This is a genomic window from Streptomyces sp. NBC_01166 (genome assembly GCF_045039765.1).
Classification (GTDB): domain Bacteria; phylum Actinomycetota; class Actinomycetes; order Streptomycetales; family Streptomycetaceae; genus Streptomyces.
Map to the genome: position 1 here is coordinate 2,961,357 of NZ_CP108613.1, position 57,671 is coordinate 3,019,027.

Consider the following 57,671-nt stretch of genomic DNA (forward strand, 5'->3'; position numbering starts at 1 on the left):
CGATGACGGGGGTGGCGCTGGAACCGCCGGTCGCGGCGAGGTCACCCTCCGCAGCGGGGGTGCTCGCGGCGGGCTTGGGCTCGGAGCCGGTCTGGGTGGTCACGTCGTCACCCGGGGCGGGGGTGCCGGCGGTCTCGCAGTCCAGGACGCCCTTGAAGTTCTTGCTGAAGCCGCCGGGACCGGTGATCGTGAAGTCGTAGGCCTCGTCCTCGCCGACCGGGACGGTCACCGTGCGGGTCTCACCGGCCGGGATGGTGTGCTCGGTGCCGGCGAGCTCGAAGGTGAACGCCTCGTCACCCGTGTTGCTCACGGTGATGTCGACGCCGCCCTTGGCGCAGTTCTTCTGCGAGGTCACCGCCGGGACGGCACCCTTCTCGGCCCAGGTGGCGGTCGCCGTCGCGGAGACGGTCGACTCGCTGGAGCCGGCGAGGATCATCGTCTGGCTCTTGATCAGTCCGGCGAAGACCCGGCCCACGGGCACGGAGGTCGAGGCCTGGACGGAGAACGAGGCGGAGCCGTCGGTGGCGTCCTCGGGGACGGAGAAGTAGAGGTCGGCGCCATCGGCGGCCTCGGTGACAGGCTTGCCGGCCTTGTCGGTGACCTGGACCCCGCTGGCGGCGGCGTCGACGGGCGGTGCCACCGCGACCTGCCCGGCGTCGGTGTGGACGGTGATCGGACCCAGCTTCTCACCGGCCTTGCCGGAGACCGCGGCCGGAGACAGCCCCACGGACGCCTTGGGCTCCGCGACGTTCTGGGCGTTCGCCTCCAGCCAGTCGGCGAGCTTCTCGGCGTTCGCGTCCTTGGCCGTCACGTCGGCCTTGTCCGAGAAGCGCCAGATGGCGACCTGGGTGCCGGCGGCGGCGGTCTTCTCGTCGAGCGGGCCGGTACCGGCCTTCTCGGCGAGCGCCGCGAAGTCGTTGACCTGCGGGTAGGAGTGCTGCAGGATCCAGCGCACCTTGCCGGCGTCCGCGTTGGTGCCGAGCGAAGACTGGTCCCAGGGGGTCTCCAGGTACTTCGCGCCGTCCTTGGTGGGCGTGTGGAAGTCGATGCAGTACGTCTGGATCGTGCCGCCGCCGTCGACCTTCATCTCGAACAGGCCGGCGGGCAGATCCTGGGGCTTCTCGCCCTCACCGGTGTTGAGCTGGGCGGTGCCGTAGGTCTTCAGACCGTCCAGTACGGCGACCGCCCCGCCCTGGTGCTGGCCCGTCTCGTCCGCCGGCGCGGCCGTGGCGGCCGTCGCTCCGACGATCGTTCCCGCGGCGGCCAGCCCGGTGGCCAGCATCGCGGCGGCCACCCTGACGAGACCACGGCCCTTGCTCCGGCTCCCTATGGAGCCCTCCGTCACCGCCGTCGACGACGACGAAGTGGATGCTGAAGACACAGAAAACACAGAATTCCCCTCCGGGCGAGACCTTCACGCATGATGCGCGTGTGGGAGGTGCCCCGCCAGCAAACTCAAGTGCCGCATGAGTACGGGGGAATCGTAAGGAGCCGAGCGAACGGGAATCCCCATCATGCCGTCAGATAAGCATTCCGACTCGTAATCGTTATAGCCCTGTTCGGCGCGCCCCCTCCCCTTCAGGACATCGATGCCATTTCCGTGGCTGGTTTCTGACGATGCGTAGGCGCCGTCAGTGCGGGGTCGGCTCTGACGACGCGCCGGAACGCCGCCGTCCCCCTGGTCAGGTCGTGTCCCACCGCCACGGCCTCGATGTCCACGGAGGTCTTCCACACCCCGTCCCGCTCCTCCTCGCGCACCTTCAGGCGGCCGTGCACGACGAGCGGCTCTCCGACCGAGACCGAACCGGACAGGTTCGCCGCGAGCGTCCGCCGCGCCCACACCGTGTAGAAACTGGTGCGGCCGTCCGTCCAGGTCTGCTGCTCCCGGTCCCATCGCCGGGGCGTCACCGCCAACCGGAATCGCGCCGTCGGCCCCGTGGCCGTCTCCCGGAAGTCCACCGCCGTCGCGGCGTTTCCCACCAGTGTCACCAGCGTCTCGTTCATTTCCGGTCCCCCGATTCCTGCAGCATTCCGTCCGCTTTCCGGCCCGCTGTCCGCCCTGTGCCGATGCGGTGCGATGACGTGCGGTCCGGTACGTCCGTCCGACCCGCTGCGAACCATCCTGGACGGAAAGGGGGAATCCCGCCGAGGCCTGTGGATTACCCGCCGGTTGTGGACAACTCCGTCACCGCCACATATCGCTCCCGTACCTCGCGGTAGCGGGCCAGTTCCGCCGCCACCGGGTCGAGGACCCTGACCCTGCCGCATCCGGCGGCGGCCTCGCGGAGCCGCCGTTCCGCCTCCTGCCCGTACCGGCGCGCGGGCCCCCGCGCCGCCGCCGCGCACGACCACTCGACGAGCGGCCCGCCGATCACTCCGGCCAGCATGAGCAGGGCCGGGGTGAGCAGGCCCGGTTCGAGCACGCCCACGATCTGGCCGAGCAGCCACAGCCCGCCGAAGATCTGGAGCAGCGTCATCGAGGCCTGCGCGAGCACCGCCGCGGGCCACCATGCCGGGCGGGGCGGCCTGGCGACGCGGCCGCCCAGGACACCGGCGACGGGGGCGGTGGCCCTGCCCGCGGAACCGGAACCGGAACCCGCGGAACCGGAACCACGCTTTCCCTGCCCCGCCGCAGCAGTCGCCCCGCCCGCGCCCCGCACACCCGGACCCATGGGAGCGGATCCCGTGTCCGCGTTGCCCCCGCGGCCTCTGCCGCCGGCTCCCGCCTGCGCGTTCCGTGACAGCTCGTCCAGCGCCTCCGGCAGCCCCTTCGCACCGTTCACCGCCGTCTCACGCACGGCCTGCGCCCACGGCGTGGGCAGCCCGTCCACCGCGTCGTCCGCCAGCTGCCGTACGGCCTGCTCCACACGCTGCCGGGCGGTGAGCTCCTCCTCCGGCGGTGCGAGGGCCTGCGCCATCAGGTCGAGGCCGCCGCCCAGCTGCCGGGTGGACTCGTACCAGCGCCACAGCCGCAGCCAGGGCGTCCCGCAGGCCCGCCCCGCGTTCCTCCGCCACTCGCGCTCCGCCGCCTGGCCCGCCGCAGCCGCGCCGACGGCTTCCGAGAGCCGGTCGGTGAATTCCTCCCGGGCCCGCTCGCCGAGCCCCGGCCGCCCCTCGGCGACGTACACCGGCCGGAGCCGCGCGGCGGCCGCGTCCACGTCGGCGGAGAGCCTGCGCGCCGCCGCCGTACGGGCCTGGACGAACCTGCCGAGCACCTCGCGCAGGTCACCCACCCCGGCCCCGGCGAGCGCGGACAGGGACATGACGGTGGCGCCCGGCTCCCCGTGCTCCCCCACCGCCATGCCGTCCTCGTCGAGCAGCCGGCGCAGGTCGTCCAGGACCAGGTCGGCGGCCTCGCCGGACAGCCGGTCGATCTGGTTGAGCACGACGAAGGAGATCTCGGCGTGCCCGGCGAGGGGCCGCAGATAGCGTTCGTGCAGGGCGGCGTCGGCGTACTTCTCCGGGTCGACGACCCAGATCACCGCGTCGACCAGGGCCAGCACCCGGTCCACCTGCTCACGGTGTCCGGTCGCCGCCGAGTCGTGGTCGGGCAGGTCGACCAGCACGAGCCCCTGCAGCGCCTCGTCGGTGGCCGTTCCGCCCTGTACAGGCCTGCGCCGGAGCCGGCCGGGGATGGCCAGCCGGTCGAGCAGTCCGGCGGCGCCGTCGGTCCAGCTGCAGGCGATCGGGGCCGAGGTCGTCGGCCGGCGCAGCCCCGTCTCGGAGATCTGCACGCCCGCGAGCGCGTTGAAGAGCGTGGACTTACCGCTGCCGGTGGCCCCCGCGATGGCGACGACCGTGTGCCGGGAGGAGAGCCGCTGGCGCGCCGACGCCTCGTCGAGCACCCTGCCCGCCTCGGCGAGGGTGTCCCCGTCGAGCCGGGCGCGGGAGAGCCCGACCAGTTCACGCAGTGCGTCCAGCCGTGGCCGCAGCGGGCTGCCGGGCAGTCCGTACGCCTCCACCTGGGGCCCCGGCTCGTCGTCCTCGGGAGTCCGCTCGGCCTCGGCGCTCTCCTGCGCGGCCTCGGCGGCACGGCGCGCGATGAGCCCGTCGTCCCAGCGCCTGCCGTCGTCCCGCCCGGCCTCCTCCACGCCCTCGTGCTCCGGTCCCTGTCCGTGGTCCCGGCCCTGGTCAGTGACGGCAGTCATCGCTGCCACCTCTCCTTCTGCAGTACGGACAGCGCGGCGATGAGTTCGGCCTGCGGTTCGGGTGCGACGTCGAGCGCGTCCAGCGGGGCGAGCCGCCGGTCGCGCTCGCCGTGCATCACCTGGTCCAGGCAGTCGGTGAGCAGCGCCCCGCCCTTGTCGCGGAGGCGCAGTGCCCCCTGGGCGCCGATCCGTTCGGCGAGCTGCTCCCCGGCGCCCCTGGCGCGGCGGCCGCCGAGAAGGGCGGCGGCCAGCAGCGCGGCCACCGTCTCGGCGTCGGGCGCGGCATTGCGTTCGAGCAGCCGCGCCTCCTCCTCGGCGAGCTCCTCCAGGACGCGCCGCCAGCGCCGTACGGCCATGGCGATCCGGCCCTGGATGTCCTCGGCGGGCCCCCACCCGCCGGCCTCCCTGCCGGCGTCCTCGAACCGGAAGATCCCGGCGGCGGGTTCCCGCTGCCAGACCGTGCGGATCTGCTCGTCGGAGGCCGCCACGGCGCACTGGAGCAGAGCGATGAGGCTCTCCACGAGTGCGTCCAGCAGCTCTCCTGCGGTGCTGTAGAGCGGATATCCGCGCCACCGGGTGCGGGCGCCCCCGGCGAGCACCGCGCCGTCGCGGAGCCTGCGTCGCACGCGCGAGAGCTCCTTCCCGTACGCCTCCTCGACCACACCGGTCAGCCGTACGGCCGCGGCATACTGCGCGGCTACGGCCCCGGCCAGCTCGGGCATCCGTACGTTGAGCGAGTCGATGACCCCGGACGCCGTACGCCCCACGGCCTGCTGACGGGCCGCCGGGTCCTGCGCCCGGTGCGTGAGCCAGGCGCGCAGGGGCGCGACGGCGGTGGTGGGCAGCAGCCCGCTGCCGCCGCCCGCGGACTCGGGGAGCTCCGGGATGGTGAAGCGGGGCACCTCGCCGAGGCCGGCCCGGGTGAGGAGGGCGGCGTACTGCCTGGACACCTCGCCGATCACCTGGTGCGGCACCCGGTCCAGGACGGTGACGAGGGAGGCGTCGTACTCCTTGGCGGTGCGCAGCAGATGCCACGGCACGGCGTCCGCGTACCGGGACGCGGTGGTCACCATGACCCATACGTCGGCGGCGCAGATGAGTTCGGCGGCCAGGACCCGGTTCCGGACGACGAGGGAGTCGATGTCCGGGGCGTCCAGGAGCGCGAGCCCCCGGGGCAGGGTCGCGGCGGTCTCCACACGCAGCACGGTGTCGTCCCGGTCACCCTCGCCCCCGAGGTGGTCGAGCCCGTCCGGGTCCGGGATCTGCCCCGGCGGCAGCCACACCCTGGTCAGCTGCGGCAGCACCCGCACCCCGGCGAACCAGTGGTGGTCGTCCGGGTGGCAGACGAGTACGGGGGTCCGCGTGGTCGGACGCAGCACACCGGCCTCACTGACCCGGCACCCCACCAGCGAGTTGACGAGCGTGGACTTGCCGGCTCCGGTGGATCCGCCGATCACCGCGAGCAGGGGTGCCTCGGGATCCTTGAGACGGGGCACGAGGTAGTCGTCGAGCTGGGCGAGCAGTTCGGTCCGCGTCTGCCGGGCGCGTGGGGCCCCCGGCAGGGGAAGTGGAAGACGCACGGCAGCGACACGGTCGCGCAGGGCGGAAAGTGCGTCGATGAGCTGGGGCCGTACATCCATGGTTACCACATGTGAAGAATGCCCAATTTTGACGCCTTTTTGAAGCGTATAGGCCCCTCTGCGCGGCGGATCCACCCTGGGGGACAGAGGGGACGAGTGGGGCGCAGGCATAACGAGTGCACAACACCCGGGGCGTGAGGCGTGAAAAGCGATGCACGAATCGCACCCACCTGCGATTATCGGTTCGCTTCACCGAACCTCCACATCGTGCCACGCAGGTGAAGCAACCGGGACGAGGTGATCTGAGCCCTATCCTTGTCCCCGCAAGGTCACGGATGGCTTGAACCAGCGCCCTCCGGGACACCCGGCCCCCGTAGCTCAGTGGATAGAGCAGGCGCCTTCTAAGCGCTTGGCCGCAGGTTCGAGTCCTGCCGGGGGCGCACAACGCGCACCACTGTGAGGCCCTCCACCCCGGAGGGCCTTTTCGCTGGTCGGACGCAGACTAGAGGGTGCCCCGTAGAGCGCGCGTAAGCGCCGGACCGGCCTCGGGCGGTTGCGAGGACGGTCCGGCGCCGGCCGGCTGTCACCGGGGCAGGCGTGAGAACAATGACGCTCAGCGATTCACTTCTGCACCGGCGGGCAGGTGCCCGTGTCCTCGCCGATGGAGTTGATCTCGGCGTTCGACCGGGAGTCGCCCGCGTAATTGACCTGGTCCGTGCACTTCGTGTCCGGGTCCTTCGGCGTACCCGACGCCTCGTCGGCCTTCTGCACCGGCGGACACGTACCCGTGTCCTCACCGATGGAGTTGATCTCGGCGTTCGACCGGGAGTCGCCCGCGTAATTGACCTGGTCCGTGCACTTCGTGTCCGGGTCCTTCGGCGTACCCGACGCCTCGTCGGCCTTCTGCACCGGCGGGCACGTACCCGTGTCCTCACCGATGGAGTTGATCTCGGCGTTCGACCGGGAGTCACCCGCGTAGTCGACCTGGTCCGTGCACTTCGTGTCGGACTCGGCGGGCGTGCCGGACGACTTGCCCTCCACCGCGTCGGACTGCGAGGTGCTCGTGGCCGTCACCGATGAGCTGCTCGCGGAAGAGGACGCGTTGCCGCCTCCGTCGTTGTTGCATGCCGTCAGCGCCAGGCCGAGGGCCACCGCGGTCATGGTCAGTACCGAGATCTTCCGAGTGCGCATGCTGGTCTCTGTCCTCTGCGTGGGGGTGTCGCGGGCGACCGGGCCGTTCGCCCGTGTGGCTTTCTGTCCTCCCAGACGGCCGGTGCGGTTGCCCGAGTTGCCTCTTGATCGTCTTCAGGACACGTTCGTGACATGACAGTGGTCGCGTCGTGAAGTCCGCATCGGGCGTGTCGCCTGCGGAGCGGCGTGGCGAACGCGGGAGCGCCGGGCCGTCCCCCGGTCGTGAAGGGGAGGGCCCGGCACTGTCCGGGCGTCACCGGGAATCCGCCGTCACGCGGGGTAGGGGTTCGCCTCCCGCGCCGTCCGGAGGGCACCCGCCCACCAGGCCAGCTGCTCCAGCAGTGTCTTGGCGTACCCCGGGGCGCCTGGGTCGAGGGGGTGGCCGTCCTCCCACGCCGTGTAGTAGTTCGGGAAGGCGAGACCGTCCCGGATCGTCACGGCGTGCAGTTCGGTCAGCACGTTCTCCAGGTGCAGCACCGCGTGCCGGCCACCTGCGGCCCCGCCGTAACTGACGAAAGCGACGGGCTTGGCCGCCCACTGGGTGAAGTGCCAGTCGATCGCCGCCTTCAGCGACGCCGGATAGCTGTGGTTGTACTCCGGCGAGACCACGACGAACGCGTCAGCGCCCTCCAGGGCGGACGTCAGTGCCGCCATCCCGGCAGGACGGGGGTAATCGTCCCCGGCGTACTTCGGTGAGGCCGCCGGCAGCTCCAACGGAATGTCGATATCGGCCAGATCGACGATCTTCACATCGAACGCGCCGTGGTTTCGGGCCTGTTCGGCTACCCAGGAGGCCACGACCGGTCCGAACCGTCCTTCGCGGACGCTTCCGACGAGGATCACCAGTCTGTACTTGTCGTTGTCCATGCCCACCACGATCCGACCGCCCGGCGGCCGCAACCAGACCGTGCTCAGGCTGGCCCCCGCAGGGCCACCCTGAACCCTCCGCCGTCCGTGCGCACCGCCCTATGCTCGGAGCATGGGGACGCCGTTGGGAGATTTCATCCGGGCCAAGCGTGACAGCATCCAGCCGGAGTCGCTGGGCTTGCCGGACCACGGACGCCGCAGGGCACCGGGGCTACGGCGTTCGGATCTCGCGGGGCGGGCCGGGATCAGCGTGGAGTACCTGACCCGTCTGGAGCAGGGGCGGGACCGCAACCCCTCGGTCGCGGTGGTGAACGCGGTCGCCGACGCGCTCGGTCTCGCCACCGCGGAGCGCAGCCATCTGCGTTACCTCGCGAAGATCACCGGCGGCGAGTGCACCGCCCACACCCAGCCCTCACCGGCGCCCCGCGAAATCCGTCCACCGGTGCTGGAGACGCTCCGCCTGATCGAACCGGGCATCGCCGTGGTGACCAACCGGCTGGGCGACGTCCTGGCCCGCACCAGTGCGTACGAGGCGGTGACGAGCGGGACCGGGCTGCTCGACAGCGACGCCCCGAACCTCACCCGCTACATCTTCACCGACCCCCGAGCCCGGAGGTTCTTCGCCGACTGGGACGACGTCGCCGACGAGCAGGCCTTCGACCTGTGGCTCGCCCCGTCCATCGAGAACACCGAGTGGTTCACCGCGGAACTCGCCCCCGTGGCCGGCCCCGACTTCACGGGCCGCCTGAACGGCCATGTGGTTCCGCGACGTGGGGTCCTGCGCCTCAACCACCCGTCCGGGGACGAACTCCGGCTGCTCCGCGAGACGCTCGACCTCTCCTCCGACGCCCAGCAACTGGTCGTCTTCCTCCCCGCGGACGAGAGAACGGCCGAGGCGGTCGCCCGGCTCCGCGTCCTGGCGCCGCACGGCCGGCTCCGGGCCATCTCGTGAAGGACCCCTGGCCATGCCTCACGCCGTCGTCAACAGGGCACCGGCCGATTGTCGTCATCCCCGTCGCCCTCCAATTCCGCGACACCGGCCGGGGTCAGGGAGCGGATGCCCGGTATCGGCGAGGGCAGTAGCCAGAGGAGTGACAGGGCTCCGCCGACGGCTGCGATGAGGAGGGTCGCCCTCAGACCGAGGAAGGTCGCGAGCAAGCCGCCGACGACGGCGCCGACAGGGCGGATGCCGTAGTTGATCGTGCTGTACGCACCGGCGACACGGCTGCGCATGCCATCGGGGATCACAGCGGCCTGGAGTGAGTTGAGGTTGACGTCGAACAGCATGACGCCGAAGCCGGAGAGGAACTCGGTCGCGGCCAGTGCTCCGGCACGGAGCCAGAGAGGACCGTCCGCCGCTGCGGCGATGGCGAGCGGCGCCGGAAACAGCACCGCGCCCACGACGATGCTGCGTCCCACGCCGATCCGCCGCGAGATCTTCGGAGCGAGTACCGCGCCGAGCAGGGCGCCGGTCGCACCGATCCCGAACGCGACCCCGATCGCTCCTGCGGAGAGCCCGAGGCTCCGGCTGGCGAACAGCACGATCAGACCGCTGCCCGCGACGAAGGTGAAGAAGTTGACGGTCGCCGCGCAGCCGAGACCGGCCCGCAGCACCGGGTGCCGGATGATGAACAACAGGCCTGCCCTGGCCCGCCGCAGCAGGGAGGGGGCCGCGGCCCCCGCGGAGCTTCCCGGGGGCTCGTCGACCGAGATCTGGCCGATCAGGACCGCCGACACCAGGAAGGTCAGGGCGTCCACCACGAGGGTGACCGGTGCGGTCAGCGCCTGGACCAGGGCTCCCCCGATGGCCGGGCCGGCGACATAGGACACGGAACGGCTGGTGCTGAGTTTGCTGTTCGCGTCGACGTAGGACGTACGCGGCACGAGGCGCACGAAGAACGGCGGGTAGGCGGTGTTGAACAGCACCCCGGCGGCACCGGTCAGCAGTGCCACGGCGTAGAGCTGCCCCAGTGTCACCGCTCCCAGCAGGTAGGCCACCGGGATGCTGAGCAGCACAGCGGCGCGTATCAGGTCGGCGAGGATCATCAGACGGCGTTTGCGGGCCTGTTGGTCGACCCACGCCCCCAGAAGGATCGCGAGCAGGTTCGGGGTCCAGCTCAGCGCGGTCAGCCATGCCACCTCGTTGGGTGACGCGTTCAGGGCGGCGACGGCGATCAGGGGCAGGGCCAGTTCGGTGATCCGGTCGCCGAACTGTGAGACCGACTGACCGGCCCAGAAGCGGCGGAACAGCCGGTCCCGCCACAGCGGTATTTCTGCGGTACGGTCCGGGCCGCTCATGAGGCCGGTCCGGCCTGCTCCTCGTCGTTCTCCGGCAGGACGTAGCGCATCAGCCGAACGCCACGGCTGCCGGCCGGCCGCTCCTCCGGGTCGCGCGTGACGTACGGCGCGAGAACGCGCTCGATCGCGTCCTCGATGGCGGCGAGCTCATCGGCGGAGACTACGACGCGGGTGTTGGCCAGCCCGGCCATCCTGCGCCACTCCGTGGCGAGTCCGGGCTCGACCTCGGCCGCCCACCGGCCGGGAACATCCGCATGGCGCCGGAAAAACTGCTGCGACAGCACCCGCGCGGCCGCCTGTCCCTCCTCGTCCGCCGGATCCTGCGGCGACTCGAACCGGAAACCGCGTGCCACCGCTTCCCATCGCCGCTGTCGGCGGTCCGGCCCGGGCTCGCTGTCACGGATCAGCCCGAAGCCTGCCAGGTGTCGCAGATGCCAGCTGGTCACCGTCGGGGTCGCTCCCACGTGGGGCGCGAGTTGCGTCGCGGTCGCCGGGCCGTGCCGCTGCAGGTGATCGAGGATGGCCAGCCGCACGGGATGCGCCAACGCCTTCATCGCCTGTGGGTCGGTGATCTCGATATCGCCCAGGTGATTACTGGAGTTCATAACGTGAGAGTGTCCTCTCACAATTAATGGGAGTCAACGCTCAGAACGACCGTTGCCGATGCCGGCTCCGCGCCATCTCGTAGCGCCCCGCCGGGTCAGCGCCCCAGCCGCTCCAGCAGCGCCGGCACGTCCGCGAAGGAGTCCACCACGTGGTCCGGGGTCCCGTCCGCGGCCTCGTGGGTCTCCGGCCGGTACTTGCCCGTCCTGACCAGCGCCCCGGTGATGCCGTGGCGCTGGGCGGCGAGCACGTCCGTCTCGATGTCGTCGCCCACCATCAGCGTGCCGTCCGGGCCGGTGCCGAGGTGGGCCAGTGCGGCGGCGAAGAAGGCGCCGGACGGCTTGCCGGTGATGACGGCCTCGGTACGCGCGGCGCGCTCCAGGCCGGTGAGGAACGCCCCGGTGTCGAGGTCGAGCCCGTCGGCGGTGCGCCAGTACAGGTTGCGGTGCATGGCGACGAGTGCCGCGCCCTGCTGGACGAGGCGGAAGGCGCGGTTGAGCGCCGCGTACGTGAAGGCGCCGCCCGCCCCGCCGAGGACGACGACATCGGGCACGGCCCCCTCCGTGTCCTCCTCCTCGACGAGGGCCACCCCGGACAGGTCGTCCCGTACGTCGCCGGTGTTGATCAGCAGACAGCGGGCTTCGGGATGGTGCTCGCGGAGGTGGGCGGCGGTGACGGCGGGCGCGGTGAGGATGTCGCCGGGGCCGACCGGGAAGCCGGAATCCGCCAGCCGTCCGGCGATCCGGGCGCGCGTCCGCGACGTGGTGTTGGTGACCAGCGCCAGGGGGATGTCGGCGGCGCGGAGCCGTTCCATGGCCTCCACCGCACCGGGCAGCGGCTCCCAGGACACCGTGAGTACGCCGTCGATGTCGATCAGGACCGCGCCGATTGGCTCCATGTACCCGACCGTCCCCGACTTGCCCGACCGGCGCAAATGCGGTTGCTTCGAAGGTGGGGGTGCGCGTGTGTGTTCCGCTCTTCCTCGCTTGGAGGTGAACCACCGTGCTGTTCACCGACCGCACGGACGCCGGGCGGCGGCTCGCCGTGGCCCTGCGGCACCTGGAACGCCGCGATCCCGTCGTCCTGGGGCTGCCGCGCGGCGGCGTCCCGGTGGCGTACGAGGTGGCGCAGGACCTCGGCGCCCCGCTCGATGTGATCGTGGTCCGCAAACTCGGGGTTCCCTACCACCCGGAGCTGGGTTTCGGCGCGATCGGCGAGGGTGGGGTGCGGGTCATCAGCGACGAGATCGTCCGCCATGCCGGTGTCCGGGAGAAGGACCTCGACTCCGTGGAGCGCGCCGAGGAGGCGGAGCTCGTGCGGCGGGCGCGGAGGTACCGCGAGGGCCGCCCGCGCCTGCCACTGAAGGGGCGCACGGTGGTCGTGGTGGACGACGGAGTCGCCACGGGAGCGACCGCGCGGGCCGCCTGCCAGGTGGTGCGGGCACAGGGTGCGGCCTATGTCGTACTGGCCGTGCCTGTCGCGTCACCGGATGTCGCCGACAGGCTGCGCGAGGACGTCGACGAGGTCGTCTGCCTCTCCACACCGCACCTCTTCTCCGCGGTGGGTGAGTGGTACCGGGACTTCTCCCAGACCTCGGACGAGGAGGTCGTCTCCCTGCTGGCACGGGCTTCCGGGGGTGCCGCCACGGCCGAGGAGGTCGAGGTGGACGCGGGCGGGGTCCCGCTCTCCGGGGACCTCGTACTCCCCGCGGACGCGGGGGCGGTCGTGGTGTTCGCCCACGGCTCGGGCAGCAGCCGCCACAGCCCGCGCAACCGCGCCGTGGCCACGGCGCTGAACCGTGCCGGCCTGGGCACCCTGCTCTTCGACCTGCTCACGCCCGGGGAGGAGGTCTACCGCGCCAACGTCTTCGACATCGGGCTGCTGGCCGGGCGGCTGGCGGACACCACGAAGTGGCTCCGCCGCCGTGTGCCCCTCCCGGTCGGCTCCTTCGGCGCGAGTACGGGTGCAGCGGCGGCTCTACGGGCCGCCGCTGCGGCGGACTCGGGCGTCGGCGCCGTGGTCTCCCGCGGCGGGCGCCCCGATCTGGCCGGAGCGGACCTGTCCGCGGTACGCGCGCCCACCCTGCTCGTGGTGGGCGGCGCCGACACCACGGTGATCGACCTGAACCGGCAGGCGCAGGCGGCGCTGCACTGCGAGAACCGGCTGGAGATCGTCCCGGGCGCCACGCACCTGTTCGAGGAGCCGGGAGCCCTGGACCGGGTCGCGGAGCTGGCCGAGGACTGGTTCACCACGCATCTGGCGCGGCCGGCCGGCTGATGCCCCGGTGGCCCTGGCTCAGGGCCGGAGCACCGCCTTGCCGTACGGAACCAGCCGCACCGGCCCCACCAGGCCGTACTTCTGCCGCTGCGCCACTCCGAAGACGGGTGCGTTCGACACCCGCAGCCGGTTGAGGAGGGTCGTGGCGACCTCCACCTCGATGGTGTTGGTGCCGCTGCGCAGATACGGGCCCACGTCGACGGTGGTGGTCACCTGGTCGGCGGGCGGCAGATGGCGCCCGTTGACCGTGACCCGGTAGGTGTCGAAGACCTCGCCCAGCTCCAGCGTCGCTCCGTGGCCGCCGGTCCAGGGCCCGCCGAGACGGATGGTGGCCCGGTAGCGGCCGATGCCGGAGGAGTCGGCGAGCTCCGGGATCTCGGACCAGGGCAGGAGCCCGTCGAGCTCGACCGTGCGGCGGGTCCTGCTCGTGGTGGACGGGGTCGCGCCGGGGGTCCAGTCCTCGGCCGTCAGCGTCCAGCGGGTCAGCGGGACCGGTTCGGGTACGTCCTCGATGCGTGCGCGGAGCGTGCGGCCGTCTCCGAGCGTCGTCGCGTACGTCCCCGGTCGGGTGTCCCTGATCTCGATCCTGCCGTTCCCGGCTCGGCGCACCTCGGCCGCGTCGGACTCGGTGGCGTACCACTGCGGTGCCGGGCCGGTGGCCCAACGGCCCGGGCGGGCGGTCGCGATGATCGTGGTGGCGCCGGGTTCGAGGGTGACGCGGAGCCGCAGTCGCCCGTCGGGGAGGCGCGTGTACGCCGCGAGCGGCTCGATGGTGCCGGTCCACGCGTCGAGGCGGTAGGGGACGACGTCGCGGTGGCGGGTGGTGAGGGTGACGTCGTGGCTGATGCGGGTGCCGGTCGAGTTCTTCTTGCTGACGGCGTCGTTGGCGAAGAAGTAGTAGTCGGCGTCGCTGTCGGCACGGTGGTTGTGGAGCAGCATCGAGGACTCGGCGTACTCGACGTCGCGGGTGAGTCCGAGCGCGGCGATGCCCTGGGGGACGTCGGGGCGGTCGGGGACGTTGCTGACGGTTGGCTGGTCGAGCAGCTTCCGGATCAGGGCGAGGAGCCGGTCGTTGTCGCCGGTGCGGGGCATGCCCGGCACGTGGCCGTCGCTCCAGTCGCCGATGACGATGATCGGCAGGCCCTTGCGGGCGTAGCCGAGCAGCTTCTCCGCCACGTCGGTCTGGAGGGTGTGCTCACGGCCGATCATGACGTCGCCGTCGACGAGCAGCGCCTTGTAGGCGGGCCCTTCGGGGGCGAGCCTGCCGTTCTTCACCACGGCACCGGGAAGGCTCAGGAGGCGTGGGCTGAGGAAGAGGTGGGTCCAGCCCACGGGGACTCCGTCGGCGGTGAACCAGGACGCGCCGAGCCCCGATCCGGCATAGCCCTTCTGCCACAGGACGCCGACGTCGACCTTGTTGACCCCCGTCTGGAGGACCTGCTGGGTGCGGCTCAAGTAGCCCGCGACGTCGGGGAAGTGGCCCCAGGTGGGCTGCCGCGGACCCCAGGCCTCGCCGTAGCCCGTACCGCCGTTGTACGGGGAGAAGGCGGCGAAGCCGGGCCAGGCGGCACCGGGTGCGGAGGCGTACGCGAAGCCGTGGAAGACGGCCTGGTTGACGCCGGCGGCGTACTGGGTGACGAGCTTCTTGAGCGTGGCGTCCCAGGTGGTGGCGTAGGCACCGCCCGCGGTGCCGCCGGCCTCGTTGGAGAGGATGAGCTTGCCGCCCATGTCCCGGCCACCGGCCAGGGTGCGGAAGTCGTCGAGGTTCTTGAAGCCCAGCGACTCGCCCTCGGAGATGTCGAGGAGGGCCGCCTTGTACATGGCGTCGGTCTGGAGTCCGTACGGCTGGATGCGCAGCTGCAGTCCGAGGCCGTGGGCCCACTTCTGCACCGGCCGCAGATGGTTCTCCACGTACAGCTCGGTGACCACCTCCATGAAGTCCCGCCGGATCGCCTTGTCGGTGACGGCGTCGAAGGCGAAGACGTACTTCTCCTTCGTCTGGAGGAGTGCGGGGAGGTACGGGGTGAGGGCGTAGCCCATGCGGCGTTCGAACTCGGCCGCGATGCCGGGGGTCCAGAGCGTGGCATGGGTCTCCATCTCGATGGAGTCCTCGAAGAGCGCGCCCCCGTTCTCCCGCAGCAGCGCGCGCATGCGGGAGGTGAGGATGTGCTCCTCCCAGTGGTCGATGACCGCGCGGGTGCCGGCCGCGCTGAAGTGGTCGACGACGTAGCTGAGCGGGGAGGTGTGCGCGGGGCCCTCGGGGCGCTGGCCGGAGCCGCGCTCCCAGCAGGCGATGACGAGCCAGGTGCCGTCGTCGGGAGCGGTCCACTCCAGGGTCCCGGCCGCCGGCACACGCGCGGTGAGGTCGGTGACGGTGTCGAGGTCGAGCTTCACGGGTGCGGCGGTGGGCGAGGTGCCGGCGGTGACCCGGGCGGCCAGGACGCGGTGGAGCGCGCGGGCGGTGACGCCGGAGCTCGCTGCGGTGACGGGCTCGGGCAGCGGGCCGGGAAACGCGGCGCCCGCGGGCAGGACCGTGACGCCGTGGGCGAGCTCCTTCACGGCCCCGGGGCTGTCGGGCGTGATGCCGGGGACGGCGGCGGGCCAGGCGGGGCCCAGGGTGAGGTCGACGACGATGTCCCGCTTACGGGCCCGCTCCAGAGCGGTCTCGACGGCGTCGGTCCAGGCTCGGGTGCCCCAGCCGTGCCGCACCGGGTCGATCGGTTCGGAGAGGCTGTGGGTGACGGCGGCGATCTCGACCCCGCCGAATCCGGCGGCCGCGATCTGGTCGATCTCGCGCTCGATCTCGTCGGCGTCGACGAGGGCGTCGGGCCACCACCACCGGAACTTGGGGCGCACGGCAGGGGCGGGATCGGCGAAGCGGCGGGCGAAGGCGCCCTTGGCGGCGGGGCCGACGGCCGGTGAGGCGGGCGCGGCCGCCGCCGGGCCTTCGGAAAGGGGCAGCGCGGCGAGCGCGCCCGCCGCCGCGGCCATCCTGAGGACGGCCCGTCGGCGGAGGCTGGTCTGCGAGCCCGCTCCGCCGTCCGCCCCGCCGTCCGTCGCAGCCTCGTTCGCGACCGTTTCGCCGCGCCCCGGTCTGTTCCGCATCTCGCCACCCTGCTGATTCGCCCCGTCCTGCACGCATGTCAGCGGTGCAGGAATACCTACGGTTTAAACGATTCAATATCTCAGGCTGGAACATATGTGACCACTACCTCCGACCACAAGAGGCGTGCACGATCCGTTCTTCTGCCGACACCCCGACACAGGCACCCGACCGGCCAACAACACACGACTAAAGGGATGAAGCAGCACTTGACGCCCGGCCATCCGCTTCCGGCGCGAAGCCTTGACGCCCACCGCAGCAGCACCTAACTTGCCACCGGATGCCGTAAAACGATTCAACTCGCCTCTGGGGAAACCTCGTTCGCAGCCGACCGGCCCTCGGCTTCCGACGGCCGCTCCCCGCCGGAAGGAGCCCGGTCCTTGACTGCCTCGCCTCCCCCGCAGCCGTACCGCCCGCCGCCCCCCTCCCGCCGTCAGGTGCTGACCGCGACAGCGGCGGCCTCGGCGGTCCTGGCGCTGTCGGGCGGCACCGCGAATGCCGCTTCCGGGGCGCCCCGGGCGGCTGCCTCCGAAGCGGCCGCCGCCCCTCCGTCGCTCGCCCCTCTGCCCCTGGGTGACGTCCGCCTGCTCGACAGCCCGTTCCGCGACAACATGCGGCGGACCTGCGCCTATCTGCTCTTCGTCGATCCGGACCGGCTGCTGCACACGTTCCGCCTCAACGTGGGGATCGCCTCGGAAGCCGAGCCCTGCGGAGGCTGGGAGGCCCCGGACGTCCAGCTGCGCGGGCACACCACCGGCCATCTGCTGTCCGCCCTGGCCCAGGCCCACGCCCACACCGGCGAGGAGGCGTACGCCGCCAAGGGCCGCCGCGTCGTGGCCGCGCTCGCCGAGTGCCAGGCGGCGGCGCCCACCGCCGGATTCCGGCCGGGCTATCTCTCCGCCTTCCCCGAGGAGGTCTTCGACCAGCTCGAAGCGGGCGGGAAGCCGTGGGCCCCGTACTACACGCTGCACAAGGTGATGGCGGGGCTGCTCGACCAGCATCTCCTCTGCGGCGACTCCCAGGCCCTGGACGTGCTGCGCGCCATGGCCGCCTGGGTCGACGGCCGGACCGCGGCCCTCGCGTACGACCGGATGCAGGCGCTCCTGAAGGTCGAGTTCGGCGGCATGAACGAGGTGCTGACCAATCTCTTCCTGGCGACCGGCGACCCGGCCCACCTGGTGACGGCCCGGCGCTTCGACCACGAGGAGCTGTACGGGCCGCTGGCCGCCGGCCGGGACGAGCTGGCGGGCCGGCACGCCAACACCGAGATCGCCAAGATCGTCGGCGCGGCCCGGAGTTACGAGGCGACGGGAGAGCGCCGCTACCGCGACATCGCCACCTACTTCTGGAAGACCGTGGTCGCCGACCACTCGTACGCCATCGGCGGCAACTCCAACCAGGAGCTCTTCGGGCCGCCGGGCGAGATCGTCAGCAGACTGTCGGAGGACACCTGCGAGAACTGCAACAGCTACAACATGCTCAAGCTCGGCCGGCAGCTGTTCCTGCACGACCCGGACACGGCCGCCTACATGGACCACTACGAGCGGACCCTGGTCAACCAGCTCCTGGCCGAGCAGGACCCGGACTCCGCGCACGGCTTCGTCACGTACTACACGGGCCTGTGGGCGGGGTCGCGCAGGCAGCCCAAGGGCGGGCTCGGTTCCGCCCCCGGCAGTTACAGCAGCGACTACGACAACTTCTCCTGCGACCACGGCACGGGCCTGGAGACCCACACGAAGTTCGCCGACTCCGTCTACTTCCGGTCGGCGGAGGGGAGCGCGTCAGGCCCGTCGTTGTACGTCAACCTCTACATCCCCTCCGAGGTGCGCTGGCGCGAGCAGGACGTGTCACTGCGTCTGACCACGCCCGACCCGGCCGGTGACCTCAACCGGCTCACGGTCACCCAGGGCGGCGGCAGATTCGCGCTGCGGCTGCGGATACCGGACTGGCTGGCCGACGGGCACGGCAAGGCGGCCTCCGTGCGTGTCAACGGGCACCCGGTGGGCGGGGATCCGGCCGAGCCGGGCACCTACTTCACGATCCGCCGCACCTGGAAGCGCGGCGACACGGTGGAGCTCCGCCTGCCGCGCGAGCCCGTCTGGCGTCCCTCACCGGACAACCCGCAGGTCCAGTCGGTCTCCTACGGGCCCCATGTGCTGGCGGGCGCCCACGGTGACACCGCGGTCGCGACGATCCCCCTCGTCCGGCCCGGCTCGCTTCGTCCGGCCACCGGGCGGTCCGGCGGGACCGGCGAGTTCACCGCGCTCGCCGACGGACAGCGGATACGGCTGCTGCCCTTCCACCGCGTCCATCACCAGAACTACTCGGTGTACTGGGCCGTCGCGCCCGGCCCGTCCCGCCCACGCGAGGTCGTGCGTCACTCCCTGGACGAGGGCGCGGGCACCACGTCCGCCGACCGCACCGGCTCCTTCCCTCCCGCACGGCTCGCGACCGGTGCCACCTGGACCGATCAGGGCCCGGACGGCCGCCGCGCCGTCGCCCTGGACGGTGCCGGCGGCCACGTCGTCCTGCCCCCGTCCTTGCCCTCCGGGCTCGACGCACTCACCGTGAGCGTGCGCGTCCGCCTGGACAGCCTGGCCGACTCGGCCCGGATCTTCGATCTCGGGTACCACAAGGGCACCTACCTCTTCCTCACCCCGCGCACCGGCGCCGGGAAGGCACGCGCCGCGCTGAAGATCTCCGGCATGGAGGGCGAGGACGTCGTCGACGCGGCCGGCCCGCTGCCCACCGGCCGCTGGATCCACGTCGCGCTGACCATCGGCGCGGGCGCCGCGGTGCTGTATGTCGACGGGGCCGAGGCGGGCCGCAACCCGGCGATGACACAGAGCCCGCTGCTCCTCGGCGCCTCCACCCGCAACTACCTGGGCCGTTCGCAGAACAGCACGCACCCCGCCCTGCACGGCGCGGTCGCGGACTTCCGGCTGCACAACCGGGCCCTCACCGCGGCCCAGGTCGCCGCACTCTGAGCTCCCGCCTCCCGCCTCCCGCACTCCTCGCACCCCTCGTACACGGAACATGGAGCACCCGCATGCCCGAATTCCCGCTGTCCAGACGCACGTTCGTAGCCGCAGCCGGAGCGGCAGGCACGGCGCTCGCCGTCGGTGCGCCCGGCCTCGCGTCCGCCGCACCGGGGCCGGCCCCCACGGCGGCGGCCGCCTCCGGCTACTCCCCCGCTCGCTTCACCGACCCGCCGCGCGACAGCCGCCCCGCCGTCTACTGGTACTGGAACGGCACGGTCACCCCCCAGCTGGTCGACACCCAGCTCGCCGATCTCCGCTCCAAGGGGATGTTCGAGGTGATCGTCTTCCCCTTCGACAACGCCGAGATGCAGCCCGAGTTCTTCACCGAGGGCTGGTTCGACATCGTCGAGCACGTCCTGCGGGTCGCGGAACGCACCGGCATGCGGGTCTGGATCTTCAACGACGACCACTTCCCCAGCGGCCGCGCCGGCGAGTACATCGTCAAGGGCGGCACGGTCGGCTCACGCACCTACGAACCCCGCCCCGACCTGCGGCTCAAAGCCCTGTGGCGCTCCACCACCGTCGTCGAGGGGCCCGTCCGCACGGACCTCGTCAGCACGACCGGTGTCGGCACGGACAAGGGGCGCCTGGTGGCCGACGCCGCGGTCCTCGGTGGCTCCGCCGTGCTGCGGGCCGGCGCCAAATGGACCGATGTCACGGTCACCGCGAGCGCCCAGGGCGATCATTCCTCCTCCGCCGCCCTCGTCGTACGGGCGAACGCGGACGGCTCGGACGGATACGTCGTCGAATTCGACCGGACCGGTGTGGTCACCGTGTCCCGGCTGACGGGCGGCGAGGCGACCGAACTCGCCAGGTCCCCGCGCACCGACGGATTCAACAGCACCAAGTTCCACACCCTCGTGGTGAAGGTGACCGGTTCCGTCCTCTCCGTCACTCTCGACGGCAAGGACAAGGGGACCCTCACCGACTCCGCCTACGCCACCGGCAGCGCCGGGGTCCGCGCCACCGGCGCCCAGCGCTCGCTGTGGGACAGCCTGACCGTCACCGACGCGTCCGGCGCCTCCCTGTACGAGCAGGACTTCACCGACCCGTCCTCGCCGGGCGACTTCCCGGCCCGCCCGGCCATCGCGGGTGAGCCCGTCGCCGCGGTCGCCCGCCCGCTCGGCGCCTCCGGCACCGGCTCGCTGACCGAGCTGACGTCCGAGCTCCGCGCGGGCGACGGCTGGCAGGTGCCCGAGGGCCGCTGGCAGATCGACGTCTTCGGCGGGGCGCCGCTCATCGACGACAGCCAGGGCTACAGCCGCAGTTACGTCGATCTGCTCGCCGACGAGCCGGTCGAGCTGCTGCTGGACATCGTGCCGGGTGAGTACCACCGCCGTTTCGGCCGGTACTTCGGCACGGTCGTCCCCGGCTTCTGGGACGACGAGCCGTTCTTCGCCTCCGCCGAGGCCCACTTCAGGCGGCTCCCGTGGTCGCCCGCGCTGGAGGACGCCCTGCGCGCCGTGGGTACGGAGCCGGGGCTCGCGTACGCCTGCGCCTTCGACGATCTGGGCCGCCGCGGCCGCATCGAGCGCGGGCGTTTCTGGCAGGCGGTCTCCGACCGCTTCGCCGCGGCGTTCGAGAAGCAGGCCCGCTGGTACGAGAAGCGGAAGACCGTCCTGATCACCAATCCGCTGTACGACGAGACGTCGCCCTCCAAACGGATCTGGTCGACCGGGGACCTCCACAAGGTCAACCAGTGGGCGCAGATCCCCGGCGGGGACGTCATCACCGCCGAGTACGAGGCGGGCGGTTCGACGATGACGCCCCGCAACCCGGCGTCCTCCGGCCACCAGATGGGCCGCGAACGGGTGCTGATGGAGGCCTTCGGCAACATGGGCTGGGCCGTCGCCCCGGACTTCGTACGCGCCCTGTTGGGTGCGCACGCCACCCGGGGTGTCAACCTCACCGTGCTGCACGCCCTGTGGACGGACGAGACCAGGGTGTTCTTCCCGCCGCCGTTCGGGCCGCGTTCGCCGTGGTGGTGGGCGATGGAGCCGGTCTCCGACTGGATCGGTCGGGTGATGGAGCTCGCCCGGGGGACCTCGGCGGCCCGTACGGCACTCGTGCAGCCGCAGAGGGCGGCCGAGCAGTGGACGGGCACCGAGCGGCAGGGTGAGGTCGACGGCGCGTTCAACGCGGCCGCCGAGGCGCTGGAGCAGGCCCAGGTGGACTTCGACCTCGTGCACGAGGGGGCGCTCTCGGGCGACCGCGGGCTGCTGGCGCACGGCTCGGTGCGCGACGGCCGGCTGGTGGTCGGCGCTGCCCGCTACGACCTGGCCGTCCTCCCCGTGACCCCCGCCCTCACCGCGGCGACCGTACGGACGCTGGACGGGTTCGTCCGCGCCGGCGGCACCGTCGTCGCCGTGGGCGAGCTGCCCCAGGAGGACGCGAACGGCGAGGACCGTTCCCTGCAGCGGGCGTTCGGAGGCCTGTTCGGCGACAGCGTGCCGAGCCGTCGCCGCACCGGGAAGGGCGAGGCCGTACGCGTGGCGGACACCGGCGGGCTGCGGGACGCGGCGCACGCCGCCGGGGTGGCCGCCGCCGTCCTCGAACCGGCCGCACCGGCCCTGCGGGTCCTGCGTACCGTGCGCGGCAAGGACACCGCCTTCCTCATCAACAACGAGAGCGGCGTGACGGTCGAGACCGTGGCCGCGCTGCCGGCGGCCGGGGTGCCGGAGCTGTGGGACCCGGCCACGGGCACCGCCCGCCCGGCGCCCGTGTACCGCACGGACCGGCGGGGGAAGGAGGATCCCGGCGTACGGGTGCCGCTGCGCCTCGCGCCGTACGAGACGCTGGCCGTCGTGCTGCGTCACGGGGCACGCTCCGGCCCTCACCTCACCGAGGCGGCGCTGCCCGTCGAGGCCGTCACCCGGCACGGCCGTGAGCTGCGGGTCACCGCGGTCGCCGACGCGCCCGGCCGGTACGCCGCGGCGGGCACCGACGGCTCTCACAGCTACCGCGGCACCGTCGTGGTCACCGATCCGCTCACCCCGGTCCCGCTGGACGGCGACTGGACGCTGCTGCTCGCCCGCGAGGGCGCCGAACCGGTGACCCGGCCGCTCGGCAGCTGGGCGGATCTGGAACCGCTGTTCTCCGGCAGCGGCACCTACACCACCGCGTTCACCCTGGAGCGGGAGGTGCTGCGGGACCGGGGGTTCCGGCTCGCCCTCGGTGTCGTACGGGAGGTGGCCGCGGTCACGCTCAACGGCACGGAACTGCCGCCGCTGCTGTGGAGCCCCTACACCGCGGAAGTCACCGAGCTGCTGCGGCCGGGCCGCAACACGCTCTCCGTGAAGGTCTCCAACACCCTGTCCAACGAGCGGAACAAGCCCATTCCGTCGGGCCTTCTCGGCCCTGTCGCCCTCCGCCCCTACCGCCGGGCGACGGCCGCGCTCCCCCGCGTCTGATCCGCCCCTCCCTACGTACAAGGAGCACCCGCGTGCCCAGATCCAGACCTCCCGCCGCCCGCGCCCGGCGCCGCCCCGCGCTGCTCGCCGCCGGCGGGCTCACCGCTCTGGTGACCGTCCTGCCGACGGCCGTCACCGCCGACGCGGTCGCCCCGGCCGCCCTCTCGGCGACCGGGCTGCGCACCCAGCACCTCTCCCAGGCGCTCGGGATCGACGACACGACGCCGTCGCTGAGCTGGCGGACCACGGCCCGCGCCCGGTCCACCGTCCAGACCGCCTACCGGATCCAGGCGGCCACCTCGCTGGAGACGCTGCGGCGGGGCCGGGCCGACCTGTGGGACTCCGGCAAGGTGGAGTCCGCCGTGCCGGAGGCGACGTACGCCGGAGAACAGCTCGGTTCGCGCACCCGTGTCCACTGGCGGGTGATGCTCTGGTCCGGCGGCTCCGGGCGTGACCCGGGCTGGAGTGAGGCGGCCGTCTTCGAGACGGGGCTGACACGGCAGGAGGACTGGAAGGGCGCCGGCTGGATCACCCATCCCGACTGGGAGCTGAGCGGGCGCACGGTCACCCCGGTGGTCGTGAAGGTGGAGCGCACCACCGCGCGTTACGTCCGCCTGGACGTGACGAAGCTCGGGCTGCCGCTCGCCGAGGCCTTCCCCGAGGAGGCGTGGCGGGTGCAGCTCGGTGAGATCGACGTACGGGACTCGACGACGGGCACCTCCGGGCTGGCGAAGGGCTCGACGGTCACCGCCTCCGAGACGAACACCCTCCGCAAGACCTGGGAGCCCGCCCTCGCCGTGGACGGGCTGCCCAACAGCGCCCTGCAGACGGCCGCCGGGTACGCGAGCGCCGCGCACACCGGACCCGACGTCTCCGGGCAGCCTGTCGTGATCACCCTGGACATGAAGTCCGCGAAGACGTTCGACGAGGTGGCCCTCTACCCGCGCGCGGACGTGCTGACCGAGGACGGCGGAGTGCCGGACTTCCCGGTCGACTACACGGTCTCCGCGTCGGACGCCCCGGACTCGGGCTTCACCCGGATCGCCGGGGTGACCGGGCAGCGTCCGCCGAAGCCCTACCTGCCGGCCGGACTGCCGGTGTTCGCGAAGGACTTCGCGCTGGAGCAGAAGGTGCGCAGCGCCAGGCTGTACGTGTCCGGCCTCGGCGTCCACGAGACGACGCTCAACGGCGAACCGGTCGGTGACGCGGTGCTCGAACCGGCCAACACCGACTACCGGGACCGGGTGCAGTACGCCACGTACGACGTGACGAAGCAGCTCGGCAAGGGGGCCAACACGCTCGCGGTGGCGCTCGGGAACGGCATGGCGAACGTGGTCTCCACAGCCGACCGCTACCGCAAGCTGTACGGCAACATCAGCGACCCCAAGCTGATCGCCCGGCTGGAGATCACCCTGGCCGACGGTTCGGTGCGCACGGTCCGCAGCGGCGACGACTGGCGCACCGCGCTCGGCGCGACGACGTCGTCCAACTGGTACGGCGGCGAGGACTACGACGCGCGCCGCGAGATCCCGCACCGGGACGACCCGCGCGGGTCGCGCGCGGGCTGGCAGCACGCCGCCGAGGTGACCGCTCCCGGCACCCCGGAGCGGCCCGCCGTCCTCAGCGCGCGGGAGACCGAGCCGGTCCGGGTGGTCGAGACCCTGAAGGGGAGGGAGGTCGAGGGCGCGGCAGGCAGCCGGGTCTTCGACCTGGGCCGGAACATCGCGGGCTGGCCCGAGATCACGGTACGGGCGCCCAAGGGCACCGCGGTGCGGATCTATCCCGCCGAGTCGCTGAAGGACGGCCACGCCTTCCAGTCGATCAGCAATGTGGGCGGCCCCCTGTGGGACAGCTACACGACGGGCGGCACCAGGTCGGAGACCTGGCACCCGTCCTTCAGCTACCACGGCTTCCGCTACCTGGAGTTGAGGGGCCTGCCCGAGGGCGCGACGGTCTCGGTGCGCGGGAAGGTCCTCCGCGCGGACAACGTCTCGGCCGGGGACTTCACCAGTTCCGACGAGCTGATCAACGGCATCCACTCGATCATCCGGCGGTCGATCGAGGGCAACATGATGAGCGTCCTCACCGACTGCCCGAGCCGCGAGAAGCTCGGCTGGCTGGAGCAGAACCAGCTCGTCTTCCCGGCCCTGGCCGGGAACTACGACATGCAGGCCTACCTGCGCAAGATCATGCGCGACATGAGCGACGCGCAGACCGAGGACGGCCTGGTCCCGAGCACGGTCCCGGAGTACACCAGCCTCCCCGGCAGCTACCGCAACGACTCCAACTGGGGCGGCGCGGTCGTCCTCGTCCCGTGGCAGATGTACACGACGTACGGCGACAAGGACACGCTGTCCGAGTACTACCCGCAGATGAAGGCCTACGCCGCGTTCCTGGAAGGGCAGGTCGAGGACGGCATCCTCGACTACGGCCTGGGCGACTGGTTCACCCCGGACCGTACGTTCCCGCGCGCGGTGGCCGGTACGTACGGCTACTGGCGGGTCGTCGACGCGCTCAGCAAGATCTCCGGCGTCCTGGGCGACGAGGAGGCCGCGGCGCGGTACCGGACGAAGGCGGACGCGAGCGCGAAGGCGCTCTCCGAGGCGTACTACGACGCCGGGTCCGGCACCTTCGGCGGCGGCGGACACGGGGCCGAGGCCCTCGCCCTGGACATGGGCGCCTACCCGGCGGGCGAGCGGGAGCGGCTGCTCGGTCATCTCGTCGGCAGCATCGAGGGGGCGGACCATCATCTGATCCTCGGTGAGATCTCGCTCCCCGCGGCCTTCCGGGTGCTGTCGGAGTCCGGACGTGACGACGTGGTGCACGGGATCGCGACGCAGACGACGAGCCCGAGTTACGGATACCAGGTGCTCGCGGGCAACACCACGCTCGGCGAGAGCTGGGACGGCGGCCCGGGGCAGTCGCAGAACCACTTCATGCTGGGCGCGATCGACTCCTGGTTCACCGGCCGGGTGGCGGGCATCCAGCAGGCCGAGGGCTCGGTGGGCTACCGCAGGCTGCTGGTGGATCCGGCGGTCGTGGGCGACCTCACCTCCGCGTCGGGGTCCTACACGACGCCGTACGGCAGGGCGGCTACGTCCTGGCAGCGGGACGGCGAGCACTACCGGCTGCGGGTGACCGTGCCGGCGGGTTCGACGGCGGAGGTCCATGTACCGGTCAGCTCCGGACGTCCCGGCGCCACGGCCGGAGCACGGCTGCTGCGCACGGGGAACGGCGAGGCGGTGTACGAAGTGGGCTCGGGCGCCTGGACGTTCACGTCGACGTACACGGGTGCGGCCACCGGTACCTGACCACCTGGGGCGGGGACGCCCTCCGGAACCACCGGGGGGCGTCCTATCCTTGGCTTTCCGGAGCTGTCCAGGGGCGGGGGTGCGGTCATGCGGATCCGGCTGATCGAGGGCGGGAGCCTTCCCGCGTACGCCGACGGGATCCGGCGGGTGTACGCCGATGTCTTCTCGGCGCCGCCGTGGAACGAGGACCCCTCCGCGGGCGCGCTGTACGTCGAGCGGCTCGCCGACGACGCCGTGCGCCCCGGCTTCACCGCCGCGCTGGCCACCGACGGAGGCGCCGTGCGTGGCTTCGCCACGGCCTGGACCACGCCCGGTACGTTCCCCTCCGGCCGCAGCTACGGGCACGTCGCCGAGGCCCTCGGGCCCGACCGCGTCGGTGACTGGCTGTGCGGCGCCCTGGAGGTCGACGAGCTGGCCGTCGCCCCGGAGGCGCGCGGCACCGGGCTGGGCGCGGCCCTGTTGGCGGCGGTGACCGAGGCCGCCCCGGACGGGCGGTGCTGGCTGCTCACGTCCGTACACGCCGGGGCGACGCTGCGCTTCTACCGGCGCGCGGGCTGGCGCCAGGTGCCGGTACCGGTGCCCGGCAGGGCGGGGCTCGTCGTCCTCCTGGGGCCGGGCCATCCCGCAGCACACCTGTAAGTGGAGCGATGCACGACCGTTATGTGAATCGATTCAAGCGTCCGGAAGATAGTGGTCCGCCCTGAAGACTGTCAAGGGCGCCCACCCATTCCCCCCATTCAGGTCGCACATCGCCCCTCTTCCTGGAACTTTCCGCCATCAACCCATTGACGGCGCCCGCAATCCCCGTTTAGCTTCCGAGCAACCTCATTGAAACCTTTCACGGCGGGTGGAGCGGAACAGTCCCTCCGCTGAGGAGCTCCCATGAACCAGTCCGCCCCCGACCTGGCCCCGGTCCTGGCCCTGAAGGGCGTGAGCAAGTCCTTCGGCGCCGTACGGGCCCTGCAGGACGTGTCCCTGCAGTTGTTCCCCGGCGAGGCCCACGCACTCGCGGGTGAGAACGGCGCAGGCAAGTCGACCCTGATCAAGGCCCTTGCCGGAGTGCACCGCCCGGACAGCGGCGAGGTGCTGCTCGACGGGAAGCCCGTCGTCTTCCACGGCCCGGCGGACGCCCGTGACGCGGGCATCGCCGTCATCTACCAGGAGCCGACGCTCTTCCCCGACCTGTCCATCGCCGAGAACATCTTCATGGGCCGTCAGCCCCGGCGCTCCCTGGGCCGGATCGACCGCAGGGCCGTGCACGAGACGACCGCCGGGCTGATGCGGAGGCTCGGCGTCGACCTGGCACCGGACCGGCCGGCGCGCGGACTGTCGATCGCCGACCAGCAGATCGTCGAGATCGCCAAGGCGCTCTCCTTCGACGCCCGCGTCCTGATCATGGACGAACCGACGGCCGCCCTGACCGGCAGCGAGACCGCCAGGCTCTTCTCCGTCGTCCGTACGCTGCGCTCCGAGGGTGCGGCGGTGCTGTTCATCTCGCATCGTCTGGACGAGATCTTCGAGCTGTGCCAGCGCGTCACGACCCTGCGCGACGGCCGGTGGATCTCCTCCGAGCCGCTGGAGGGTCTCGACGAGGACGACCTGGTGCGCAGGATGGTCGGCCGTGACCTCGACGACCTCTACCCCAAGCAGGACGCCGAGGTCGGCGAAGTCGCCCTGTCGGTGCACCGGCTGACCCGCGAGGGCGTCTTCCGCGATGTGTCCTTCGACGTCCGCCGCGGCGAGATCGTCGCGCTCGCCGGACTCGTCGGCGCCGGGCGCACGGAGGTCGCCCAGGCGGTCTTCGGTGTCGACCGCGCCGATGCCGGCGAGGTGAAGGTGGCCGGCACGGTGCTGCGCCCCGGTTCGCCGACCGCCGCGATGGACGCCGGGCTCGCGCTCGTACCCGAGGACCGGCGCCAGCGCGGGCTGGTCATGGATATGTCGATCGAGCGCAACATCGGCCTCACCGGCCTGGACGAGGTCCGCAAGCGCGGTCTCGTCAGCCGGGCCCTGGAGCACGACCGGGCCGCCGACTGGGCGGTGCGCCTCCAGCTCAAGTACAACCGGCTGGCCGACACCGTGGGCGTGCTCTCCGGCGGCAACCAGCAGAAGGTCGTGCTGGCCAAGTGGCTGGCGACCGGCCCTGCCGTGCTGATCGTCGACGAGCCGACCCGCGGGATCGACGTCGGCACCAAGGCGGAGGTCCACCGGCTGCTCTCCGCGCTCGCGGCCGACGGCCTCGCCGTACTGATGATCTCCTCCGACCTTCCCGAGGTCATCGGCATGGCGGACCGGGTGCTCGTGATGCACGAGGGCCGGCTCGTCGCCGAGATCCCGCGCGGGAACGCGACCGAGGAGTCGGTCATGGCCGCGGCCACCGGACGTAACGAGAGGGCAGCGGCATGACCACCACCATCGAGAGCCCCCCGGACACCGCGAAGGCGCCGGAGCGGAGTGCTTCCTCGCTCGTGGACGCGGTCTTCCGGGCGCGCGAGATCTCCATCGCCGGGGCGCTGGCCCTGCTGATCCTCGGCACCTACCTGGCCAACCCGCGCTTCCTGTCCGACCAGGGCATCAAGGACCTGCTGCTCAACGCGTCGATCCTGGTGCTGCTCGCGGTCGGTCAGTCCGCCGTCGTGATCACCCGCAACATCGATCTGTCCGTCGGCTCCGTCGTCGGCCTGTCCGCCTTCGCCTGCGGCAAGTTCGTCGCGGGAAGCGACCACGGTGTGCTGACCGTGATGCTGCTCGGCGTCGCCATCGGCGTCGTCTGCGGCCTGGTCTCCGGCGCCCTCGTCAGCTTCGGCAGGGTCCCGGCGCTCGTCGTGACCCTGGGCATGCTCTACATCATCCAGGGCGTCGACTACTGGTGGGCGCAGGGCGAGCAGATCAGCGCCTCCGACGTGCCGGACGCCGTCCTGGGCCTCGGCAGCGGCAGCGTGCTGGGCGTCCCGTACCTCCCGCTGATCGCGGTCGTCCTGCTCGCCGCGACGGCGTACTTCCTGCGCAGCTACCGCTCCGGGCGCGAGCTGTACGCGATCGGGTCGAGCCCCGAGGCCGCCCGTCTCGCCGGCATCCCGATCCGCCGCCGGGTGCTCGCCGCGTACGCCTTCTCCGGGGCCGTCGCCGGCTTCGCGGGCGCCCTGTGGCTGGCCCGCTTCGGCACCGTCGTCGCGGACAACGCGCACGGCTGGGAGCTGACCGTCGTCAGCGCCGTCGTCGTCGGCGGTGTCGCGATCACCGGCGGCACCGGCACCGTCTGGGGCGCCGCCCTCGGCGCCCTGCTGCTCACCACCATCGGCAGCGTCCTGGTCGTGCTGAAGGTGGACTCGTTCTGGCAGGGCGCCATCACCGGTGCGCTCCTCCTGCTGGCCATCAGCGTCGACCGGATCGTGAACCTGCGGATGACCGCCGCACTGAGGAAGAGGAACGCCCGTCATGACCACGGCGCCTGACACAAAGACGGCTCCCACGCCGCGGGCCGGTACGAAACCCTCTCTCGTGCGCAGCCTGGCGCTGCGCTGGGACACCGCGGTCGGTGTCCTGCTGGTGGCGGTCCTCGTCGTCGGGCTCGGCTCCACCGAGGGCTTCGGATCGACCGAGAACCTCGCGTTCGCCTTCAACGACATCGCCGAAGTCGCCATCATCGCCCTGCCGATGACCCTCCTGGTCGTCGCCGGACAGGTCGACCTGTCCGTGGCCTCCATGCTCGGCCTGGGCAGCGCGCTGACCGGCGCGCTGTGGGAAGCGGGCTGGGCCTTCGAGATGATCGTGCCGGTGGTGCTGCTGGTCGGCGTCGCCGGAGGCCTCCTCAACGGCTGGCTGGTCACCAAGGTGGGTCTGCCCTCCCTGGCCGTCACCATCGGCACCCTGGCGCTCTACCGGGGCCTGGCCTCGGTGGCGCTCGGCAGCGACGCCGTGACGGACTTCCCGCAGGTCTACGCGGACTGGGCCGTCGACACCACGACCGTCCCCGGCACCTTCCTCACCTATCCGGTGCTGCTCTTCATCGTCCTGGCCGCGGTCACCGCGGTGGTGCTGCACGCCACCGGGCTCGGCCGCTCGCTCTTCGCGATCGGCGCCCAGGAGGAGGCCGCGTACTTCGCCGGCATCCGGGTCAAGCGGATCAAGCTGCTGCTCTTCGTCGTGACCGGCCTGTTCTCCGCCTTCGCGGGCGTCGTCTTCACCCTGCGCTACGGAAGTGCCCGCGCGGACAACGGACTCGGCTTCGAGATGCTCGTGATCGCGTCCGTCCTGCTCGGCGGAATCGACTTCGACGGCGGAAAGGGCACGCTCTTCGGCGCGGTCGCCGGTGTCCTGCTGATCGGCCTGCTGAAAAACCTGCTCACGCTCAACGACATCGCCAACGAGGTGCAGGTCATCGTGACCGGACTGCTGCTCGTGGCCTCCGTGCTGACCCCACGGATCATCGCGACGGTCGTCGAACGCCGGCACCGGCGGGCCGCGAACGCCCCCGCACCCCAGTCGTCATAACGCCCCTCCCCGTACCTCTCCGAAAGGCACACGCCGCCATGATGCTCCGCAATGCCGCTGGGCGCCGCGCCGTCGCGACCGCAGCCACCGCCGTCTCCCTGGCCCTCGCCCTCACCGCCTGTTCCGGCACCACGAAGGACAGCAAGGAGAGTGGGAGCGCGAAGGCGGGCAGCTCCGCGAAGGCCGACCCGGACGCCCCGCTGAAGAAGGGGCTGAAGCTCGGCTTCCTGCCCAAGCAGATCAACAACCCGTACGAGAAGATCGTCGACGAGGCGGGTATCGCGGCGGCGAAGGAGTACGGCGGCACGGGCAAGGAGGTCGGTCCGTCCGACGCGAACGCCTCCTCGCAGGTCTCCTACATCAACACCCTGATCCAGCAGCGCCAGGACGCGATCCTCATCGCGGCGAACGACCCGAACGCGGTCTGCGGCCCGCTCAAGCAGGCCATGAAGAAGGACATCAAGGTCGTCGCCTACGACTCGGACACGGCGAAGGACTGCCGCCAGCTCTTCATCAACCAGGCCAGCTCGGAGGCGATCGGCCGCAGCCTGGTCCAGCACCTCGGCGAGCAGATCGGCTACAAGGGCAAGGTCGCGATCCTGTCGGCGACCCAGAACGCGACGAACCAGAACACCTGGATCGAGTACATGAAGGAGGAGCTGAAGCTCCCCAAGTACAAGAACATGGAGCTGGTCAAGGTCGCCTACGGTGACGACGCGGACCAGAAGTCCTTCCAACAGACGCAGGGCCTCATGCAGGCCTACCCGGACCTCAAGGGCATCATCTCCCCCACGACGGTCGGCATCGCCGCCGCGGCGCGCTACCTGAGCGACTCCTCGTACAAGGGCAAGGTCGTGCTCAACGGGCTCGGCACGCCGAACCAGATGCGCAAGTACGTCAAGGACGGCACCGTCGAGCAGTTCTCGCTCTGGAACCCGGAGGAGCTCGGCTACCTCGGCTCGTACGCGGCGGCGGCGCTGGCGTCGGGGCAGATCACCGGTGCGGAGGGCGAGAAGTTCAAGGCGGGCAAGCTCGGCGAGTACACCATCGGCAAGGACGGCGAGGTCATCCTCGGTGAGCCGACCGTCTTCGACTCCAAGAACATCGACACGTTCGACTTCTGACCGGAGGGGCCGGTTCCATGCAGCGCGTCTGTTTTCTGCTGAAGGTCCGTGAGGACCGCAAGGACGAGTACCGCGAGCGCCATGCCGCGGTGTGGCCGGACATGCTCGCCGCACTGTCGGAGGCGGGCTGGCACAACTACTCGCTCTTCCTGCGCGAGGACGGCCTGCTGGTCGGCTACCTGGAGACGGAGGACTTCGACGCGGCCCGGGAAGCGATGGCCGCGACGGAGGTCAACGCCCGGTGGCAGCGGGAGATGGGCGAGTTCTTCGAGCAGTCGGAGGCCGCCGACGAGGCCATGGTCCCGCTGACCGAGGTGTTCCACCTCGCCTGACCGGCGTCCGCCCCGGCTGTACCTGACAGCCGGGGCGGACGTGCGTCAGGACGCGGCGAGAGCACCTCGCACTTCCGGGTACTCCACCTCGTCGGGGAGCTCGAAGCCGAGCTCGGCCGACCGGGCCAACGGTCGGCCAGGTCAGCCGAGTTCGCCTTCGCCCTCGTCGCCCGGCGGCTCGTCGCCGCCACCGTTCCTGATCCGGTCCGCCTGCTCGATCGCCGTGGCGAGCTTCTCCACCGAGCTGTCCTCGGTGGAGGACGCCAGCTTCCGCGCGCGGCCGGCGAGTTCGCCGAGCGTGGGCGTCCCCCGGAGGTCACCGCCGCGCAGGGTGTCCGCGAAGTAGGCGGCCACCGCGGTCACCTGGAGCCGTGCGTCGGCGTCGTCCCAGAGCCTTCCGTCGATCGCGCCGGTCACGACCGTCCCGGTCTCCTCGTGTGCCTCGCGTGTCTTCGGGTCCAGCCAGCGCACCGTCGCCGTCGCCACATGGCCGGAGGCGCCCTCACGGAGCCGCACGGCGTAGAGCGCGGTCACCGTGTGGCCGGGGCCCACCTCGCCGCCGTCGACGCTGTCGTTCCGGAAGTCCTCGTCGGCGACCTTGCGGTTCTCGTAGCCGATGAGCTCGAACTGCTCGACCGTCTTACGGTCGAACGCCACCTGGGCCTTGGCGTCGCGGGCCCGGAGTTCGACGTGGGCGGGCAGCTGGTCGACGAAGACCTTCCTGGCCTGCGTCTCGTCGGCGATGTAGGTGGTGTTGCCGTCGCCCTTGTTGGTGAGGCGTTCCATCAGCTCGTCGCCGTAGTCGCTGCCGACACCGACGCCGAAGAGGGTGATGCCGTACTCCTTGCGTGCGTCCCCGATGCGTTCCAGGATCGCGTCGGCGTCGGTCTCACCGGTGTTGGCGAGTGCGTCGGAGAGCAGGACGACCCGGTTGTTGGCGCCCTTGCGGTGGCCGTCGACCGCCTCCTCGTAGCCGCGCCGCACGCCGGCCGCCACGTTCGTGGAATCGGCGGGTTCCATCCCGGCGACGGCGTCGCGGAGCTTGGTGCGGTTGCCCTGGAGGCGGGTCATCGGCAGCCTGGTCTCGGCCTCGTCGCTGAAGGTGACCAGGGAGACGGAGTCGTCGTCACGCAGTTCGTCGGCGAGGATGCCCAGTGAGGTCTTCGCGAGGTCGAGGCGGCCCGGTTCGGACATCGATCCGGAGATGTCGACGACGAAGGTCAGCGCGGCGGGCGGGCGTTCACCGGTGTCCGAGGCGGTCTTGGTGGCCAGCCCGACCCGTACGAGCGACCAGTCGGCGGCGTCGGTCCTGGCACCGTCGACGTTCACCGAGAAGCCGTTGCCGTCCGGCCTCTCGTACCCCTGGCGGAAGCTGTTGACGAACTCCTCCGGGCGCACCGTGCCGGCCGCCGGGAGCTGTCCGTCGCCCAGGGTGCGGCGCGCGTATCCGTAGCTGGCGGTGTCCACGTCGAGGGCGAAGGTCGACAGGTAGTCGGGCGCCACGCTCTCCCGCGCGCCGTCCTCCGCCTGACCCGCCCCGTCCTCATCCTGCCCCGGCACGGCGGACGGAGCGGCGGGGGGCTGTTCGCCCCCGGCCGGTCCGCCGCTGCCGGCGACGCCGCGGTCGGCGGTGGCGGACTCGTTGCCCGTGCCCGATCCGCTGCAACCGGTCGCCAGGATCCCGCCCGCCAGAAGCAGTGCGAGTGCTCCCCTGTACGTCCTTGCCCTGCGGTCCATCCGTACCCCCCACGTCGTAGACATTCGTCAATGTGACGTGCGAGGCGGCCCGGCGGAGTCGTCAGAAGCGTTGCGGAACCGTCTCGATGGCGCAACGGCGGGCGCCGACGTGGCGGAACATCAAGGTCAGGACACGATGTCCTTACGGCTGAACCCGCGGAAGGCGAAGGCGAACAGGATCAGGGCATAGGTCACCGATACGGCCGCGCCCTTCACCATCCCGCCCCACGCGAGATCGGGCTGGAGCGCGTCGGCCCAGGCGAACTGCCAGTGGGCGGGCAGGAACTCGCGCCAGGTACCGAGCGCGGTGACCGCGTCGAGGACATTACCGACGATGGTCAGCCCGACCGCGCCGCCCACCGCGCCGAGCGGCGCGTCCGTCCTCGTCGACAGCCAGAACGCCAACCCTGCGGTGACGAGCTGGGATACGAAGATGAAGGCGACGACGAGCGCGAGGCGCGGCACGGTGTCCGATGTGGCGAGCGCGCCCCCGGTGGGCAGCTTCAGCGGCCCCCAGCCGTAGGCCGCTGCTCCCGCGCCGAGGGCGACGAGCGGCAGCAGCACCATCGCGGCGAGGCTGAAGCCGAGCGCCACGACGAGCTTGCTCCACAGCAGCCTGGCCCGGGGGACGGGGGCCGCGAGCAGGTAGCGCAGCGAGGACCAGCTGGCCTCGGAGGCGACCGTGTCCCCGCAGAACAGTGCGACCGGCACCACGAGCAGGAAGCCGGCGGAGACGAAGAGGCAGGTCGCCGCGAAGTTCGCGGCGGACTCCGTCGCCACGTCCATGAGGTTGATCCGCGAACCGCCACCTCCGCCGCCGCCCTCGCCGCCGCCGGGAGTGCCGCCGACCGCGAAGGCGATGATCAGGACGAACGGCAGTGCCGCCAGCACCCCGAACATGAGCAGGGTGCGCCGCCTGCGCAGCTGCCTCATCGCCTCCACGCGCAGCGGCAGGGTGCGGCGGGCGTGGTAGCCGGGGGCTTCGGCGAGTGCCTGGATCTCAGTTGCGGAGCTCATGCGGATCCTTGGGAGATGAGGGTGAGGAACGCGTCCTCCAGGCGGCGGTGCGGCCCGACACCCGTCACCGGCACGTCGAGACGGACCAGTTCGGCGACCAGCTGTGCGGCCGTGGCGCCGTCGAGGCGGACCAGCAGGCCGTGGCCGTCGTCGACGCGGACGGCGGAGCCGATGCCCGGCAGGGCGGCCACCTTGTCCACGAGCGGTTCGGCGACCTCGGCCCCCGTGGTGACGAGCAGCATGTCGCCGGAGCCGGTGATCTCGGCGACCGGACCGGCCTGGACGAGCTGACCCCGGTCCATGACCACCAGGTGGGTGCAGGACTGTTCGACCTCGGAGAGGAGGTGGCTGGAGACGATCACGGTCCGGCCCCCGGCCGCGTACCGGATCATCACGTCCCGCATCTCGCGGATCTGGGGCGGGTCGAGACCGTTGGTCGGTTCGTCGAGGATGAGGAGGTCCGGCATGCCGAGCATGGCCTGGGCGATGGCGAGCCGCTGCCGCATGCCCTGGGAGTACGTCCGCACGGCGCGGGCCAGGGCGTCGCCGAGCCCGGCGATCTCCAGGGCCTCGTCGATGTGGGCGTCCTCGGCGGGCCGCCCGGTGGCCTGCCAGTACAGCTCCAGGTTGGAGCGGCCGGACAGGTGCGGGAGGAAGCCGGCGCCTTCGACGAAGGAGCCGACGCGGGACAGCACGGGTGCCCCGGGGCGGATCGCGTGCCCGAAGACGCGGATCTCACCGGAGTCGGGGGTGATGAGCCCCATCAGCATGCGCAGGGTGGTGGTCTTGCCGGCGCCGTTCGGTCCGAGCAGGCCGAGGACCTGCCCCTTCTCGACGCGGAAGCCGAGGTCGCGCACGGCGTAGCGGTCCGAGGACTTCGCGTACCTCTTGGACAGGTCCGTGATCTGCAGCGGAACACCGGTCAGCGCCGGGTCGGGGGCGGGGGCCGCGGTACGCCGGCGTGCGGTGAGCAGGACGGCGGCGGCGATGACGAGCCCGGCCGCCGGGAGCCCCCAGGTCCACCAGGGCAGCGCGGCCGCGGCGGTCTTCACGGCGGGTGCCGTGGGGACGGTCAGGGGGCCGTCGAGGGAGACGGTGTACGTCGCGGGCTCGGCGGGAGAGGCGTAGGCGAGGTCCGTCGCGGAGAGGACGAGGCGGAGGCTGTGCCCGGCCTCGACCTCGTGGTCGACGGCGGGCAGGGTCAGCTCGACCGGCTTGCCCTGCTCCTCGGGGGTGATCCGGTAGGGGGAGACGAGCTGGGAGGGCAGGACCTGCTGTTTCCCGTCCGGCGAGACGTCGTAGACCTTGCCGAACAGCACGGCGTCGCCCTGGTCCGCCTTCACGTTCACACGGACGGCCGGCGACCCGGTGACGTGTACGGCGCTGTCCAGCGGGGCGGAGTCGAAGCGGGCGTACTGCCCGGGGAAGTCGAGGGAGAACCCGACGCCGAGCGAGGACAGCTGGGAGAGCCCGCCTCCGACGCCGGGGACGGCGGAGATGGAGGGCGGGTTGCCACCTGCGGGGTTGCGGAAGGTCTGCGTGAGGCCGCCGCCGGGGGCGTTCTGCCCACCGGCCGCTCCCCCGCCCGTCGCGGGCCGCTGCCCGGCGCCGGTGAGGGTGATCTTCCGCCCGCCGCTGTTCAGGCCGGGGTACGTGTCGCTGCTCGCGCCGCGCTTCAGGGCGGCACCGTCGGTGGAGTCGACGCCGCCGGTCCGGGTCACGCGGAACCCGGGGCCGGTGTCGGCGCCCTCGTCCTTCTTCAGGTACCGGTCGAACCAGTCGCCGACCCGGCCCTGGACGCGGTCGCCCTCGTCGTCCCCTCCGTCGTGTCCGCCCGCGATCCAGTCGACGGAGACGGGTGCGCCGTTGGCCTTGATGGCTTTGGCCATGGCGTCGGCATGGCCCAGCGGGAACAGGGAGTCGCTCTGACCCTGGAGGATGAGCGAGGGCACGTCGATCCGGTCGGCCACGGCCTCGGGGGAACGTTCCGTCAGGAGTTCGCGCGCGGCGGCGTCCGGTTTGCCGCTGACGGCGACCCGCTCGTACATCTCGCACAGCTGCTTCTGGAACCTCTGGCAGCCGCCGCCGGAGCTGACGAAGATCCCGGCCCAGAGTTTCTTGAAGACCCCGTCCGGGAAGAGCGCGTCGGCGAGGTTCCAGTAGCTGATCACCGGTGCGATGGCGTCGACCCGGTCGTCGTAACCGGCGGCCAGCAGCGACACGGCGCCACCGTACGAAGCGCCGGTGACACCGACGCGCGGGTCCCCCTTCGCGTCGAGCTGCACCTCGGGCCGGCCGGCCAGCCAGTCGATGAGGCCGGACACGTCCTTGACCTCGCCGTCGGGGGCGTTGAGCGTGATCTCCCCGCTCGTCCTCCCGAATCCGCGGGCGGACCACGTCATGACGGCGTACCCGTCGGCGGCCAGCTTCTCGGCCTGGGCGCGCACGTCGTTCTTGCTGCCGCCGAAGCCGTGCCCGATGAGGACGGCGGGCCGGGGCCGCGTGCCCCCGGACGTGAAGTACGACGTGTCGACCGACACCCCGTTCATCTTCATCATCCGGTCCTGCCGGTGCACGGTCGGGGGGCTGTCGTCGGCGACGGCGGTCCAGGTACCGGCCCCCACGAGCACGGCGAGGGCGGCGACCACCGCGGCCCACCGGCCTGGGGTACGGGGCAGCCGGTGCCGCCACCGGGAAGTCGGTTTCTCCATGACTCGACCCTAAACGGAGCGTGCGGTGCACCAGGATGCCCCCAGGGGGAGCTCCCCGGCCTCCCTGAGAGGTACGGCACACCCCGCCCGTACTCCGCATGCGGTACACCCCACGCGCGAAAGGCCCATAAGTGAACATCCGCCCCGCCACCACCACCGCCGAGCTCCTCGCCGCCGCGCATCTCTACGACGCCGAGCCGCGCCCGGAGTGGGCTGCCCACTTCCTGGCGGCGGAGGGCCATCTGATGCTGATCGCGTACGTGGACGGTGCTCCGGCCGGATTCGTGTCGGGCATCGAGATGCTGCATCCGGACAAGGGCACGGAGATGTGTCTGTACGAACTCTCCGTCGACGAGGCGTACCGCCGCCGCGGCATCGGCCGGGCGCTGACGGAGGCCCTGGCGGCGGAGGCCCGGGGGCGGGGTTGTTACGACATGTGGGTCGGGGTGGAGCGCGACAACGAGGCGGCACTCGCCACCTACGGCTCGGCGGGTGCGGCCGACGACGGGGTGTTCGCCATGCTGACCTGGGAGTTCGGCCGTACGGACGCTCCCGGCCGGCCCTGAGCACGAGCGCCCACCCCTGACGAACGTCGCATACGGCCCCTGCCGTTCGGCCCGGGTGCCCGGCCCCCTGCCGCTCGTACGTTCGGCGCCATGACGAACCCACATTCCCCGGCTGCCCGCCTGCTCGGCGCGGCGGCCCTTCTGGCGTCGGCCGGCGGCGCCGTCGCGCTCCTCTCACCGGGCGGTCTCGGCCGGGCCGAGCCGACCGAGGTGACCCGGGGTGTCTCCGTGTCCGTGTACCGGTCGTTGACGGCGGCGGTCGCGGACGCGCCCGACCGGCTCGCTCATCTCCTGGAGCCGGTCACCGAGCTCACCCTGGTCGCCCTGGGTTCGGTGCTGCTCCTGCTCGGCTGGACGGCCGTCCGCCACGGGGACGCACGCCTGGCTGCCGGAACCGTCCTGACCGGCGCCGGGACCGTCGTGGCGTACGCCGTCAGCGAGGCGCTGAAACTGGTGGTCGACGAGGAACGCCCCTGCCGGGCCGTGCCCGGGGCCGAGGCGGTGGCCGCCTGCCCGGAGGCCGGCGACTGGTCGTTCCCCAGCAACCACGCCACGCTGGCCGCCGCACTGGCGACGGGGCTCGCACTCCGGCGGCCTCGTCTGGCTGCCGTGACCGTGCCGTTGGCCGTGGCGGCGGCGCTGCTGCGTGTCCTGACAGGGGTCCACTACCCGCACGACGTACTGGCCGGCTCCCTGCTGGGCGGGGTCGTGGTGGCCGCGCTCCTGCTCCTCGCGCAACACCCGATGGAGCGCGCCGCGTCAGCCGCTCTCCGTCGTGTGCGCGGGCACGACACCCGCCTCATGGGCCACGACGGCGGCTGCGGCCCGGTTCTCCACCCCGAGGCGGGACAGGACGGAGCTCACATGCGCCTTGACGGTTCCCTCCACCACGTGGAGCCGCCGGGCGATCTGCCCGTTGGACAGTCCGCTGCCGAGGAACGACAGCACCTCGCGTTCCCTGGGGGTCAGTCCGGCGACCTTCTCCCGGGCGGCGGCCCTGCGCCCGGCCCGGGCACCGGTCCCGCCGGAGGCGAGGTGCGCGACCACGCGCGCGGCGACCTTCGGTGACAGATAGGCGGCGCCGTCGGCCACCGCCCTCACGCCTGCCAGGAGTTCCTCGGGCTCGCCCGACTTGATCAGGAAGCCGGCGGCCCCGCAGCCGAGCGCCCGGAGGATGTAGTCGTCCTCACCGAACGTCGTGAGCATGATGATGCCCGTGGCGGGAACGGTCCGGCTGATCTCCGCCGCGGCCTCGATGCCGTCGGTCCTCGGCATCCGTACGTCGAGCACGGCCACGTCGGGGCGGTGCAGCCGCACGAGCTCCACCGCCTCGTGTCCGTCGCCCGCCTCGGCGACGATCTCGATGTCCGGGTCGGTCGACAGCACGGCCCGGACACCGGCCCGGATCATGGGCTCGTCGTCGGCGATCAGCACCCTGGTCATCGCGCGCTCACCCGGCCAGGGCATCGAGCGAGACCAGTGTGTCGTCGCGGAAACAGAGCCGGTAGGCGTCCCCGGAGCGGCTGTCGAAGCGGTCGGCCGTCATCGCGTAGTACTCGCACGTCACTCCTCGTCCCTCGGGCCGCTCGCCACCGGAGGGCCGGTGGACCGACTGGCGGTCCGGCAGCACCCGCTGCACCTCCGCACGATCCTGCCCCACCCGGAGCCGGGCGTAGTCACCCGGATCGAGGGTCGACCGTGCCGCCGCCACGATGTCCCACCCCATCACCGCCGCGCCCAGCACCGCGCCCGCGCCCAGCGGGACCAGGAGCGCGGTGGCCAGAGTGCGGCCCGCACGCCGTCGTGCCCTGCGGAACTCCGCCGGCGCCCCGTCCGCGGACCGGCCGGCCGGTTCCGGTGCGGCCCGGTCCGGCACACGGGCCGGAGGGCGGTGCGGCAACCGGGCGGACACGGCGAAGCCGTCGCCCCGGGGCCCGTGTTCGAAGGTGCCGCCGGCGAGCCTGACCCGCTCGTCGAGCCCGATGAGCCCGCGGCCCCCCGAGCCGGGCGGCCGCCCGGCCGGGGTCTTCGCGGCACCGTTGACGACGACCACCTCGGTCTCGGTCTCCGTGTGCCTGACCTGGACGGTCGCCGCCGCGCGGGGCGCGTGCCTGGCCACATTGGTCAGCGCTTCCTGCACGACCCGGTGCACGGCCCGTGCGACGACGGGAGGAAGCCCGTCCGCCTCCCCGTCCACCCGCAGTTCGACCCTCAGCCCGGACTCGGCCGCATCGCCGACCAGTTCGGTCAGCTCCCGCCCGTGCGGCCGCAGCGGGGGCGCGTCCGTGTCCTCGCTCAGGACGCCGATCACTCCGCCCAGGCGCTCGACCGCCGTGGCCGCGCGTGCCCTGATGTCCTTGGCGGCCCGCCGCTGCCGGTCGTCGAGCCCGGGTGCGAGCTGGAGTGCGCCTGCCGACAGGGCGATCAGGCTGAGGTCGTGACCGAGCACGTCGTGCATGTCCTGCGCGATGCGGGCCCGCTCCGCCAGCCGTGCCTGTCCGGCGACAAGCTGCCGCTCCCGCTCGAGCCGTTCGGCCCTCTCCCAGCCGGCCCGGGCCAGTTCCTGGTACTGCCGCCAGAACCGCCCCGCGAACCAGGGCAGCAGGACGCCCAGAACCATCACCCCGACGAACCGGGTACCGAGCGCGAGCAGGGGCGGCACCAGCGAGGCGGCCACCACTCCGGCGGCGAGCACGGCGGCCAGCGAGCAGAGCACCGCTCCGGTACGCCCGGGGCCGCGCCCCGTCAGGAACGCGGCGACCACGGTCGGCGCGGCCCACCAGGGACTCACCAGGCTCAGCCCCCCGGACACGGCCACCGCCGCAGGCACCAGGACGGCCGCCGCACGTTCCCCGCTCACGTTCCCGCGCGGAGTCAGGTTCAGGTTCACCGGCCCGACGGTACGGAATCCGGGGCCGGTCCGGCACTGCCGAAAGTCATGGTCGTGGCCGGGAATTCGATGGCAGCGGTGCCGGGTCCCCTGTCAGGCTCCCGCCATGAATCCGAAGCGTCCGGAAGTGCTCCTCATCGGCGGCCGGGCCGGCGTCGGCAAGACGACGGTCGGCTGGGAGATCTCCGACCGGCTGCGAGCGGCCGGGATCGCGCACGCGATCGTCGAGGGCGACTACCTGGGCCAGGTCCACCCCGCCCCCGCCGGGGACCCCCGCCGCTCGACGATCACCGAGGCGAATCTGACGGCGATGTGGCGGAACTTCGCGGCGCTCGGCCATCACCGCCTCGTCTACACGAACACGGTGAGCGTGCTGCCCGGCTCGGCCCCCATGTTCGAACGCGCGATGGGCCCCGGCGTACGCGTCGTCCGGGCGCTGCTCACCGCGTCGGACGCCACGGCGGTGGCCCGGCTCTCCGCCCGCGAGATCGGCTCCGCCCTGGACCGCGAGGTCGCGGGCAGTGCGCGCAAGGCCAGGCTCCTGGACGAGCACGCCCCGCCCGAGGTGGCCCGGGTGGCCACGGACGGGAGGACGGTGGTGGAGATCGCCTCGGAGGTGCTGGAGCTCACGGGGTGGTGGGAACCGGACGGGGAGCGCTGAGATCGAGCGGCCTCTCCACGGGCAGCAGGGCGGCGGCCCGCTCCCGCTCCCCCGCCCGGACCGCCGCGTGCACCTCACGGGCCAGGGGCGTGACGTCGCGTACGGACACGGTCCACTCGTCGGCGTACCGCCGGGCGGCCTCCCCGGAGAGACCGAGCTGGAGCGAGCGGTACGGGAGCGGGTTCAGGGACAGATCGCGCTCGGGGTCCCACTGGACGCGCGCGGGAGCGGACCGCAGGGCCCGCTTCCACGCGCCCTGGTCCTCGTGCACTCCCCTTACGTAGTGCGAGAGTTCCGCGTTCTCCAGCGCCCAGGCGAAGCCGTCGCGGGTGATCTCGACGGCGAGCACGGTCTCCTGTCCCTCCTTCGTGCCCCAGCCGCAGCGGTACATCATCCAGAGGAAGCTCGGCTTGATCCAGGTCATGCGGTCGCGCTTCCAGGCCGGCGGGAAGCGCCCGTCGCGGGCGGCGGGCAGTCCGATGGCCGGCCGGTAGGCCTGGTACACAGTGACGGTGGAGTCGGTGTGCTGCGCGCGGATCTCGTAACGGGGCGGGTGTGTCCGGTCGTTCATACGTTCCAGGATGCGGGCCCCGGCGCGTGGCAGCACCTGGTTTTCGCTACGCGTCACGGCCTCGCGGACCTGCCGGCGGCTCCTTCCCGCTGCGGGTGACCTCGGCAATGTCCGCGATGTGCGACCGAACTCGTCGAGAACCACAGCAACAGCGGCAGCGTCACTGTCCTGATCGGCCCCGACCGCATCCGAGCCGACGCGGAAGAGACCGGATCCGTCCCGGAACTCCCTTACCTGGAAAGCCTTTCTCATGACCCGCACCACCCCGCCACGTCCCCTTGACGTCGAGGCGGCCTTCCCTGCCCTTGCGGCCCACCGGCGCACAACCACCCGGCTGCACCCACGTCATGGCACTCCCGGGGCACGGGAGAGTTCGGTGGCGGGCCCTCTGCTGTGGCCGGCCGGCGAACCGTGGCCGGTGTGCACGGCCGTGCACCCGAAGAGCACGGGCCACCTTCTCGCGGACGTTCGGCTGAGCCGCCGGATCCTGGAGGACGCACGGGGCCGGGAGTACACCGAGGACGAACGGCGCCTGCTCGACGGCATGACCCGGGGCGTACACGTCCCGGACCTCCATGACGACGATCCGTTGCCGATGCTGGCCGTTGCCCAGCTGTACGCACGAGACATTCCCGATCTCGTGGGACCCGAGGACCACGACCTGCTGCAGGTCTTCTGGTGCCCCTTCGAGGTGCACGGCCCCGACCGCACGATCGACGTCGTACTGAAGTGGCGACGGTCCACCGATGTCGGCGCCGTACTCATGCCTCAGCCCGAACCTCCCGTGGTCGGCCGGAAGGAATGCGTGCCGAACATGTGCGTCGTACACCCCGAGCGCGTCGTGGAGCACCAGTACCTCGGCCTGCTGGAGGAGGAACTCCAGGAGGCGATCGACGAGTGGGAGGAGGCGCGCCTCGACGAGGACGATGCGGACGGATACAACTCCGCTCCACCGGCAAGCCACGCGACGTACGAGGAGTACGAAGAGGCGATGGCCGCGGCCGAAGCTGCCGAGCCCGAGGAGATCAACTACATGAGCGATCTGTCGATCGCCCCAGGCTGGAAGGTCGGTGGCTTCGCCTCCTGGCATCTGACGGACCCGGCCCCGGTCGACTGCCAGGTGTGCGGGGCAGCGATGCCGCCCCTGCTCACCGTGGACATGTGGGAGTGTGACGGGGCCTCACGCAGCTGGCTGCCGGTCGAGGACCGGGCCGCCGGCAACGACCGCCGCGTCATCGACCCGACCGATGTCTATCTCGGCCGCGGCCTGATGCGCGTGCACACCTGCCCGGCCGATCCCGGCCACCCGCACCGCCTGAGCTTCCAGTAACTGCTACGGACGCCGCTCGGGCACCGGCCGCAGCGTCGGCCAGCGGTCGAGGACGGCGCGGCGCAGGTCCGCCGCCAGGACGCCGAGGCTCCGCAGTCCGCCGTGGTCCTCGGTCATGCCGGCGACCACCCCGAGCCGGTGGGCGAGGCGTTGGCGTGCGGTCGCCGTGCCCCAGGTCCAGTCCTCGTCCGGGACGCGGGCCAGGTGGTCGGTGGTGCCTCGGTGGGCTCGCTCGACCAGGGCGTCGCCCCGGATCAGCCAGCCCGCGCAGGCGTCGGCGAGGCCGGCTTCCGGCAGCGCGGTGCCGGTCTCGGCGTGCCAGGCTGCACGGTAGGCGGTCTCCGCCCGCTCCAGCAGGGGGCCGGACGCCCTCGTGACGCACCAGCAGGTCGGGAACCCGATGCGGAGGTAGGCGAGTTCCATCACGCCGCTGCCCAGGGACGCCTGCTCGAAGTCGATGAACCTGACCCCGTCCGGGGTGTGCAGGTCGTTGCCGGGGCACGGGTCGCCGTGGAGCAGGGCGTTCCCTTCCGCCCGGCCGAGGCGCTCCACGAGGGCGTGGAGTTCGTCCCGCACTCCTGGCGGCCCGACGGCCCCGAGCGTCTCGGCCAGGGTGAGGAACGACGTGACGTCGTCACCGGTCGGGCCCTGCCAGCGAGGCAGGGCCCCGGCGTCGCCGGGGCGGGCGGTGCTGTGCAGCCTCGCGAGGGCGGCCGCGTAGTCGACGATCCACCCGGCGGGCGGCCGCCGGTCGTCGAGGTGCTCGATGACCAGGACCCGCTCGGCCGGATCGGTGCCCAGGAGCGCGGGCACGACCGGGGTGCCGGATGCCCGGCCGCCGATGCGCAGGGCGGCCACCTCGCGGGCGTACCGCTCGTCGGCCTCGGGGCCCGCCACCAGCTGCTTCAGCACCGCCGGGCGTCCCGACAGCTCGATGCGCCAGACCCGGGAACGCGGGCTGCTCTCCAGGACGGACGGGTGCCCGGGCGGGCCCAGACGGCCCCTCAGGGTCTCGCCGAACGGAAGCTGCGACGCCGTCACCATGCGGTCAGTCTTCCAGTCGGCGAGCGCCCGCGTCCGCCGTCTCAGTGATTGCGGGGGAAGCCGAGGTCGACGCCCGCCGGGGCGTCGGCCGGGTCGGGCCAGCGGGTGGTGACGACCTTGCCCCGGGTGTAGAAGTGCACGCCGTCGTTGCCGTAGATGTGGTGGTCGCCGAAGAGGGAGTCCTTCCAGCCGCCGAAGGAGTGGTAGCCGACGGGCACCGGGATCGGGACGTTGACGCCGACCATGCCGGCCTCGATCTCCAGCTGGAAACGGCGGGCAGCCCCGCCGTCGCGGGTGAAGATCGCGGTGCCGTTGCCGAAGGGCGAGGCGTTCATGAGGGCGACGCCGTCCTCGTACGTCTCGACGCGCAGGACGCACAGGACGGGGCCGAAGATCTCGTCGCGGTAGGCGTCGGAGTCCGTGGAGACGTTGTCCAGGAGGGACAGTCCGATCCAGTGGCCGTCCTCGAAGCCCTCGACCGTGTGGCCGGTGCCGTCCAGGATGACGTCGGCGCCCTGCGCGGCGGCGCCGGTGACGTAGGAGGCGACCTTGTCGCGGTGGGCGGCGGTGATCAGCGGGCCCATCTCGGAGGTGGGGTCCGCGCCGGGGCCGATCTTGATCTTCTCGGCGCGCTCGCGGATCTTCGCGACCAGCTCGTCCGCGACGGAGTTCACGGCGACGACGGCGGAGATGGCCATGCAGCGCTCGCCCGCCGAGCCGTACGCCGCCGAGACGGCGGCGTCGGCCGCGGCGTCCAGGTCGGCGTCCGGAAGGACCAGCATGTGGTTCTTCGCGCCGCCGAGGGCCTGGACGCGCTTGCCGTTGGCGGAGGCGGTGGCGTGGATGTACCGCGCGATGGGGGTGGAACCGACGAAGGAGACGGCGGCGACGTCGGGGTGGGCGAGGAGCCCGTCCACGGCGACCTTGTCACCGTGCAGGACGTTCAGCACGCCGTCGGGCAGGCCCGCCTCGGCGGCGAGCTCCGCCAGCAGGTTGGCGGCCGACGGGTCCTTCTCGCTGGGCTTGAGGACGAAGGTGTTCCCGCACGCGATCGCCAGCGGGAACATCCACATCGGCACCATGGCCGGGAAGTTGAACGGGGTGATGCCCGCGACGACGCCGAGCGGCTGCCGGATCGAGGAGACGTCGACCCGGCTCGAGACCTGGGTCGAGAGCTCGCCCTTGAGCTGGGTGGTGATGCCGCAGGCCAGCTCGACGATCTCCAGGCCGCGGGCCACCTCACCCAGCGCGTCGGAGTGCACCTTGCCGTGCTCGGCGGTGATCAGCGCGGCGATCTCGTCGCGGTGGGAGTCCAGCAGGGCGCGGTAGCGGAAGAGGACGGCGGTACGGGCCGAGAGCGACGACGTGCCCCAGCTCTCGTACGCGGTCCTCGCGGCGGACACCGCGGCGTCGACCTCCTCTAGGGAAGCGAGCGCCACCTGGGTCGTCACGGCGCCGGTCGCCGGGTCGGTGACCGGACCGTAATTGCCCGACGTGCCCGCAGTCCGCTCGAAGGGCCTGCCACCGATCCAGTGGTTGACGGTCTTCATGACGGGGTCTCCTTCACAGGTGGCGGCGTCGGGCTGCGATCTGCCGGTCGTACTCTTTCCTGGCCTCGACCGCCGACGGGCGGGTCGCGGTTTCGGCTACCGGAACATCCCACCACGCCTGTGCCGGAGGAGGCCCCGACACTGTGTCTGCCGTTTCGGTCTCGACGTAGACACAAGTGGGACGGTCCGCGCCGCGCGCCTCGGCGAGGGCCCGGCGCAGCTCCCCCACCGATCCGGCACGCAGCACGTCCATGCCCAGCGAAGCCGCGTTGGCGGCGAGGTCGACGGGCAGCGGGGTGCCGGTGAACGCCCCGTCCTCGGTGCGGTGCCGGTAGGCGGTGCCGAAGCGTTCGGCGCCCACGGACTCGGAGAGGCCGCCGATGGACGCGTATCCGTGGTTCTGCAGGATGACGAGCTTGACCGGCAGGCCCTCCTGCACGGCGGTGACGATCTCGGTGGGGTTCATCAGATACGTGCCGTCGCCGACGAGCGCCCAGACGGGCCGGCCGGGCGCCGCGAGCTGGACGCCGAGAGCGGCGGGGATCTCGTATCCCATACAGGAGTAGCCGTATTCGACGTGGTACTGGTGCGGGGAGCGGGCCCGCCACAGCTTGTGGAGGTCGCCGGGGAGGGAGCCCGCCGCGTTGATCAGGATGTCGTCCTCGGTGACCAGCTCGTCCAGCAGCCCGAGGACCTGGGCCTGGGTGGGGCGGGCGTCCGGGTCGCCGGTGGCGAAGGCCGCGTCGACCCGCTGCTCCCACCGGCCCTTGGCCTCGGTGTACTCGCTCTCGTAGGCGGGATCGACGCGGTGTCCGCATGCGCTGAGGGCCTCGCCGAGCGCTTCGATCGCGGTGCGGGCATCCGCGACGAGCGGGAGGGCGGCGAGCTTGTGGGCGTCGAAGCCGGTGATGTTGAGGTTGAGGAAGCGGACGGCCGGGTCGGCGAAGAGGGTGCCGGACGCGGTCGTGAAGTCGGTGTAGCGGGTGCCGATCCCGATCACCAGGTCGGCCTCGCGGGCCAGCGCGTCCGCCGTGGCGGTGCCGGTGTGGCCGATGCCGCCCACATCGGCGGGGTGGTCGTGGCGCAGGGAGCCCTTGCCGGCCTGGGTGGAGGCGACGGGGATGCGGGTGGCGGCGGCGAACGCGGCGAGGGTCTCCTCCGCGGCGCTGTGGTGGACGCCGCCGCCCGCGACGATCAGGGGGCGGCGTGCGGCGCGCACCGCCCGGACGGCCTGTTCGAGTTCGAACGGGTCGGGGGCCGGCCTGCGTACGTTCCAGACGCGCGTCGCGAAGAACTCCGCCGGCCAGTCGTACGCCTCCGCCTGCACGTCCTGCGGCAGCGCGAGCGTGACGGCGCCCGTCTCCGCCGGGTCGGCGAGGGTGCGCATGGCCTGCAGGGCGGCCGGCATCAGCGCCTCGGGACGGGTGATCCGGTCGAAGTAACGGGAGACGGGCCGCAGGCAGTCGTTGACCGATACGTCGCCGGTGTGGGGCACTTCGAGCTGCTGGAGCACGGGGTCGGCGGGTCGGGTCGCGAAGGTGTCACCGGGCAGGAGCAGCACGGGCAGGTGGTTGACGGTGGCGAGCGCGGCGCCGGTGACGAGGTTGGTGGCGCCGGGGCCGATCGAGGTGGTGACGGCGTGGGTGGAGAGCCGGCCCGACTGGCGGGCGTATCCGACGGCGGCGTGCACCATGGCCTGTTCGCTGCGGCCCTGGAGATACGGCATCGCCGGACCGGCCTCGACGAGTGCCTGTCCGATGCCCGCGACGTTGCCGTGGCCGAAGATGCCCCAGGTGGCGTTGATCAGGCGGTGGCGCCGGCCGTCGCGCTCGGTGTACTGGCGGGCGAGGAAGGCGACGAGCGCCTGGGCGGTGGTGAGCCTGCGGGTGGGCTTCGGAGCGGCTCGGGGCGTGCTGCGTGGTGTGGTCACCGGGCACCTCCCGTGCCGTGGAGCGGCAGCCGTGGGTCGACGGGCTGCGCGGGCCAGGTGTCGCGGATCCAGCGGTGGTCCGGGTGGTCGCTGATCAGCCACTCGCGCTGCTCACCCGGGCCCGCCATCACGTTCAGGTAGTACAGGGTGCGGCCGGGCGGGGCGATGGACGGGCCGTGCCAGCCGTCGGGGATGAGGACGGCGTCACCTGTGGCGACTTCGGCGAGGACGTCCGTGCCTCCGGGGCGGGACGGCGACACCCGGTGGTAGCCGAGGCCGTCGCCCTCGACCTCGAAGTAGTAGATCTCCTCGAGCACCGACTCGGTGCCGGGGTGGTGCTCGTCGTGCTTGTGCGGGGGGTACGAGGACCAGTTCCCGCCGGGGGTGAGGACCTCGACGGCGATGAGCCGGTCGCAGTCGAAGGTGTCGGCGGCGGCGAAGTTGTTCACCTGGCGCGAGCAGGCGCCGGCGCCGCGGAGCTCGACCGGTACCTCCGGCGCGGGGCCGTAGCGAGCGGGGAGTCGTCGCTCGCACTTCGCTCCTGCCAGGGCGAAGCGGCCTCCTGCGCCGGAGGCGATCTGGGCGCGGGCGTCGCGTGGGACATAGGCGAAATCGGTCACCGCGCTGAACACGTCTTTCCTGCCCAGCAGTTCAAAGATCTCACCTGCTGCCTGCACCGTACAGCCACCGGACAACGGCAGGATGATCCATTCGCTCTCCCCGGTTACCAGGGTATGAACACCTCCTGGTTCGAGCTCCAGGACGCGCAGACTCGACCGTTCCCACCCGGCGCGCTCCGGGTCGATGTCGAGGGCGTAGGGGCCGCGTGCGGCACGGCCGGCCCTGAGGTGGTACCTCTGCTGCTCGTCGGTCGTCGTCATGGCTCCATCCCTACCCGTCGTCCCGCCCGTTCACAGGCACCCGTGGCCTGGTGCGTTCACAGCAGCCCCACGGCCGTGTCGACCGCCCCCGCCACGTCCCCGTCGGCTGGGTAGAGAAGCGAGCGCCCGACCACCAGCCCCTGGACGGTCGGCAGCCGCAGCGCGCCGCGCCATTTCTCGTACGCCGTGTCGGGGTCCCCCGTGACCTCGCCGCCGAGCAGCACGGCGGGGAGGGTCGAGGCCCGCATCACCCGCTCCATGTCGTCGGGGTCGTCGGTGACGGGGACCTTGAGCCAGGTGTACGCGGATGTCCCGCCCAGGCCCGAGGCGATGGCGATCGAGGTGGTGACGGCGGTGGCGCCCAGGTCGGTGCGGAGCCCGGCACGGGTGCGGTGGCAGAGGAACGGCTCGATGAAGACCGGCAGCCGGAGGGCGGCCATCTCGTCCACGGCGCGGGCGGCGGTGTGCAGCGTGTTCAGGGAGCCGGGGTCGTCGTGGTCGATCCTCAGCAGGAGTTTGCCCGCGTCGTAGCCGTGGCGTGAGAGGTCGGCGGGGCGGTGGCCGGTGAAGCGGTCGTCGAGCTCGAAGGCCGCTCCCGCGAGGCCGCCGCGGTTCATGGAGCCGAGGACGACCTTGCTCTCCAGGGCGCCGAGGAGGAGCAGGTCCTCCAGGACGTCCGCGCCCGCGAGCACTCCGTCGACGCCGGGGCGGGCGAGGGCGAGGCAGAGGCGTTCGAGGAGGTCGAAGCGGTCCGCCATGGCCAGGTCGTCGTCGCCGACGGCGAGGGCGCCGCGGGCCGGGTGATCCGCCGCGATGATCATCAGACGTCCGGTGGGGCCGAGGAGGGGGCGTCTGCGGCGGGCGGCGGCGGCCTCGGCGACGGCTTCGGGGCGGTGGGCGCGGAGCCGGACGAGATCGGCGACGCCGGCCGCGGCGGGCGAGGTCACGGGGTGGCTCCAGCAGCTCCCGTGGCTCGCGTAACTCCCGAGGCCCCCGCGACTCCTGAGGCTCCCGTGGCCCTCCCCGCTGCCGTGGCTGCGCCGGCCGTGCCCTCGGCGAGGGCCTGTTCGACCTCGTGCGGGAACGGCATCGCGGACGAACAGGCCAGGCGGGAGGCGACGATGGCTCCGGCCGCGTTGGCGTAGCGCATGATGTGCGCCGTGTCCCAGCCGGCGAGGAGGCCGTGGCAGAGGGCTCCGCCGAAGGCGTCGCCGGCGCCGAGACCGTTGACGACGTCGACGGGCAGCGGCGGGATCTCGGCGGTGGTGCCGTCGCGGTGGACCGCGAGGACGCCCTCGGGCCCCTGTTTGACGACGGCGAGTTCGGGCCCGGCGTCGAGCAGGGCACGTGCGGCCGCGTGCGGTTCGCGTTCTCCGGTGGCGATCTCGCACTCGTCGAGGTTGCCGACGGCGACCGTGGCGTGGGCGAGTGCCTCGCGGTAGTGGGCGCGGGCGGCTCCGTCGTTCCCGTCGTCCTCCTCGCCCCAGAACATGGGGCGCCAGTCGAGGTCGAAGACGGTGGCACGCGGGTGGCCCGGCGCGCCCGGCGGAGCCGTCGCGCCACGGGCGCGGAGCGCGGTGAGGGTCGCGGTGCGGCTGGGTTCGGCGCAGAGGCCGGTGCCGGTCATCCAGAAGACGTGGGCCGCCCGCACCGCGTCCAGGTCGAGCTCGCCGCTGTGGATCTCCAGGTCGGGCGCCTTGGGCTGCCGGTAGAAGTAGAGCGGGAAATGGTCCGGCGGGAAGATCTCGCAGAAGGTGACCGGGGTCGGATACTCCGCCACGGCGCTCACCCACCGGTCGTCCACCCCGAACTCCCCCAGCGCCTGGTGGAGGTAGTCGCCGAACGCGTCCCGGCCGGTCCGGGTGATCACAGCCGTCCGCCGTCCCAGCCGGGCAGCCGCCACCGCCACGTTGGACGGGGAGCCGCCGAGGAACTTCCCGAAGGTCTCGACCTGGGCCAGCGGTACACCGGTCTGCAGCGGGTAGATGTCCACCCCGATCCGCCCCATGGTGATCACGTCGTACGGCTCAGGCATGCGCATCCCTTCGACCCGTCGCTCCGGCCCGGTGCGTCCTACCGGGAGGCGGCCACGGCCGGACGGCCGCTCCCAGGTCTAGCCCTCGCCCGGAACCCTGTCAACACTTTGTCCGGACATTCGGACGAAGTCTTGACACTCCTCCCTGAGGACTGGAGGGTGGGCGATATGACCTCCTCCGCACCCCCTCCGGCCCGCATCCGCATCGGTTCGGCACCCGATTCGTGGGGAGTGTGGTTCCCCGACGATCCGCAGCAGGTGCCCTGGGAGCGATTCCTCGACGAGGCCTCCGAAGCGGGTTACGAGTGGATCGAGCTCGGCCCTTACGGCTATCTGCCGACCGATCCCGCCCGGCTCGCGGACGAGACCGCACGCCGGAATCTCGCCGTCTCCGCGGGCACCGTCTTCACGGGATTGCACCACGGGCCGGCGGTCTGGGACCGGACCTGGGAGCATGTCGCGGGCATCGCGGCACTCACGCGGGCGATGGGCGCCGGACATCTGGTGGTCATCCCGTCGTTCTGGCGGGACGACAAGTCGGGTGAGGTGCTGGAGGACCGCACGCTCACCGCCGCGCAGTGGCGCGACCTCACCACCCAGACGGAACGTCTGGCTCGCGAGGTCCGGGACCGCTACGGGCTGCGGATCGTGGTGCACCCGCACGCCGATACGCACATCGACAGCGAGGAGAACGTCAACCGCTTCCTCGACGCCACCGACCCCGACCTGGTCTCGCTCTGCCTCGACACCGGTCATTACGCGTACTGCGGCGGGGACAGCGTGAAGCTCATCAGGACCTACGGCGAGCGGATCGGCTATCTGCACCTCAAGCAGGTCGACCCGGAGGTGCTCGCGGACGTCGTGGCGAACGAGGTGCCGTTCGGTCCTGCCGTGGCGCGCGGCGTGATGTGCGAACCGCCGGGCGGAGTGCCCGCGCTGGAGCCCGTGCTGGATGCCGCGCGCGCCCTGGGCACCGACCTGTTCGCCATCGTCGAGCAGGACATGTATCCCTGCCCGCCCGACAAGCCGCTGCCCATCGCACGCCGCACCCGTGAGTTCCTCCGCATCTGCGGGCCCGCGCGGCCGTCCGCCTGAGCGTTCTCTTCAGCCTCTCGGTCCCCGCCCGCCACAGCAGTCACCTCTCTGTCACGTATGTCCGCGTTCCGCTGGGTCCCTGTCACGGACTCGCGACGCCCCCTGCCCGGACCGGGCCGCTCTCGTTCACCGGAACAGAGGCGCACGGACGTACAGAGAGGTGTCATTCATGACGGACAGAACGCTCTGGTCGTACAAGGACATTGCGGCACACATCCGGGTCCAGCCGGACACGATCCGTTCGTACCGCAAGCACGGGCTTCTTCCGCCTCCCGACGATGTCCGGAACGGGAAGCCCTACTGGTACGTGGACACCGTCCTGGCGTGGATCGCGTCCCGGCCCAGCAACCGGGGCCGTTGAGCCGGCCGGACCCGAACGCTCAGGCCCCCGCCGCCGGTTCGATGATCGTGACGCCCGCTCCTGGGGCGGTGCCCATCGCGGCGAGGGCCGCCGGGGCGGCGTCCAGCGCGATGGTGGAGGTCACCAGCAGATCCGGCCGCAGGGTGCCGGCCCGGACCATGTCCATCATCGGCGGATAGTCGTGGGCGGCCATGCCGTGGCTGCCGAGGATCTCCAGCTCCAGCGCGATCACCCGTGCCATGGGTACGACGGGGTCGCCGGCCGCCGGCGGCAGCAGCCCGACCTGGACATGACGGCCCTGCCGGCGCAGGCTCCGCACCGAGGCGGCACAGGTGACCGGGGACCCCAGCGCGTCGAGCGACAGATGCGCACCTCCGCCGGTCAGTTCGCGTACGGCCTCGTCGGCACCGGCGGGGTATGCCGAGGCGTCCACGCAGGCGGACGCGCCGAAGGCCCGCGCCAGCTCCAGAGCCTGCCGTGAGACGTCGACCGCGACGACCCTGGCCCCGCAGGCCACCGCGATCATCACGGCCGACAGGCCCACCCCGCCACAGCCGTGCACGGCGACCCACTCCCCCGGCGCCACCCGCCCCTGTCCCACGACGGCCCGGAACGCGGTGGCGAACCGGCATCCGAGCCCGGCCGCCGTGGCGGACGAGAGCCCCTCGGGCACCGCGACCAGATTGACGTCGGCCTGCTCCAGTGCCACGTACTCGGCGAACGACCCCCAGTGGGTGAAACCCGGCTGGGTCTGCCGCTCACAGACCTGCTGGGCGCCGGCCGCGCAGGCGGGGCACCGGCCGCAGGCACAGACGAAGGGCACGGTGACCCGGTCGCCGGGGCGCCAGTTGTGGACACCGGAGCCCACCTCTTCGACCACCCCGGCCAGTTCGTGTCCGGGTACGTGCGGGAGGGCGATGTCCGGATCGTGCCCCATCCAGCCGTGCCAGTCGCTCCGGCACAGCCCCGTGGCCTCGACCCGGACCACGACGCCCCCGGCCGAGGGAGCGGGGTCCGGGAGGTCCCGGACCCGGGCCTCCTGCCCGAACTCCTCGAACACCACTGCCCGCATCGGCCCCGCCTCCCATGGTCCGGCTCGCGCCGTCCGGTTCCTCAGGGCCGCACCGCCCCGCGATCCGGCGAATCTACGCCCCGGCCTTGATCCTGTCCCGCTCCCGGCCGCCCGACGTCGCACGTCAGTGGTGAACGTCAGGCGCGCTTCGGGGAGTTGAGGAGTGTGATGCGCCGCTGCCCGGATCGCCCGGCGTGCGACACACCCGATGGGGTGACGCCCAGGGTGGATAAATACCCCCTAGGGGTATAGTTGTCCGTGCGGGTAGGCGCACCGGGCTCCCCGGCGCCCCCTCGCGCCACATCCGCCACACATCAGTGCCTGCGAAGAGGAGAACGCCATGACCGCCGAGACCGACACGCCCCGGACCGCCGGCTCCTGCTGCTCGTCCACCGGCTCCTGCCACGACGGAGCGGCCGACACCCAGGCGGGCGGCGTCACCGCGGTGTACGAGGTGAAGGGCATGACCTGCGGTCACTGCGAAGGAGCGGTCACCGAGGAGGTGTCCGGGATCGAGGGAGTCACCTCGGTGAAGGCGGAGGCCGCCACCGGCCGGGTGACCGTCACCTCCGCGGCGCCGCTGACCGACGAGGCCGTACGCGCGGCCGTCGACGAGGCGGGGTACGAGCTGGTGGGCCGCGCCTGAGGATCGGCGGCCCGCGTCTCACGCGGCTCGCATCGAGGGCACCCTCGGGCGGCCTCACGTCGGTTCATGGAGATCTCAAGGTGGCCCCTGCCATCATCGGCCCTTCGAGGCGTACTCTGTGCACCATCAGAAGCAACCGCTTCCAGGCGTGCGGCCACCCTGTGGCCACTCTGCCGCTGACCGTGTCCTGGCAGGTCAGGAGCCATGTTCGCGGGTGCGGCAGCAGACGCCGCCGACGGTCTCCGTCACGACGGGCGGCCTGCGGTTGTGCTCCTTCACATAATTTCTACAAAGAGACTTAGATCACACCGATTTGAGGGTAACCATCTGATGAGTTGGTGAGTCTAAGAGTGCGATGCCAAGGATGTCTTGGGGGACGTCCGACGGAGTGTCTTGGGGGACGCTCCGGGCAAGCGTGGCCGGGGCACGTGCACCGGGGAGCTTTGAGCGGCCCTCCCGTGCGTACGTACCCCGGCAGTCGCACAGCAGGACCGAACTGAATACGCACCACAGGAAAACAAAGGGAGTTCAGGCTCCCGCGCAAACGCCCGGCCGGATCCCGTGGGGGGAATCCGCTCCGGGATATGGGAAGCGCCCTGTCCGTCGACCCGTGGGGGGATCGGCAGACGGGGCGCTTCTCGCGTTCCGGGGCTTCACGGTGTGAGCCGCTCAGGGGCCCCTGCGGGGGCTCGGGACCGCGGTCCTTCCGCCGGACCGCGGACCGCGCTCATCGGCTCAGCAGCGCGGCCACCGTCGACAGGTGCTCCCACTCCGCGGCGCCTCCGGTCAGCCTCCTCGCCACCCGCGCCCAGGCCGCCCCGTCCGTGCCGAGCCGGGTCCGTACGAGAACGGCGAGCTCGGCCCGCGCGGCAGCGGCCTCGGGTGGTGCGTCCGTGCGGCGGCCGGCCGCGTTCAGATAGGCGAGCATCCGTACGGCCGGGGTCGCGAGACTCAGCAGGTCCGCGCCGGTCAGCAGACCCGTGGTGAGCAGCCCGTCCAGCTGCGTGGCCGGCGGGCAGCGGTACTGGCCGCCCAGCCCGTGCCGGGCCCGCTCCCGGGTCAGCCGCTCGCCCTCCGGCAGCCCCTCGGGCCCCGGCTCCGGCAGCAGCGCCGCGTGCCGCGTCCGTACGCCCTCGGGAACCACGGGCAGATTGATCAGATCACCCCAGTACGGCAGCGGGTCCTGTTCGTGGGCGGCTTCGAGCGCCTCCCAGTCGACGGGCTCTCCGGGCGGAAGTGCCTCGACGATGCCGCGCGCCTGGGCGGCGTGACGGGCGCGCCGCAGTTTCACGAGGAGCTTCTCCGGGGCCAGTTCACGGTCGAGCCGGGCACGGAGCACCGCAGCGGGGTCGGCGGACGCCAGCGCCTTCGCGCACAGCGATGTGGCCGCCCGCCCCAGCACATTTCGGCCCGCGAGGCCGGCCAGCCGGTCGGCTCCGCCGTGTTCGAGCAGCCGCAGACACCCCAACAGCTGATGCCCGAGACCCAGTTGGGCACCCTCGCGGACGAGGAGCTCCTCGACCAGGCCGGGTTCGGCCGAGCACAGCCAGGTCAGGCCTCCGGCCGGGCGGGCTCCACCCCCGGCTCGCCACTCGGCCAGTACGCGGGCCCCCGGCGACGGCGGTTCGGCTCCCCGGTGAGGGCGGGAGCGGGTCACGATCCGGTGGACGGTCGGCCGGTGCGTCAGGTGCCGCAGGAGCACGAGGTCGATGTCCGGGTCGTCGAGATCGGCCAGCCGCGCCGGCGAGCCGTCCTTGAGCCAGCGGCACTGCGCGGCGAGTACGCGGAGCGCGTCGGGATCACGACCGGCGAGCAACCGGTCGAGGAGGTGGCGCGGAGTGCGGTCGTAGCGCAGCAGGTACGCGGCGAGGAGCCACGGCCCGTCGGGGCCCAGCCGCGGCAGCACCGCGTCGGCCACCTCGGCGTCGGCCAGGCACAGCAGAGTGCCTTCCGGCCACGGCCACAGATGGTTGCCTCGCTCCAGCAGCTTGATCGCCTCGTCGGGCGTGCGCGGCCGGGGCGTGGCCGCGAACCCGCTCTGTCGCGGTGTGGGGACCTTGGCCGGCGAATGGGACGCGGTGTGCGGGGCAGGCCCGTCACCGGAGCGTGCCAGGCGCAGCAACTCGGCCCAGGTGGGCCCCTCCGAGGCACCGGTGGATCCGGACGCGGCGGACGCCGACGCGGTGGCGGCCAGGCGCAGCCACGCCTCCGGATCGGCGCCGAGGTCGGCGCGAAGCCGACGGGCGAGCGTGGCTCGCCAGGCGTGGGCGAACGCGAGGCGCCGCCAGTCGTGAGGGAACAGCAGCAGGTGGCCGGCCGGCAGCAGGGCGAGCAGCTCGTCGGCGGGCAGAACGCCCTGGACGTAGGCGTGTTCGGTGAGGAGGGCGCTGGACCCGTAGGTCTGCGGACGCTGCGCCCGTACCTCCGCGAGGGTGGGCGCGACGTGGACGGACCCTTCCCCGGACGGGGCGATGCCGTGGGCCGCGCAGGCTTCGGCGAACCATTCCGGGGTGCTCAGCCCAGGGGCGTCACTCCAGTCGCACTCGGCCAGCACGCGCAGCACATCGGGGTCGTCGGGCAGCGGTGCGCCGACGGGAGCGAGGGAGTACAGCAGGTCCAGGGCCGGCAGGGCCAGGGAGCGGTCGTAGCGGCTCAACTGCGACGGTGCCGGAGCGCAGGCGCGTGCTTCCGGCGAGGGGCGCTCCTCCTCGACACCCGGCACGGCGGCGACCTCACCGGTGGTGGCCGTGGCGGCCCTGCCCGCGTCCGCGATCAGCTCCGCCACGGATCCGCGGTGCTCGGGCAGCAAGCTGTCGAGTGCGGCCCAGATCCCGGCGTCCTCGCCCAGGTGGGTGTCGGCCAGTACGCGGAGCGCGGCCACGGCCTCGTCCGTCAGCAGGGCCCGCTCGGCGAGCGCGGCGAGGGCGGCCATCGCGTGGACGGCGGGGCGCGCCCCGCGTATCAGCTCGACCGGGTCCAGCAGGCCGGCCTCGGCCATGCCCTCCGCCCAGCGGGCAGCGCTGTCGTCGAGCGTCTCCTCGGCCAGGCGCTGTCCCGGCAGGCCGGTGTTCCCGGCACGGCGGCCGTCGGCCCGCCACGGCTCGTTGAGGACGCTCAGGCGAAACGCCAGGCGCTGCGCGTCGCTCGCCGCTTCGTGGCGGGCCAGCTCCTCGCACGCCTTGGGCATGAACGGGCTCTTCGCATGGGCCAGGGCCAAGGCGTCGACGTCGTGGACGTACGGCTCGGAGAGCAGGTCGCGCAGGGTGCTGGTGCCCCGGGTGGTGGCCAGCAGGGCGGGCAGGCGCGCGGGATCCTCGTACGGCTCGCACCGGTCCCGCAGACGACGTACGGCGTCCGCGGTACGGCCGTCCCGGCCGGGCTCCTCCCCCGCGCCGCCGCCGTCGGCGTCCGACAGGGCCGCACTGACCTCGCTCACGACATCCCGGCTCAGGTGACGGGCCACGGACGGGTCGTCGAGCAGGGCTCGTACGGCGTGCGGCCCGGTGCGCTCCCAGACTCTCAGCAGCGCGTACTGCTGAGCGACCCGCCGGGGTCCGGACCGCAAGGCCGAGGCCACCAGCTGCGGATCTCCGGAACCGAGCAGCGGCGCGAGCCAGGTACGCGGCACGTCGTCGCGCGGTGAGGCCAGCTCCGTGCGCAGCGTGTCGTCCATCGGCTCGGCGGGGAGCCGGTGCGCGACGGTACGACGCAGGGACTGGGTGGCGCGGGGGTTGCGGTAGACGGCCGCCGCCACCTCGGAGTCACCGACGGTGAGCAGACGGGACAGGACCCGGG

41 protein-coding genes, 1 tRNA gene and 1 pseudogene (2 of these 43 cut by a window edge) are annotated in these 57,671 nt (G+C 72.2%); 19 read left to right on the plus strand and 24 right to left on the minus strand.

The features are described 5' to 3' along the window. From OG379_RS13690 to OG379_RS13705, 4 genes are all read right to left on the minus strand, one after another. Positions 1-1,390, minus strand: partial view of a Cys-Gln thioester bond-forming surface protein gene (locus OG379_RS13690; protein WP_405662469.1) — the 5' portion only. The gene continues 86 nt to the left of window position 1, outside the view; only the first 1,390 of its 1,476 coding nucleotides appear in the window; the start codon lies at positions 1,388-1,390; its stop codon lies off the left edge, out of view. Between the two features lie 188 nt (positions 1,391-1,578). Further along, the gene (locus OG379_RS13695; protein WP_405662471.1) at positions 1,579-2,004 is read right to left on the minus strand and encodes a single-stranded DNA-binding protein; all 426 of its coding nucleotides are present in this window, start codon (positions 2,002-2,004) and stop codon (positions 1,579-1,581) included. A 155-nt stretch (positions 2,005-2,159) separates the two neighbouring features. Then, the gene (locus tag OG379_RS13700) at positions 2,160-4,148 is read right to left on the minus strand and encodes a GTPase (RefSeq protein ID WP_405662474.1); all 1,989 of its coding nucleotides are present in this window, start codon (positions 4,146-4,148) and stop codon (positions 2,160-2,162) included. Continuing rightward, on the minus strand, positions 4,145-5,788 hold the full coding sequence (locus OG379_RS13705) for a dynamin family protein (protein WP_405662476.1): 1,644 nt from the start codon (positions 5,786-5,788) through the stop codon (positions 4,145-4,147). The genes OG379_RS13700 and OG379_RS13705 overlap by 4 nt, the downstream gene beginning before the upstream one ends. 307 nt (positions 5,789-6,095) lie before the next feature. Here OG379_RS13705 and OG379_RS13710 point away from each other — a divergent pair. Further along, a tRNA-Arg gene (locus OG379_RS13710) sits at positions 6,096-6,168 on the plus strand. A 181-nt stretch (positions 6,169-6,349) separates the two neighbouring features. Here OG379_RS13710 and OG379_RS13715 read toward each other — a convergent pair. Further along, the gene (locus tag OG379_RS13715) at positions 6,350-6,919 is read right to left on the minus strand and encodes a hypothetical protein (protein ID WP_405662478.1); all 570 of its coding nucleotides are present in this window, start codon (positions 6,917-6,919) and stop codon (positions 6,350-6,352) included. 270 nt (positions 6,920-7,189) lie between these two features. Further along, entirely contained in the window at positions 7,190-7,786 is a 597-nt protein-coding gene (locus OG379_RS13720; protein WP_405662480.1) for an NADPH-dependent FMN reductase, read from the minus strand. A gap of 112 nt (positions 7,787-7,898) precedes the next feature. On the opposite strand from OG379_RS13720, the gene OG379_RS13725 reads away from it, so the two are divergent. Beyond that, positions 7,899-8,738: a helix-turn-helix transcriptional regulator gene (locus OG379_RS13725; RefSeq protein WP_405662482.1), complete on the plus strand. Its 840-nt coding sequence runs from the start codon at positions 7,899-7,901 to the stop codon at positions 8,736-8,738. 29 nt (positions 8,739-8,767) lie between these two features. Here the strand turns inward: OG379_RS13725 and OG379_RS13730 are convergent, their stop codons facing one another. The 3 genes from OG379_RS13730 to OG379_RS13740 form a co-directional block, all read right to left on the minus strand. Then, complete coding sequence (locus tag OG379_RS13730) at positions 8,768-10,084, minus strand: MFS transporter (RefSeq protein WP_405662485.1); 1,317 nt, start codon at positions 10,082-10,084, stop codon at positions 8,768-8,770. After that, a complete protein-coding gene (locus OG379_RS13735; RefSeq protein WP_405662488.1) occupies positions 10,081-10,689 on the minus strand; it encodes an ArsR/SmtB family transcription factor in 609 nt (202 codons plus the stop codon). Before OG379_RS13735 ends, OG379_RS13730 begins: the two co-directional genes overlap by 4 nt. Positions 10,690-10,784: 95 nt before the next feature. After that, positions 10,785-11,585: an HAD-IIA family hydrolase gene (locus OG379_RS13740; RefSeq protein WP_393759272.1), complete on the minus strand. Its 801-nt coding sequence runs from the start codon at positions 11,583-11,585 to the stop codon at positions 10,785-10,787. A 104-nt stretch (positions 11,586-11,689) separates the two neighbouring features. Between OG379_RS13740 and OG379_RS13745 the strand changes: the two genes are divergently transcribed. Further along, complete coding sequence (locus OG379_RS13745; protein WP_405662490.1) at positions 11,690-12,964, plus strand: phosphoribosyltransferase family protein; 1,275 nt, start codon at positions 11,690-11,692, stop codon at positions 12,962-12,964. Between the two features lie 18 nt (positions 12,965-12,982). Here OG379_RS13745 and OG379_RS13750 read toward each other — a convergent pair whose 3' ends face one another. Beyond that, a complete protein-coding gene (locus OG379_RS13750) occupies positions 12,983-16,069 on the minus strand; it encodes a glycosyl hydrolase (protein WP_405662492.1) in 3,087 nt (1,028 codons plus the stop codon). Between the two features lie 378 nt (positions 16,070-16,447). Here OG379_RS13750 and OG379_RS13755 point away from each other — a divergent pair, with 378 nt between their 5' ends. The 9 genes from OG379_RS13755 (at position 16,448) to OG379_RS13795 (ending at position 31,779) form a co-directional block, all read left to right on the plus strand. After that, the gene (locus tag OG379_RS13755; protein WP_405662494.1) at positions 16,448-19,054 is read left to right on the plus strand and encodes a beta-L-arabinofuranosidase domain-containing protein; all 2,607 of its coding nucleotides are present in this window, start codon (positions 16,448-16,450) and stop codon (positions 19,052-19,054) included. A 62-nt stretch (positions 19,055-19,116) separates the two neighbouring features. Then, positions 19,117-22,518, plus strand: a complete 3,402-nt coding sequence (locus OG379_RS13760; protein ID WP_405662497.1) for a glycosyl hydrolase — start codon at positions 19,117-19,119, stop codon at positions 22,516-22,518. 32 nt (positions 22,519-22,550) lie between these two features. Beyond that, entirely contained in the window at positions 22,551-25,829 is a 3,279-nt protein-coding gene (locus tag OG379_RS13765; RefSeq protein ID WP_405662500.1) for a family 78 glycoside hydrolase catalytic domain, read from the plus strand. Between the two features lie 87 nt (positions 25,830-25,916). Further along, on the plus strand, positions 25,917-26,468 hold the full coding sequence (locus OG379_RS13770; protein WP_405662502.1) for a GNAT family N-acetyltransferase: 552 nt from the start codon (positions 25,917-25,919) through the stop codon (positions 26,466-26,468). Positions 26,469-26,711: 243 nt separating this feature from the next. Then, positions 26,712-28,235: a sugar ABC transporter ATP-binding protein gene (locus tag OG379_RS13775; protein ID WP_405662504.1), complete on the plus strand. Its 1,524-nt coding sequence runs from the start codon at positions 26,712-26,714 to the stop codon at positions 28,233-28,235. Further along, the gene (locus OG379_RS13780) at positions 28,232-29,284 is read left to right on the plus strand and encodes an ABC transporter permease (protein ID WP_405662506.1); all 1,053 of its coding nucleotides are present in this window, start codon (positions 28,232-28,234) and stop codon (positions 29,282-29,284) included. Before OG379_RS13775 ends, OG379_RS13780 begins: the two co-directional genes overlap by 4 nt. Further along, positions 29,268-30,323 carry an ABC transporter permease gene (locus tag OG379_RS13785; protein ID WP_393759254.1) on the plus strand — a complete coding sequence of 352 codons (1,056 nt, stop codon included), beginning with the start codon at positions 29,268-29,270 and terminating at the stop codon, positions 30,321-30,323. The genes OG379_RS13780 and OG379_RS13785 overlap by 17 nt, the downstream gene beginning before the upstream one ends. Before the next feature lie 38 nt (positions 30,324-30,361). Further along, entirely contained in the window at positions 30,362-31,447 is a 1,086-nt protein-coding gene (gene rhaS, locus OG379_RS13790) for a rhamnose ABC transporter substrate-binding protein (RefSeq protein WP_405662509.1), read from the plus strand. 17 nt (positions 31,448-31,464) lie between these two features. Beyond that, a complete protein-coding gene (locus tag OG379_RS13795; RefSeq protein WP_393759251.1) occupies positions 31,465-31,779 on the plus strand; it encodes an L-rhamnose mutarotase in 315 nt (104 codons plus the stop codon). A 141-nt stretch (positions 31,780-31,920) separates the two neighbouring features. On the opposite strand, the gene OG379_RS13800 is transcribed toward OG379_RS13795, so the two are convergent. From OG379_RS13800 to OG379_RS13810, 3 genes are all read right to left on the minus strand, one after another. Then, positions 31,921-33,516, minus strand: coding sequence for a von Willebrand factor type A domain-containing protein (locus OG379_RS13800; RefSeq protein WP_405668496.1), 1,596 nt, complete (start codon positions 33,514-33,516; stop codon positions 31,921-31,923). A 126-nt stretch (positions 33,517-33,642) separates the two neighbouring features. Next, complete coding sequence (locus OG379_RS13805; protein ID WP_362926624.1) at positions 33,643-34,533, minus strand: ABC transporter permease; 891 nt, start codon at positions 34,531-34,533, stop codon at positions 33,643-33,645. Continuing rightward, positions 34,530-37,244 carry an alpha/beta fold hydrolase gene (locus OG379_RS13810; RefSeq protein WP_405662512.1) on the minus strand — a complete coding sequence of 905 codons (2,715 nt, stop codon included), beginning with the start codon at positions 37,242-37,244 and terminating at the stop codon, positions 34,530-34,532. Before OG379_RS13810 ends, OG379_RS13805 begins: the two co-directional genes overlap by 4 nt. 131 nt (positions 37,245-37,375) lie before the next feature. Between OG379_RS13810 and OG379_RS13815 the strand changes: the two genes are divergently transcribed. Continuing rightward, a complete protein-coding gene (locus OG379_RS13815; RefSeq protein WP_405662514.1) occupies positions 37,376-37,810 on the plus strand; it encodes a GNAT family N-acetyltransferase in 435 nt (144 codons plus the stop codon). Between the two features lie 90 nt (positions 37,811-37,900). After that, a pseudogene (locus tag OG379_RS13820) lies at positions 37,901-38,485 on the plus strand (phosphatase PAP2 family protein); the annotation flags it as partial. Between the two features lie 84 nt (positions 38,486-38,569). Here OG379_RS13820 and OG379_RS13825 read toward each other — a convergent pair. Both OG379_RS13825 and OG379_RS13830 read right to left on the minus strand, forming a co-directional pair. Next, positions 38,570-39,253, minus strand: a complete 684-nt coding sequence (locus tag OG379_RS13825) for a response regulator (protein ID WP_405668498.1) — start codon at positions 39,251-39,253, stop codon at positions 38,570-38,572. 7 nt (positions 39,254-39,260) lie between these two features. After that, positions 39,261-40,700 (minus strand): sensor histidine kinase, encoded by a 1,440-nt coding sequence (locus tag OG379_RS13830; RefSeq protein ID WP_405662517.1) that lies wholly within the window; start codon positions 40,698-40,700, stop codon positions 39,261-39,263. Between the two features lie 106 nt (positions 40,701-40,806). On the opposite strand from OG379_RS13830, the gene OG379_RS13835 reads away from it, so the two are divergent. Further along, positions 40,807-41,361, plus strand: a complete 555-nt coding sequence (locus OG379_RS13835; protein ID WP_405662519.1) for a hypothetical protein — start codon at positions 40,807-40,809, stop codon at positions 41,359-41,361. Here the strand turns inward: OG379_RS13835 and OG379_RS13840 are convergent. Further along, the gene (locus OG379_RS13840; protein WP_405662522.1) at positions 41,327-41,932 is read right to left on the minus strand and encodes a DUF4291 domain-containing protein; all 606 of its coding nucleotides are present in this window, start codon (positions 41,930-41,932) and stop codon (positions 41,327-41,329) included. The genes OG379_RS13835 and OG379_RS13840 overlap by 35 nt on opposite strands. 250 nt (positions 41,933-42,182) lie before the next feature. On the opposite strand from OG379_RS13840, the gene OG379_RS13845 reads away from it, so the two are divergent. After that, the gene (locus OG379_RS13845) at positions 42,183-43,262 is read left to right on the plus strand and encodes a hypothetical protein (RefSeq protein WP_405662524.1); all 1,080 of its coding nucleotides are present in this window, start codon (positions 42,183-42,185) and stop codon (positions 43,260-43,262) included. 3 nt (positions 43,263-43,265) lie between these two features. Here the strand turns inward: OG379_RS13845 and OG379_RS13850 are convergent, their stop codons facing one another. The 6 genes from OG379_RS13850 to iolC are packed head-to-tail and all read right to left on the minus strand — an operon-like array spanning position 43,266 to position 50,702. Beyond that, the gene (locus OG379_RS13850; RefSeq protein ID WP_405662526.1) at positions 43,266-44,306 is read right to left on the minus strand and encodes a phosphotransferase family protein; all 1,041 of its coding nucleotides are present in this window, start codon (positions 44,304-44,306) and stop codon (positions 43,266-43,268) included. Positions 44,307-44,347: 41 nt separating this feature from the next. Further along, positions 44,348-45,856 (minus strand): CoA-acylating methylmalonate-semialdehyde dehydrogenase, encoded by a 1,509-nt coding sequence (locus tag OG379_RS13855; protein WP_405662528.1) that lies wholly within the window; start codon positions 45,854-45,856, stop codon positions 44,348-44,350. 13 nt (positions 45,857-45,869) lie between these two features. Then, entirely contained in the window at positions 45,870-47,786 is a 1,917-nt protein-coding gene (gene iolD, locus OG379_RS13860; protein WP_405662531.1) for a 3D-(3,5/4)-trihydroxycyclohexane-1,2-dione acylhydrolase (decyclizing), read from the minus strand. Then, entirely contained in the window at positions 47,783-48,667 is an 885-nt protein-coding gene (gene iolB, locus OG379_RS13865; protein WP_405662533.1) for a 5-deoxy-glucuronate isomerase, read from the minus strand. Before iolB ends, iolD begins: the two co-directional genes overlap by 4 nt. A gap of 56 nt (positions 48,668-48,723) precedes the next feature. Further along, positions 48,724-49,614 carry a deoxyribose-phosphate aldolase gene (locus OG379_RS13870; protein ID WP_405662536.1) on the minus strand — a complete coding sequence of 297 codons (891 nt, stop codon included), beginning with the start codon at positions 49,612-49,614 and terminating at the stop codon, positions 48,724-48,726. After that, positions 49,611-50,702, minus strand: coding sequence for a 5-dehydro-2-deoxygluconokinase (iolC, locus tag OG379_RS13875; protein ID WP_405662538.1), 1,092 nt, complete (start codon positions 50,700-50,702; stop codon positions 49,611-49,613). The genes OG379_RS13870 and iolC overlap by 4 nt, the downstream gene beginning before the upstream one ends. Positions 50,703-50,870: 168 nt before the next feature. Between iolC and OG379_RS13880 the strand changes: the two genes are divergently transcribed. Together OG379_RS13880 and OG379_RS13885 are read left to right on the plus strand one after the other, a co-directional pair. Then, complete coding sequence (locus tag OG379_RS13880; RefSeq protein WP_405662540.1) at positions 50,871-51,797, plus strand: sugar phosphate isomerase/epimerase family protein; 927 nt, start codon at positions 50,871-50,873, stop codon at positions 51,795-51,797. Between the two features lie 169 nt (positions 51,798-51,966). After that, positions 51,967-52,158 (plus strand): AlpA family transcriptional regulator, encoded by a 192-nt coding sequence (locus tag OG379_RS13885; RefSeq protein WP_129263096.1) that lies wholly within the window; start codon positions 51,967-51,969, stop codon positions 52,156-52,158. Positions 52,159-52,177: 19 nt separating this feature from the next. On the opposite strand, the gene OG379_RS13890 is transcribed toward OG379_RS13885, so the two are convergent. Beyond that, complete coding sequence (locus OG379_RS13890) at positions 52,178-53,230, minus strand: zinc-dependent alcohol dehydrogenase family protein (RefSeq protein ID WP_405662543.1); 1,053 nt, start codon at positions 53,228-53,230, stop codon at positions 52,178-52,180. A 340-nt stretch (positions 53,231-53,570) separates the two neighbouring features. Here OG379_RS13890 and OG379_RS13895 point away from each other — a divergent pair, with 340 nt between their 5' ends. Then, a complete protein-coding gene (locus tag OG379_RS13895; protein ID WP_393759217.1) occupies positions 53,571-53,876 on the plus strand; it encodes a heavy-metal-associated domain-containing protein in 306 nt (101 codons plus the stop codon). A gap of 727 nt (positions 53,877-54,603) precedes the next feature. Here the strand turns inward: OG379_RS13895 and OG379_RS13900 are convergent. Further along, positions 54,604-57,671: the 3' portion of a hypothetical protein gene (locus tag OG379_RS13900; RefSeq protein ID WP_405662546.1), read on the minus strand. 577 nt of this gene lie beyond the right edge of the window; only the last 3,068 of its 3,645 coding nucleotides appear in the window; its start codon lies beyond the right edge, outside the window; the stop codon is at positions 54,604-54,606.

Excerpts from the sequence above, each read along its gene's own strand:
- OG379_RS13695 (WP_405662471.1), bottom strand. The coding sequence starts at position 2,004 with ATGAACGAGACGCTGGTGACACTGGTGGGAAACGCCGCGACGGCGGTG.
- OG379_RS13700 (WP_405662474.1), bottom strand. The coding sequence starts at position 4,148 with ATGACTGCCGTCACTGACCAGGGCCGGGACCACGGACAGGGACCGGAG.
- OG379_RS13705 (WP_405662476.1), bottom strand. The coding sequence starts at position 5,788 with ATGGATGTACGGCCCCAGCTCATCGACGCACTTTCCGCCCTGCGCGAC.
- OG379_RS13715 (WP_405662478.1), bottom strand. The coding sequence starts at position 6,919 with ATGCGCACTCGGAAGATCTCGGTACTGACCATGACCGCGGTGGCCCTC.
- OG379_RS13720 (WP_405662480.1), bottom strand. The coding sequence starts at position 7,786 with ATGGACAACGACAAGTACAGACTGGTGATCCTCGTCGGAAGCGTCCGC.
- OG379_RS13725 (WP_405662482.1), top strand. The coding sequence starts at position 7,899 with ATGGGGACGCCGTTGGGAGATTTCATCCGGGCCAAGCGTGACAGCATC.
- OG379_RS13730 (WP_405662485.1), bottom strand. The coding sequence starts at position 10,084 with ATGAGCGGCCCGGACCGTACCGCAGAAATACCGCTGTGGCGGGACCGG.
- OG379_RS13735 (WP_405662488.1), bottom strand. The coding sequence starts at position 10,689 with ATGAACTCCAGTAATCACCTGGGCGATATCGAGATCACCGACCCACAG.
- OG379_RS13740 (WP_393759272.1), bottom strand. The coding sequence starts at position 11,585 with ATGGAGCCAATCGGCGCGGTCCTGATCGACATCGACGGCGTACTCACG.
- OG379_RS13750 (WP_405662492.1), bottom strand. The coding sequence starts at position 16,069 with ATGCGGAACAGACCGGGGCGCGGCGAAACGGTCGCGAACGAGGCTGCG.
- OG379_RS13760 (WP_405662497.1), top strand. The coding sequence starts at position 19,117 with ATGCCCGAATTCCCGCTGTCCAGACGCACGTTCGTAGCCGCAGCCGGA.
- OG379_RS13770 (WP_405662502.1), top strand. The coding sequence starts at position 25,917 with ATGCGGATCCGGCTGATCGAGGGCGGGAGCCTTCCCGCGTACGCCGAC.
- OG379_RS13775 (WP_405662504.1), top strand. The coding sequence starts at position 26,712 with ATGAACCAGTCCGCCCCCGACCTGGCCCCGGTCCTGGCCCTGAAGGGC.
- OG379_RS13780 (WP_405662506.1), top strand. The coding sequence starts at position 28,232 with ATGACCACCACCATCGAGAGCCCCCCGGACACCGCGAAGGCGCCGGAG.
- OG379_RS13785 (WP_393759254.1), top strand. The coding sequence starts at position 29,268 with ATGACCACGGCGCCTGACACAAAGACGGCTCCCACGCCGCGGGCCGGT.
- rhaS (WP_405662509.1), top strand. The coding sequence starts at position 30,362 with ATGATGCTCCGCAATGCCGCTGGGCGCCGCGCCGTCGCGACCGCAGCC.
- OG379_RS13795 (WP_393759251.1), top strand. The coding sequence starts at position 31,465 with ATGCAGCGCGTCTGTTTTCTGCTGAAGGTCCGTGAGGACCGCAAGGAC.
- OG379_RS13800 (WP_405668496.1), bottom strand. The coding sequence starts at position 33,516 with ATGGACCGCAGGGCAAGGACGTACAGGGGAGCACTCGCACTGCTTCTG.
- OG379_RS13805 (WP_362926624.1), bottom strand. The coding sequence starts at position 34,533 with ATGAGCTCCGCAACTGAGATCCAGGCACTCGCCGAAGCCCCCGGCTAC.
- OG379_RS13810 (WP_405662512.1), bottom strand. The coding sequence starts at position 37,244 with ATGGAGAAACCGACTTCCCGGTGGCGGCACCGGCTGCCCCGTACCCCA.
- OG379_RS13825 (WP_405668498.1), bottom strand. The coding sequence starts at position 39,253 with ATGACCAGGGTGCTGATCGCCGACGACGAGCCCATGATCCGGGCCGGT.
- OG379_RS13835 (WP_405662519.1), top strand. The coding sequence starts at position 40,807 with ATGAATCCGAAGCGTCCGGAAGTGCTCCTCATCGGCGGCCGGGCCGGC.
- OG379_RS13840 (WP_405662522.1), bottom strand. The coding sequence starts at position 41,932 with ATGAACGACCGGACACACCCGCCCCGTTACGAGATCCGCGCGCAGCAC.
- OG379_RS13845 (WP_405662524.1), top strand. The coding sequence starts at position 42,183 with ATGACCCGCACCACCCCGCCACGTCCCCTTGACGTCGAGGCGGCCTTC.
- OG379_RS13850 (WP_405662526.1), bottom strand. The coding sequence starts at position 44,306 with ATGGTGACGGCGTCGCAGCTTCCGTTCGGCGAGACCCTGAGGGGCCGT.
- OG379_RS13855 (WP_405662528.1), bottom strand. The coding sequence starts at position 45,856 with ATGAAGACCGTCAACCACTGGATCGGTGGCAGGCCCTTCGAGCGGACT.
- iolB (WP_405662533.1), bottom strand. The coding sequence starts at position 48,667 with ATGACGACGACCGACGAGCAGCAGAGGTACCACCTCAGGGCCGGCCGT.
- iolC (WP_405662538.1), bottom strand. The coding sequence starts at position 50,702 with ATGCCTGAGCCGTACGACGTGATCACCATGGGGCGGATCGGGGTGGAC.
- OG379_RS13880 (WP_405662540.1), top strand. The coding sequence starts at position 50,871 with ATGACCTCCTCCGCACCCCCTCCGGCCCGCATCCGCATCGGTTCGGCA.
- OG379_RS13885 (WP_129263096.1), top strand. The coding sequence starts at position 51,967 with ATGACGGACAGAACGCTCTGGTCGTACAAGGACATTGCGGCACACATC.
- OG379_RS13890 (WP_405662543.1), bottom strand. The coding sequence starts at position 53,230 with ATGCGGGCAGTGGTGTTCGAGGAGTTCGGGCAGGAGGCCCGGGTCCGG.
- OG379_RS13895 (WP_393759217.1), top strand. The coding sequence starts at position 53,571 with ATGACCGCCGAGACCGACACGCCCCGGACCGCCGGCTCCTGCTGCTCG.